Annotated in this window: 54 protein-coding genes, 2 tRNA genes and 1 riboswitch; of the genes, 22 read left to right on the forward strand and 34 right to left on the reverse strand. The window is 65.0% G+C overall.

The annotated features are described in order from the left end of the window. Positions 1–147 precede the first annotated feature (147 nt). A tRNA-Lys gene (locus tag RXV90_RS02920) sits at positions 148–223 on the reverse strand. Between the two features lie 139 nt (positions 224–362). Between RXV90_RS02920 and RXV90_RS02925 the strand changes: the two genes are divergently transcribed. The 8 genes from RXV90_RS02925 to RXV90_RS02960 all read left to right on the forward strand — a co-directional run bounded on the left by RXV90_RS02925 (position 363) and on the right by RXV90_RS02960 (position 7,709). Then, entirely contained in the window at positions 363–1,322 is a 960-nt protein-coding gene (locus RXV90_RS02925; protein WP_316646779.1) for a hypothetical protein, read from the forward strand. A 43-nt stretch (positions 1,323–1,365) separates the two neighbouring features. Then, complete coding sequence (gene dapF / locus RXV90_RS02930; protein WP_316646780.1) at positions 1,366–2,202, forward strand: diaminopimelate epimerase; 837 nt, start codon at positions 1,366–1,368, stop codon at positions 2,200–2,202. Then, complete coding sequence (mtaB, locus tag RXV90_RS02935; RefSeq protein WP_316646782.1) at positions 2,202–3,449, forward strand: tRNA (N(6)-L-threonylcarbamoyladenosine(37)-C(2))-methylthiotransferase MtaB; 1,248 nt, start codon at positions 2,202–2,204, stop codon at positions 3,447–3,449. Before dapF ends, mtaB begins: the two co-directional genes overlap by 1 nt. A gap of 114 nt (positions 3,450–3,563) precedes the next feature. Beyond that, positions 3,564–4,169 carry an FMN-binding negative transcriptional regulator gene (locus RXV90_RS02940; protein ID WP_316646783.1) on the forward strand — a complete coding sequence of 202 codons (606 nt, stop codon included), beginning with the start codon at positions 3,564–3,566 and terminating at the stop codon, positions 4,167–4,169. Between the two features lie 32 nt (positions 4,170–4,201). Further along, positions 4,202–4,807 (forward strand): glutathione S-transferase, encoded by a 606-nt coding sequence (locus RXV90_RS02945; RefSeq protein WP_316646784.1) that lies wholly within the window; start codon positions 4,202–4,204, stop codon positions 4,805–4,807. Between the two features lie 153 nt (positions 4,808–4,960). Continuing rightward, the gene (petA, locus tag RXV90_RS02950) at positions 4,961–5,521 is read left to right on the forward strand and encodes a ubiquinol-cytochrome c reductase iron-sulfur subunit (protein ID WP_316646785.1); all 561 of its coding nucleotides are present in this window, start codon (positions 4,961–4,963) and stop codon (positions 5,519–5,521) included. Positions 5,522–5,535: 14 nt separating this feature from the next. After that, a complete protein-coding gene (gene petB / locus RXV90_RS02955) occupies positions 5,536–6,882 on the forward strand; it encodes a cytochrome b (RefSeq protein WP_316646786.1) in 1,347 nt (448 codons plus the stop codon). A 14-nt stretch (positions 6,883–6,896) separates the two neighbouring features. After that, positions 6,897–7,709: a cytochrome c1 gene (locus RXV90_RS02960; protein WP_316646787.1), complete on the forward strand. Its 813-nt coding sequence runs from the start codon at positions 6,897–6,899 to the stop codon at positions 7,707–7,709. Between the two features lie 52 nt (positions 7,710–7,761). Here the strand turns inward: RXV90_RS02960 and RXV90_RS02965 are convergent, their stop codons facing one another. The 3 genes from RXV90_RS02965 to thiB are packed head-to-tail and all read right to left on the reverse strand — an operon-like array spanning position 7,762 to position 10,980. Continuing rightward, a complete protein-coding gene (locus RXV90_RS02965) occupies positions 7,762–8,475 on the reverse strand; it encodes a thiamine ABC transporter ATP-binding protein (RefSeq protein ID WP_316646788.1) in 714 nt (237 codons plus the stop codon). Further along, positions 8,468–10,018, reverse strand: coding sequence for a thiamine/thiamine pyrophosphate ABC transporter permease ThiP (locus RXV90_RS02970; RefSeq protein ID WP_316646789.1), 1,551 nt, complete (start codon positions 10,016–10,018; stop codon positions 8,468–8,470). The genes RXV90_RS02965 and RXV90_RS02970 overlap by 8 nt, the downstream gene beginning before the upstream one ends. Beyond that, positions 9,994–10,980 (reverse strand): thiamine ABC transporter substrate binding subunit, encoded by a 987-nt coding sequence (gene thiB, locus RXV90_RS02975; RefSeq protein WP_316646791.1) that lies wholly within the window; start codon positions 10,978–10,980, stop codon positions 9,994–9,996. Before thiB ends, RXV90_RS02970 begins: the two co-directional genes overlap by 25 nt. Positions 10,981–11,026: 46 nt before the next feature. Next, positions 11,027–11,135, reverse strand: a riboswitch (TPP riboswitch). 147 nt (positions 11,136–11,282) lie between these two features. Here thiB and aroC point away from each other — a divergent pair. Next, on the forward strand, positions 11,283–12,383 hold the full coding sequence (gene aroC, locus RXV90_RS02980; protein ID WP_316646792.1) for a chorismate synthase: 1,101 nt from the start codon (positions 11,283–11,285) through the stop codon (positions 12,381–12,383). Positions 12,384–12,455: 72 nt separating this feature from the next. Here aroC and RXV90_RS02985 read toward each other — a convergent pair whose 3' ends face one another. The 5 genes from RXV90_RS02985 to RXV90_RS03005 form a co-directional block, all read right to left on the reverse strand. Continuing rightward, a complete protein-coding gene (locus RXV90_RS02985) occupies positions 12,456–13,346 on the reverse strand; it encodes a DMT family transporter (RefSeq protein WP_316646793.1) in 891 nt (296 codons plus the stop codon). Positions 13,347–13,457: 111 nt separating this feature from the next. Then, a complete protein-coding gene (locus RXV90_RS02990) occupies positions 13,458–13,745 on the reverse strand; it encodes an HU family DNA-binding protein (RefSeq protein WP_316646795.1) in 288 nt (95 codons plus the stop codon). Positions 13,746–13,878: 133 nt separating this feature from the next. Continuing rightward, a complete protein-coding gene (locus tag RXV90_RS02995; RefSeq protein WP_316646796.1) occupies positions 13,879–15,363 on the reverse strand; it encodes an AMP nucleosidase in 1,485 nt (494 codons plus the stop codon). Next, positions 15,360–17,171, reverse strand: a complete 1,812-nt coding sequence (gene ade / locus RXV90_RS03000) for an adenine deaminase (RefSeq protein ID WP_316646797.1) — start codon at positions 17,169–17,171, stop codon at positions 15,360–15,362. Before ade ends, RXV90_RS02995 begins: the two co-directional genes overlap by 4 nt. 43 nt (positions 17,172–17,214) lie before the next feature. Beyond that, the gene (locus RXV90_RS03005; protein ID WP_316646798.1) at positions 17,215–18,027 is read right to left on the reverse strand and encodes a class I SAM-dependent methyltransferase; all 813 of its coding nucleotides are present in this window, start codon (positions 18,025–18,027) and stop codon (positions 17,215–17,217) included. Between the two features lie 84 nt (positions 18,028–18,111). On the opposite strand from RXV90_RS03005, the gene RXV90_RS03010 reads away from it, so the two are divergent. Beyond that, positions 18,112–18,981, forward strand: coding sequence for an SDR family oxidoreductase (locus RXV90_RS03010; protein ID WP_316646799.1), 870 nt, complete (start codon positions 18,112–18,114; stop codon positions 18,979–18,981). Here RXV90_RS03010 and RXV90_RS03015 read toward each other — a convergent pair. The 3 genes from RXV90_RS03015 to dxs are packed head-to-tail and all read right to left on the reverse strand — an operon-like array spanning position 18,936 to position 22,233. Further along, entirely contained in the window at positions 18,936–19,631 is a 696-nt protein-coding gene (locus tag RXV90_RS03015) for an androgen-induced gene 1 family protein (protein ID WP_316646800.1), read from the reverse strand. The genes RXV90_RS03010 and RXV90_RS03015 overlap by 46 nt on opposite strands. Then, entirely contained in the window at positions 19,628–20,311 is a 684-nt protein-coding gene (locus tag RXV90_RS03020) for an ankyrin repeat domain-containing protein (protein WP_316646801.1), read from the reverse strand. The genes RXV90_RS03015 and RXV90_RS03020 overlap by 4 nt, the downstream gene beginning before the upstream one ends. After that, the gene (dxs, locus tag RXV90_RS03025; protein WP_316646802.1) at positions 20,308–22,233 is read right to left on the reverse strand and encodes a 1-deoxy-D-xylulose-5-phosphate synthase; all 1,926 of its coding nucleotides are present in this window, start codon (positions 22,231–22,233) and stop codon (positions 20,308–20,310) included. Before dxs ends, RXV90_RS03020 begins: the two co-directional genes overlap by 4 nt. A 152-nt stretch (positions 22,234–22,385) precedes the next feature. On the opposite strand from dxs, the gene RXV90_RS03030 reads away from it, so the two are divergent. Continuing rightward, positions 22,386–23,249 (forward strand): NAD(P)-dependent oxidoreductase, encoded by an 864-nt coding sequence (locus RXV90_RS03030; RefSeq protein WP_316646803.1) that lies wholly within the window; start codon positions 22,386–22,388, stop codon positions 23,247–23,249. Between the two features lie 12 nt (positions 23,250–23,261). Here the strand turns inward: RXV90_RS03030 and RXV90_RS03035 are convergent, their stop codons facing one another. The 3 genes from RXV90_RS03035 to RXV90_RS03045 are packed head-to-tail and all read right to left on the reverse strand — an operon-like array spanning position 23,262 to position 25,293. After that, positions 23,262–24,110 (reverse strand): polyprenyl synthetase family protein, encoded by an 849-nt coding sequence (locus tag RXV90_RS03035; RefSeq protein ID WP_316647153.1) that lies wholly within the window; start codon positions 24,108–24,110, stop codon positions 23,262–23,264. 14 nt (positions 24,111–24,124) lie between these two features. Beyond that, positions 24,125–24,367, reverse strand: coding sequence for an exodeoxyribonuclease VII small subunit (locus RXV90_RS03040; protein WP_316646804.1), 243 nt, complete (start codon positions 24,365–24,367; stop codon positions 24,125–24,127). Then, positions 24,364–25,293, reverse strand: a complete 930-nt coding sequence (locus tag RXV90_RS03045) for a histone deacetylase family protein (RefSeq protein ID WP_316646805.1) — start codon at positions 25,291–25,293, stop codon at positions 24,364–24,366. Before RXV90_RS03045 ends, RXV90_RS03040 begins: the two co-directional genes overlap by 4 nt. A 158-nt stretch (positions 25,294–25,451) precedes the next feature. Between RXV90_RS03045 and RXV90_RS03050 the strand changes: the two genes are divergently transcribed. Next, a complete protein-coding gene (locus RXV90_RS03050; protein ID WP_316646806.1) occupies positions 25,452–26,267 on the forward strand; it encodes a hypothetical protein in 816 nt (271 codons plus the stop codon). 70 nt (positions 26,268–26,337) lie between these two features. Further along, a complete protein-coding gene (locus tag RXV90_RS03055) occupies positions 26,338–27,138 on the forward strand; it encodes an outer membrane protein (protein ID WP_316646807.1) in 801 nt (266 codons plus the stop codon). Positions 27,139–27,244: 106 nt separating this feature from the next. On the opposite strand, the gene RXV90_RS03060 is transcribed toward RXV90_RS03055, so the two are convergent. Next, positions 27,245–27,955: a response regulator gene (locus RXV90_RS03060; protein ID WP_410482335.1), complete on the reverse strand. Its 711-nt coding sequence runs from the start codon at positions 27,953–27,955 to the stop codon at positions 27,245–27,247. Then, on the reverse strand, positions 27,955–28,455 hold the full coding sequence (locus RXV90_RS03065) for a MarR family winged helix-turn-helix transcriptional regulator (protein ID WP_316646809.1): 501 nt from the start codon (positions 28,453–28,455) through the stop codon (positions 27,955–27,957). Before RXV90_RS03065 ends, RXV90_RS03060 begins: the two co-directional genes overlap by 1 nt. Positions 28,456–28,607: 152 nt before the next feature. Here RXV90_RS03065 and RXV90_RS03070 point away from each other — a divergent pair, with 152 nt between their 5' ends. Then, positions 28,608–29,477 (forward strand): branched-chain amino acid aminotransferase, encoded by an 870-nt coding sequence (locus RXV90_RS03070; RefSeq protein ID WP_316646810.1) that lies wholly within the window; start codon positions 28,608–28,610, stop codon positions 29,475–29,477. A 2-nt stretch (positions 29,478–29,479) separates the two neighbouring features. Here the strand turns inward: RXV90_RS03070 and RXV90_RS03075 are convergent, their stop codons facing one another. The 6 genes from RXV90_RS03075 to fzlA form a co-directional block, all read right to left on the reverse strand. Beyond that, positions 29,480–30,679, reverse strand: a complete 1,200-nt coding sequence (locus RXV90_RS03075; protein ID WP_316646811.1) for an alginate lyase family protein — start codon at positions 30,677–30,679, stop codon at positions 29,480–29,482. Positions 30,680–30,733: 54 nt separating this feature from the next. Continuing rightward, the gene (locus tag RXV90_RS03080) at positions 30,734–31,039 is read right to left on the reverse strand and encodes a DUF1294 domain-containing protein (RefSeq protein ID WP_316646812.1); all 306 of its coding nucleotides are present in this window, start codon (positions 31,037–31,039) and stop codon (positions 30,734–30,736) included. Continuing rightward, positions 31,030–31,959: a DMT family transporter gene (locus RXV90_RS03085; RefSeq protein ID WP_316646813.1), complete on the reverse strand. Its 930-nt coding sequence runs from the start codon at positions 31,957–31,959 to the stop codon at positions 31,030–31,032. The genes RXV90_RS03080 and RXV90_RS03085 overlap by 10 nt, the downstream gene beginning before the upstream one ends. 40 nt (positions 31,960–31,999) lie before the next feature. Then, positions 32,000–32,185, reverse strand: coding sequence for a hypothetical protein (locus RXV90_RS03090; protein ID WP_316646814.1), 186 nt, complete (start codon positions 32,183–32,185; stop codon positions 32,000–32,002). A 31-nt stretch (positions 32,186–32,216) separates the two neighbouring features. Then, on the reverse strand, positions 32,217–33,257 hold the full coding sequence (gene queG, locus RXV90_RS03095; protein WP_316646815.1) for a tRNA epoxyqueuosine(34) reductase QueG: 1,041 nt from the start codon (positions 33,255–33,257) through the stop codon (positions 32,217–32,219). Between the two features lie 66 nt (positions 33,258–33,323). Continuing rightward, positions 33,324–33,989: an FtsZ-binding protein FzlA gene (gene fzlA, locus RXV90_RS03100; protein ID WP_316646816.1), complete on the reverse strand. Its 666-nt coding sequence runs from the start codon at positions 33,987–33,989 to the stop codon at positions 33,324–33,326. A 454-nt stretch (positions 33,990–34,443) separates the two neighbouring features. Here fzlA and RXV90_RS03105 point away from each other — a divergent pair, with 454 nt between their 5' ends. After that, the gene (locus tag RXV90_RS03105; RefSeq protein ID WP_316646817.1) at positions 34,444–35,139 is read left to right on the forward strand and encodes a J domain-containing protein; all 696 of its coding nucleotides are present in this window, start codon (positions 34,444–34,446) and stop codon (positions 35,137–35,139) included. Here RXV90_RS03105 and mtgA read toward each other — a convergent pair. Further along, a complete protein-coding gene (mtgA, locus tag RXV90_RS03110; RefSeq protein WP_316646818.1) occupies positions 35,136–35,870 on the reverse strand; it encodes a monofunctional biosynthetic peptidoglycan transglycosylase in 735 nt (244 codons plus the stop codon). The two genes, RXV90_RS03105 and mtgA, sit on opposite strands and share 4 nt — an antisense overlap. 113 nt (positions 35,871–35,983) lie before the next feature. Between mtgA and RXV90_RS03115 the strand changes: the two genes are divergently transcribed. The 3 genes from RXV90_RS03115 (at position 35,984) to RXV90_RS03125 (ending at position 37,713) form a co-directional block, all read left to right on the forward strand. After that, positions 35,984–36,664, forward strand: a complete 681-nt coding sequence (locus RXV90_RS03115) for a Crp/Fnr family transcriptional regulator (RefSeq protein ID WP_316646819.1) — start codon at positions 35,984–35,986, stop codon at positions 36,662–36,664. Between the two features lie 70 nt (positions 36,665–36,734). Beyond that, positions 36,735–37,241, forward strand: a complete 507-nt coding sequence (locus RXV90_RS03120; protein ID WP_316646820.1) for a hydrolase — start codon at positions 36,735–36,737, stop codon at positions 37,239–37,241. A 4-nt stretch (positions 37,242–37,245) separates the two neighbouring features. Then, a complete protein-coding gene (locus tag RXV90_RS03125) occupies positions 37,246–37,713 on the forward strand; it encodes a pyridoxamine 5'-phosphate oxidase family protein (RefSeq protein WP_316646822.1) in 468 nt (155 codons plus the stop codon). A 219-nt stretch (positions 37,714–37,932) separates the two neighbouring features. Here the strand turns inward: RXV90_RS03125 and gltB are convergent, their stop codons facing one another. The 6 genes from gltB to RXV90_RS03155 all read right to left on the reverse strand — a co-directional run bounded on the left by gltB (position 37,933) and on the right by RXV90_RS03155 (position 46,114). Then, positions 37,933–42,465, reverse strand: coding sequence for a glutamate synthase large subunit (gene gltB, locus RXV90_RS03130; protein ID WP_316646824.1), 4,533 nt, complete (start codon positions 42,463–42,465; stop codon positions 37,933–37,935). An 11-nt stretch (positions 42,466–42,476) separates the two neighbouring features. Then, complete coding sequence (locus RXV90_RS03135; RefSeq protein ID WP_316646825.1) at positions 42,477–43,145, reverse strand: DUF4328 domain-containing protein; 669 nt, start codon at positions 43,143–43,145, stop codon at positions 42,477–42,479. Next, positions 43,142–43,579 carry a GFA family protein gene (locus RXV90_RS03140; protein WP_316646826.1) on the reverse strand — a complete coding sequence of 146 codons (438 nt, stop codon included), beginning with the start codon at positions 43,577–43,579 and terminating at the stop codon, positions 43,142–43,144. The genes RXV90_RS03135 and RXV90_RS03140 overlap by 4 nt, the downstream gene beginning before the upstream one ends. A gap of 4 nt (positions 43,580–43,583) precedes the next feature. Further along, on the reverse strand, positions 43,584–44,024 hold the full coding sequence (locus RXV90_RS03145) for a GFA family protein (protein WP_316646827.1): 441 nt from the start codon (positions 44,022–44,024) through the stop codon (positions 43,584–43,586). Continuing rightward, positions 44,011–44,538 (reverse strand): hypothetical protein, encoded by a 528-nt coding sequence (locus RXV90_RS03150; protein WP_316646828.1) that lies wholly within the window; start codon positions 44,536–44,538, stop codon positions 44,011–44,013. The genes RXV90_RS03145 and RXV90_RS03150 overlap by 14 nt, the downstream gene beginning before the upstream one ends. 139 nt (positions 44,539–44,677) lie before the next feature. Continuing rightward, positions 44,678–46,114 (reverse strand): NAD(P)-dependent oxidoreductase, encoded by a 1,437-nt coding sequence (locus RXV90_RS03155; protein ID WP_316646829.1) that lies wholly within the window; start codon positions 46,112–46,114, stop codon positions 44,678–44,680. Positions 46,115–46,337: 223 nt separating this feature from the next. On the opposite strand from RXV90_RS03155, the gene RXV90_RS03160 reads away from it, so the two are divergent. After that, positions 46,338–47,141 carry an undecaprenyl-diphosphate phosphatase gene (locus tag RXV90_RS03160; RefSeq protein WP_316646830.1) on the forward strand — a complete coding sequence of 268 codons (804 nt, stop codon included), beginning with the start codon at positions 46,338–46,340 and terminating at the stop codon, positions 47,139–47,141. A gap of 1 nt (position 47,142) precedes the next feature. Here RXV90_RS03160 and RXV90_RS03165 read toward each other — a convergent pair whose 3' ends face one another. Further along, complete coding sequence (locus RXV90_RS03165) at positions 47,143–48,135, reverse strand: complex I NDUFA9 subunit family protein (protein WP_316646831.1); 993 nt, start codon at positions 48,133–48,135, stop codon at positions 47,143–47,145. Between the two features lie 141 nt (positions 48,136–48,276). Here RXV90_RS03165 and RXV90_RS03170 point away from each other — a divergent pair. Both RXV90_RS03170 and RXV90_RS03175 read left to right on the forward strand, forming a co-directional pair. Continuing rightward, positions 48,277–48,363: transfer RNA gene (locus RXV90_RS03170), tRNA-Leu, on the forward strand. Between the two features lie 1,245 nt (positions 48,364–49,608). Next, on the forward strand, positions 49,609–50,199 hold the full coding sequence (locus tag RXV90_RS03175) for a hypothetical protein (protein ID WP_316646832.1): 591 nt from the start codon (positions 49,609–49,611) through the stop codon (positions 50,197–50,199). A 3,032-nt stretch (positions 50,200–53,231) separates the two neighbouring features. Here the strand turns inward: RXV90_RS03175 and RXV90_RS03180 are convergent. Further along, the gene (locus RXV90_RS03180; protein WP_316646833.1) at positions 53,232–53,645 is read right to left on the reverse strand and encodes a hypothetical protein; all 414 of its coding nucleotides are present in this window, start codon (positions 53,643–53,645) and stop codon (positions 53,232–53,234) included. A 342-nt stretch (positions 53,646–53,987) separates the two neighbouring features. Then, positions 53,988–54,200, reverse strand: coding sequence for a hypothetical protein (locus RXV90_RS03185; protein WP_316646834.1), 213 nt, complete (start codon positions 54,198–54,200; stop codon positions 53,988–53,990). A gap of 105 nt (positions 54,201–54,305) precedes the next feature. On the opposite strand from RXV90_RS03185, the gene RXV90_RS03190 reads away from it, so the two are divergent. Next, on the forward strand, positions 54,306–54,596 hold the full coding sequence (locus RXV90_RS03190; RefSeq protein WP_316646835.1) for a hypothetical protein: 291 nt from the start codon (positions 54,306–54,308) through the stop codon (positions 54,594–54,596). A gap of 673 nt (positions 54,597–55,269) precedes the next feature. Here RXV90_RS03190 and RXV90_RS25820 read toward each other — a convergent pair. After that, complete coding sequence (locus RXV90_RS25820; RefSeq protein WP_410482336.1) at positions 55,270–55,539, reverse strand: DUF6455 family protein; 270 nt, start codon at positions 55,537–55,539, stop codon at positions 55,270–55,272. Between the last annotated feature and the right edge of the window lie 194 nt (positions 55,540–55,733).

A 55,733-nucleotide genomic window follows, 5' to 3' on the forward strand; every position in this document is an offset into this window, starting at 1 on the left:
CTTGATGGTTCAGATGAGCCAGAAACCCTCCGTTACGAAAACCCTTTAATCAGTCCCACAGGTGCTGATCCCGGACACTCAGGCTTACCCTGCGCTTACCTGAAACAGCGATCATATAGCGCTGTTCGCCTAAGTCCTTGATTTCAGTGGTGAGCCGTGCAGGATTCGAACCTGCGACCCACTGATTAAAAGTCAGTTGCTCTACCAACTGAGCTAACGGCCCACTCGGGCGCCGGACGTACCTTCAGCGCCCCGACCCGTCAAGGGCAAATGCCGATCTTCCTCATTGCGCGGCTGCCCCGCCATCTCCCCGCCCTCCCCCGGCCAGCAGATCGCCGTATTCGCAGGGCAGGATCCGGCTCATGGAGTACGCCGCCCCCCGATCCGCCGTCAGTCACGCCGCCTACAGGCTCTACCGCCTTCGCCGCCAGATCGCGCTGACCGGCGTTCTGCCGCTTCTGGGCGCGGTCCCCGCAGCACTCCTGAGCGGGCCGGGCAGTTTCTTCGCAGATCCGATCTGGATCTTCGGCACAACCGGGGTCTGGACGCTTCTCATGGCCGCCCTGGCCATCCGCTTCCCCGGCGGCTGGATCGAGGCGCTGGGCTTCTCCATCGCCGCCGCCGTTGCCGCCTTCTCTGCCCCGCTTCTCGCGTTCCTGATCGGCGGGCTCTATGATCGCGACGCCATCTTGGCGATCGGCGTCATCCTTCTTTTCCTGCCCCTCGCACTTCTTTTCCTGGGCATGGGTTCTGTCCTCGCAGTCGTCGGCGTTCTCGCTGGCCGCCCCGCGGGCGAACGCCGCGCGCGGCTTTCGCTCTACGTGCCCCTGCCCCTCGATCAGGCCCGCGACGGGCTCTTCGTTCTGCCCGAAACCTCGGGCGGCAACCGCCGGACGGGGCCCGTGGATGGCCGGGGCTTCTTCCCCGTCTATTTCTCCTTCGATACGGTCGACGGCTGCACCGGCACACCCGTCACCGAAGAGCACCGCATCGAGGCAAAGATCCTCGAGATGACGGAAACCGAACAAACCATCCTCTACGCGGCGACGCAGGAGGACGGTAGCACCACCACTTCCGTCGAGGTGCAGCGCGTCATGCCGAAGGGCGGCGGCACGTTCTGGACAAGCGAAGAAGTGCACGATCACTTCGACTGGTGCGCCCTCGTCGGCTGGTGGCTGACCGATGCCGGCGGCGACGCGATGACCGACCGGTTCGACGAGTTGATGCGGCAACCCGCGCGCGCGCTGAAGCGCATGCGGCAGGATTCGCCGCTGACCTGGCTTGCCACCCGGATCGGGGCGGGTGGCGACACGGCTTACTGACTCCGCTGGATTCGCGGGCCCCGGGCGTCTATATGCCCGGCCCATGGCACAGGGGCCGACAGACGCACCGCTCGTCTTCAGGAAGATGCACGGGCTTGGCAACGACTTCGTCGTGATCGACGGGCGCGGCGCGCCCGCCGAGGTCACGCCCGCGCTCGCCCGGGCGCTGGGCGACCGGCATCGTGGCGTGGGCTTCGATCAGCTCGCCCTGATCGAAACCGATGACTCCGCCGATCTTCGCCTCACCTTCTGGAACCCCGACGGCTCCCGGGCCGGCGCCTGCGGCAACGCCACCCGCTGCATCGCCGATGCCGAAATGGCGACCCGCGGGCAGGACAGCCTGACGCTTCGCACGGAACGCGGCGTGCTCTCCGCCCGGCGCACCGATGCCGGGCTCGCCTCCGTCAACATGGGCCCCCCGCTCCTTGACTGGCGCGAGATCCCGCTCGCGGAAGATATCGACACGCTCCATCTGCCGATCGAGGGCGATCCGGTCGCCACCGGCATGGGCAACCCGCATTGCACGTTCTTCGTCGAAGACGTGACGGCGATCGATCTCGCCGCCTTCGGCCCCGGGATCGAAACCCATCCGCTCTTCCCAGAGCGCACCAATGTCCAGATTGCCCAGGTCACCGGCCCCGACCGCCTGCGCATGCGGGTGTGGGAGCGTGGAACGGGCATCACCCTCGCCTCCGGCTCCTCGTCCTGCGCCGTCACCGTCGCCGCCGCCCGCCGCGGGCTGGCGGGCCGCGCCGTCACGCTCGATCTCGACGGCGGCACGCTCTTCATCGACTGGCGCGAGGATGGCGTCTGGATGACGGGGCCCACCGCGCATGTCTTCACCGGCACCCTGACGCCCGCCTTCCTGGAAGCGCTGTGATGGATCGGAAAGTGCCCGTCTTCTCCACCCATGGCTGCCGCCTCAACGCCTACGAAACCCACGCGATGAAAGATCTGGCGGCCCGCGCCGGGCTTGAAGACGCGGTGATCGTGAACACCTGCGCCGTCACGCAGGAAGCCGTGCGCAAGGCCCGGCAGGATATCCGCAAGCTGCGCCGCCAGAATCCGGGCGCGCGGATCATCGTCACCGGCTGCGCGGCCCAGACCGATCCGGAAGGCTTCGCGGCGATGGACGAGGTCGATCATGTCATCGGCAACGCCGAAAAGATGGCACCCGCCACCTGGGCCGGGCTCGCCACCGGCGAAACCGAGCCTGTGCAGGTCGACGACATCATGTCGGTCACCGAAACCGCGGGCCACCTTATCGACGGGTTCGGCACCCGCGCGCGCGCCTATGTGCAGGTCCAGAACGGCTGCGACCACCGCTGCACCTTCTGCATCATCCCCTACGGCCGTGGCAATTCGCGCTCGGTGCCCGCGGGCGTCGTGGTCGACCAGATCAACCGCCTCACGGAGCGCGGGTATAACGAAGTGGTCCTCACCGGCGTCGATCTCACCTCCTGGGGCGCCGATCTGCCCGGCCAGCCCCGGCTCGGCGATCTCGTCCGCCGCATCCTCACGCTGACCGGCATTCCCCGCCTGCGCATCTCGTCGATCGATTCGATCGAAGTGGACGAGGCGCTGATGACGGCGATCGCCGAGGCGCCGCGCCTGATGCCGCATCTTCACCTCTCGCTCCAGGCGGGCGACGACATGATCCTTAAGCGGATGAAGCGCCGCCACCTGCGCGACGAAGCGATCCGCTTCTGCGCCGAGGCACGCGCGGCGCGGCCCGATATCACCTTCGGCGCCGACATCATCGCAGGCTTCCCGACCGAGACGGAGGCGATGTTCGAAAACTCGCTCCGCCTCATCGACGACTGCGGCCTCACCTGGCTCCATGTCTTCCCCTACTCGCCCCGCCCGGGCACCCCGGCGGCGCGCATGCCGCAACTCGACGGCGCGACGATCCGCGCGCGCGCCGCCCGGCTGCGCGCGGCCGGCGAGGCCGCCGTCGCCCGCCACCTCTCGGCCCAGGTCGGGCGCACCCACAGCATCCTTATGGAAAGCGCCCGCATGGGCCGGACGGAACACTTCGCCGAGGTTCGCTTCGAAACCGATCACGCCCCGGGCAATCTCGTCACCGCGCCCATCTCGGGTATCAGGGGTGCACAGCTTACCGCCTGAACGCCCGCCCCGGGCCTTCATGTGGCCCGAAATATCCCGGGGGAATCGCCCGGTACGGGCGATGGGGGCAGCGCCCCCTTGCCAATCCTCCGCGACAGGTCCAACCCTCTCCCCATGCACCCGAACCCCGCCTTCCGCGGCACGCCCCGCAACCGGAACCTCGCCTTCGCCCGCGCCCGGGGCTTCGGCATCCTTTCGGTCAGTGCCGACGGCGGGCCGCTTCTCTCGCACATCCCCTTCCTCCTCGATGACGGCGGCGAAACGGCCGATCTTCACCTCGTCCGCTCGAACCCGATCGCACGGTTGCCGAGCGGCCCGGCGGTGATCGCGGTATCCGGTCCCGACGGCTATATCTCGCCCGACTGGTACGGCCTCGACGATCAGGCGCCGACCTGGAACTACATCGCCGTCCACCTCCGCGGCCGGCTCGAACGCCTTCCCGACACGGCACTGGAAGATATGCTCGCCCGCCAGTCCGCCCACTTCGAGAACGCGCTTCACCCGAAACCGCCCTGGACGATGGACAAGATGACGCCCGAAGTGCGCGACCGCATGATGCGCATGATCCTGCCCTTCCGCCTCCGGATCGAGTCGGTCGACGGCACCTGGAAACTCGGCCAGAACAAGCCCGACGCCGCCCGCATCGCCGCCGCAGACGCGCTCGACGGGCACGGCCAGGCCGATATCGCCCGCCACATGCGCGCTCTGAAAGCCGAATGACAGCACACGCCCCCAACACACAGGTTGCACCCATGAAGCTCTATTCCAGCCCGGCCTCGCCCTTTGCCCGCAAGGCGCGCACCGTGATTCACGAACTCGGCCTCGCCGATCAGGTCGAAATCGTCGACACCCAGGGCACCGCGCTCGCCCCCGGCACCCATCCCACGGCGCTCAACCCGCTTTCCAAGATACCCGTTCTCGAACGCAGCGACGGGCCCGCACTCTACGACAGCCGCGTCATCACCCGCTATCTCGACACCCTGGCGGGGGGCGGGCTCTACCCCGCCGCCCCCCGTCTCTGGGACACGCTGACGCTCGAGGCGCTGGCCGACGGCATCATGGAGGCCGCGCTCCTCATGGTCTACGAAGCCCGGCTCAGGCCAGAAGCCACCCGCAGCGCGGACTGGGTCGAAGCGCAATGGGGCAAGGTTGCCTCCGCCATCGCCGCACTGGAACGCACATGGCTCAGTCACCTGCAGGGACGCACCGATATGGGCCATCTGGCGCTCGCCTGTGCGCTCGGCTATGTCGACTTCCGCCTTCCGGATCGCGACTGGCGTGGCACCTCCCCGGGGCTTGCCACATGGTACGAAACCGCGAAACTGCGCCCGAGTTTGGCAGCGACAACGCCCTCTTAAGGCCTCTTGCGGCAAAACGCCCTTCGACGCCCTGCGGGCGATTGACCGCTGGACGACTCTTTGAGGGAGAGCTAGATAGCGCCCCGATGGGGGCTGCATCACGTGCGGCCCCGTTGGATTTGGCCGATCTCGGCCTGAAAATGGAGGTTCACAGTGTCCCACGCTGAAGACCATGAGAGCTCACGCCGGGATTTCCTGTATTACGCGACAGGAGGCGCCGGCGTCGTGGTAACGGGCGCGGCGGTCTGGCCCATGATCAACCAGATGAACCCGTCTGCCGACGTTCAGGCGGCCTCGACGCTCCGCGTCGACGTCTCCGGGGTCGAGCCGGGCACCCAGCTCACCGTTCTCTTCCTCGGCAAACCGATCTTCATCCGGCGCCGTACGCAGGAAGAGATCGAGGCCGCGCGCAGCGTCGATGTCTCCGATCTCATCGATCCGGTGGCACGTAACGCGAACCTCGCCGGCGAGGTTCCCGCCACCGACGAGAACCGCGCCCTCGACGACACGGGCGAATGGCTGGTGATGCAGGGCGTCTGCACCCACCTCGGCTGTGTGCCGCTCGGCGATGCGGGCGATTTCAACGCCTGGTTCTGCCCCTGCCACGGGTCGCATTACGACACTTCGGGACGGATCCGCAAAGGTCCGGCGCCGGAAAACCTTCCGGTCCCGCCCGCTGAATTCGTCGACGAATCGACGATCCTGCTCGGTTAAGAAGGAGGAAGCCCATGTCCGGAATTCCCCACGATCATTACGAGCCGAAGTCGAACGCCGAGAAGTGGCTGCACCGCCGCCTTCCGATCGTCGGCCTGCTCTACGACACCATCATGATCCCCACGCCCAAGAACCTGAACTGGATGTGGATCTGGGGCATCGTCCTGACCTTCACTCTGGTCCTGATGATCGCCACGGGCGTCATGCTGGTCATGCACTACACCCCCCATGTGGATCACGCCTTCGCCTCCGTTGAGCATATCATGCGTAACGTGAATGGCGGCCACATGATCCGCTACATGCACATGAACGGCGCCTCGCTGTTCTTCGTGGCGGTCTATCTGCACATCTTCCGGGGCCTCTACTACGGCTCCTACAAGGCCCCGCGCGAGGTGACGTGGATCATCGGCATGCTGATCTACCTCCTGATGATGGCCACGGCCTTCATGGGCTACGTGCTGCCCTGGGGTCAGATGTCCTTCTGGGGCGCGACCGTTATCACCGGGCTCTTCGGCGCGATCCCGTTCGTGGGCGAAGGTCTGCAGACCTGGCTCTTGGGCGGCCCTGCGGTGGACAATGCCACGCTGAACCGCTTCTTCTCGCTGCACTACCTGCTGCCCTTCCTGATCGCCGGTCTCGTGATCGTTCACATCTGGGCGTTCCACACCACCGGCAACAACAACCCCACCGGGGTCGAGGTGCGCCGCACGTCGAAGGAAGACGCCGAGAAGGATACGCTTCCGTTCTGGCCCTATTTCGTGATCAAGGACCTTTACGCACTTGCCATCGTGCTTCTGGTGTTCTTCGCGATCGTGGGCTTCATGCCGAACTACCTCGGCCACCCCGACAACTACATCGAAGCCAACCCGCTTGCGACGCCCGCGCACATCGTGCCCGAATGGTACTTCCTGCCGTTCTACGCGATCCTCCGGGCCTTCACCGACGAGGTCTGGCTCGTCCAGCTTGTCAGCTTCGTGACCGGCGGCATCGTCGATGCGAAGTTCTTCGGCGTGCTCGCGATGTTCGGCTCGATCCTCGTAATGGCGCTGGCGCCCTGGCTCGACACCTCGTCGGTCCGCTCCGGCCGCTACCGCCCGATGTTCAAGTGGTGGTTCTGGCTCTTGTGCGTCGACTTCATGGTGCTGATGTGGGTTGGTGCGATGCCGGCCGAAGGTCTCTACACCTGGATCTCGCTGATCGCGTCGGCCTACTGGTTCGCCTACTTCCTGATCATCCTCCCGCTTCTGGGCGTGTTCGAGAAACCTCTGGCGCAGCCCGAGACGATCGAAGCGGATTTTCAGGAACACGTATCGAAACATGGCGGCACCACGACCGTGGCCAGCCCCACGCCGGCCGAATGAGAGGATCTGAAAGAATGATCAGACGACTCGCACTCACCACCGCCGCGATCCTGGGCCTCGGCCTTGGCGCGGCCCACGCCGCCGGCGAAGCCGCCCACACGGAGGATTTCGATTTCTCCTTCGAGGGCCCCTTTGGCAGCTTCGACCAGATGCAGCTCCAGCGCGGCCTGCAGGTCTATACAGAGATCTGCTCGGCCTGCCACGGCCTGCGCTACGTTCCGATCCGGACCCTCAGCGACGAGGGCGGCCCCGGCCTTCCTGAAGATCAGGTCCGCGCCTATGCGGAATTCTACGAGGTTTGGGATCCCGCCCTTCTCGACGGCGACGGGGATTTCCGCCCCGCCACGCCGAACGACAACTTTCCGCAGTCGTCGCTCTCGAACGCCCCTGACCTAAGCCTCATGGCGAAGGCCCGGGCCGGGTTCCACGGCCCCTACGGCCTCGGCATCAACCAGTTCTTCAAGGGCATGGGCGGCGCCGAGTACATCGCCTCGCTTCTCACCGGCTACACCGGCGAAGAGAAGGAAGAGGCAGGCGCGATCCTCTACGAGAACACCGCCTTCCCCGGCGGCTACATTTCGATGGCCCCGCCGCTCTACGGCGACGACGTGGTCTACGAGGACGGCACCGAAGCGACGCTCGAACAGGCGGCACAGGACGTGTCCGCCTTCCTGATGTGGACGGCGGAACCCCAGATGATGGCCCGCAAACAGGCAGGCTTCACGGGCGTTCTGATGCTCGCGATCCTCTCGGCGCTACTCTATCTCACGAACAAGCGCATCTGGGCCCCGGTCAAGAAATCGGCCAAGGCCCAGCCGGCCGAGTAACACCTGCCTAACGGAACAATGGAAAGAGCGCCCCCCGGGGCGCTCTTTTCGCTTAAGACGCCCCGGTTCCCCAGCCCCGCCGCCCGAAATAGGCTTTCAGGCTCTCTGGCGGGTCCGACAGAAGCGCGCCGGTGCCGAATGGGCCTTCCGCCCGGCCCTCAGCCACGACGACGCAATGGGGCGCGAAACGCAGCGCATCCTCGGGATCGTGGCTGACCATCAGCACAAGCGCCTCACCCAGCAACTCCGCCACCAGATCCAGCATCTCGTCCTTCAGCGCCGGGCCGAGGGCCGAAAACGGCTCGTCCATGCAGATCACCGGCCGCGCCCGCACAAGCGCCCGCGCCAGCGCCACGCGGCTGACCTGCCCCCCCGAAAGCTCCGACGGCCGCCGCGCGCCATAGCCCTGAAGCCCGACCCGCCCAAGCGCCGCCTCGACCGCGCCGCGCGCGGCGTTCGTCAGCCGCAGATCGGGCGCAAGCCCCAGCCCCACGTTTTGAAACACGGTCAGATGCGGAAAGAGGTTCTGATCCTGAAACAGCGTCGTCACCGGCCGTTCCCCGGGCGGCACGGGGCCAAGGTCGCGGCCGTCCCAGATCACACGCCCCGCCACCGGCGCCAGAAATCCCCCGACCGAGGCCAGTAACGTCGACTTCCCGCCGCCCGAAGGCCCGATCACCGCCACCCGCCCGGGCGCGGCGATCTTCATATCCGCCTCAAGCCGGAAGCTTCCTTGCTCCAGAGAGCAGCGCTCGAATTCAAGCATGGCCCCGCCCTCCCCGGTCAAAGGCCCAGAAAAGGCCGAGGCTCAGGATCAGAAGCAGAAACGCCGCCCCCTGCGCCGCCTCCATCTGATAGGCCCCCATCAGCCGGAACACCTGCAAGGGCAGCGTCGCGCCACCCGGATCGGCGAAAAGCGCGATCACGCCAAGATCCCCCATGGCCAGCGCAGCGGTCAGCCCGGCGGCGAACCCCACAGGCGCGCGAAGCCGGGGCAGCACCACCAGCCGCAGCCACGCGGTCCCTTCCATCCCGAGGCTCGTTGCGAGCCGCCGGTAATCCGCCTCCACGCCCTGAAGCGCGGGCAGAAGGATCCTCAGCACGAAGGGCAGCGCCATCAGCGCATTCACCGCCGCCGTCACCGGCAGGGCCACGCGCCCGGGATCGGCAATGGGAAACACGATCAGGAACAGCCCGGCCCCAAGCACCAGCGACGAGGCTGCCACGGGGAGGAACCCCACCCCCTCGAGCGCCCGGTATCGGACGGCCCCAAAGGCAAGCGGCACCGCCATCAGAAAGGCCAGAACCACGGCGGCCAGCGCCACACCCAAGGATCGGGCGGCAGCGGAGAAAACCGGCCCCTCGAGCGCCAGAAGCCCCGCCGCACCGCCCGCGGCAATCATCGCCATGGGCGTCAGCAGAAACAGCGCCGCCGCCGCGATCCAAACACCGTCGGCCAGCCGCGCCGCCGGGCGATCCCCGTCCCAGCGCCGCACTGCACGGTCAAGCCCCGGCCCAAGCCCCGAGGGCCGCGCCACAGCCAGCGCAAGGGCCGCGCCGGCCACCGTCAGCCCGGTCTGCACCACCGCAAGCCGCGCCGCCCGCGCCAGATCGAACTCGAACCGGAACGCCTGGTAGATCGCCAGCTCCACCGTCGTCGCCCGCGGGCCTCCGCCCAGGGTCAGCGCCACGGCAAAACTCGTGAGGCAGATCAGGAAGACGATCACCAGCGCGCCGGGCAGGATCGCCCGCAGCATCGGCCATTCAAGATGCCGGAACACCGGGCCGGGCCCCATCCCGAGCGAGGCTGCAAGGCGAAACCGCTCCGCCGGCACCTCCGCCCACCCCTGCAGGATCAGCCGCACGGCGAGCGGCAGGTTGAAGAAAACATGCGCCAGCACCACGCCGTGCAGCCCGTAGACCGACACCTGCGGCAGCCCCAGGAAGGCCAGCAGCCCGTTCAGAAGCCCGGCGTTTCCAAACACCGCCAGAAGCCCAAGGACCGCCACGATCACCGGCAAGACGAAGGGCGCCCCCAGAAGCATGATCAGCACCCGACGCCCGGCAAACCGCCGCCGCGCCAGCGCCCGCGCCACGGGCACCGCGAGCGCCACGCTGAAAAGGGCCGATAGAACGGCCTGTGTCATGGTGAACCGGACCGCCGCCCAATCCCGAGCAGAAAGCGCCCCGCTGCCCTCGGCGGTCAGCATCACCACGACAAGCGGCCCCAGCACCATGAGGGCGACGGCACAGGCCGCCGCCCAAGGCAGGGCGCGCGCGCCCGTCACCGCGACAGCGCGTCGAGCCATTCCTCGATCGCCGGCGCCCGCTGCGCCTCGACTTCGCCGGCCGGGATCAGAAGCGCCTTATCCGGGGTGATCAGTTCACCGAACCCCTCCGGCAAGCCAAACTCGGGCGTCTTCGCGGGATACATCCAGTTCGTGGTCGGGATGACCGACTGGAACGCATCGCTCAGAATGAAACCCAGAAATGCATCCGCAAGCTCGGGCTGATCGGTGGCGGCAAGCTTACCGGCCACCTCGACCTGCATGTAATGGCCTTCCGCGAAAGGTGCGGCCCGTTTCGTGTCATCCTCCTCGGCGATCAGGTGATAGGCGGGCGACGTGGTGTAAGAGAGAACCATGTCCGCCTCCCCTTCAAGGAACAGCCCATAGGCTTCCGACCATCCGGGCGTCACCGTCACGATATTGTCCGACAGCGCCTCCCAGACGGCGGGCGCCTCGTCCCCGTAGGCCGCCTTGACCCAGAGAACGAGCCCGAGGCCGGGGGTCGAAGAGCGTGGATCCTGGATCAGGATCGACACGTCGCTGTCGCCAAGCGCGCGGAAATCGGCCGGCGGCACGGCAAGCCGCGTCGTGTCGTGGACGAAGGCGAAATACCCCCAGTCGAACGGCAGGAACACCGGATCGTCCCAGGCGATCGGCAGATCGAGTGCCCCGGGCGCCTGCCCATGCGGCGCGAAAAGGCCGGTTTCGGCGGCGGCGGCGCTCAGGTTCGTATCGAGCCCCAGCACGACATCTGCCTCCGACCGCGCGCCTTCAAGCCGGATCCGCGCCAGAAGCGCGGCCCCGTCGCCCGCGCTGACGAAGTTCAGGTCGCAGCCGCAGGTTTCCTCGAACGCCGCCTCGACCGCGGGGCCGGGGCCCCAGTCCGAGACGAAACTGTCATAGGTATAGACGGTCAGGACGGGCGTGTCGGCCAAAGCCGCACTGCCAGCCAGAAGTCCCGCCGCGATGATGGAAAAGCGCATCTTTCATCCTCCATACGTGGCCCGGACGCGGGGGTCGGTCGAAGGATCAAGATCTTCTTCCCTTCCCTACGCCGGTGCTAACCGGTTCAGGTTCTGCGGGTTCACACGTCATTCCGTGCATCTCAGCCCAACCATGGGCACCCCGAGGTGGGGCCGGTGTATCGCGTCCGGCGTTCGCGCACAAGCGCCTCCGGGGGCGTTGCCCCCATCGCCCGTCCGGGCGATTCCCCCAGGATATTTCCAGCCACATGAAGGGGCAGAGCGGCTTCCATCCCCCGCCGGTTCCCGCTAGAGGGCTAGTCATGAGCCTGAACACCTACGGTCACCTCTTCCGCGTCACCACCTGGGGCGAAAGCCACGGGCCCGCCCTCGGCGCCACTATCGACGGCTGCCCTCCGGGCGTACCCGTCTCGGAAGCCGACCTTCAGGTCTGGCTCGACCGCCGCAAACCCGGCCAGTCCCGTTACACGACCCAGAGGCGCGAGGCCGACGCGGTGGAGATCCTTTCGGGCACCTTCGAGGGTGTGACCACAGGCACGCCGATCCAGCTGATGATCCGGAACACCGACCAGCGCTCGAAGGATTACTCCGAAATCGCCGAGAAGTTCCGCCCCGGCCATGCCGACATCACCTACTGGCAGAAATACGGCATCCGCGATTATCGCGGCGGCGGCCGTTCCTCGGCCCGCGAAACCGCGGCCCGCGTGGCCGCGGGCGGCGTGGCGCGGGCGGCGCTGAAGGCGCTCGTGCCCGGGGTCGAGATCACCGGCTACATGGTGGGCATGGGCGAGAAGGAGATCGACCGCGCCCGCTTCGACTGGGACGAGATCGGGAACAACCCGTTCTGGACGCCTGACGCGACGGCCGCCGAAGACTGGGCCGCCTATCTCGACGGCCTCCGGAAATCAGGCTCCTCCGTCGGCGCCACGATCGAAGTCACGATCCGCGGCTGCCCCCCGGGGCTCGGTGCCCCGGTCTACGGCAAGCTCGATACCGATCTCGCCGCCGCGATGATGTCGATCAACGCCGTGAAGGGCGTGGAGATCGGCGAAGGCATGGCCGCGGGCCGGCTGACCGGCGAGGCCAATGCCGACGAAATCACCATGGGCAATGATGGCCCGCGCTACGCGTCGAACCACGCCGGCGGCATCCTCGGCGGTATCTCAACGGGGCAGGACATCGTCGTGCGCTTCGCGGTCAAGCCCACCTCCTCGATCCTGACACCGCGGAAGACGATCACCAAATCCGGCGCGGCGACCGAGATCGTCACCAAGGGCCGGCACGATCCCTGCGTGGGCATCCGCGCCGTCCCGGTGGCCGAGGCGATGGCCGCGGCCGTGATCCTCGATCACTACCTCCTCGACCGGGGCCAGACGGGCGGCCTGCGCGGCCCGATCGGCTGACCGCCCCTTCATTCTGGCAGAAGTACTCCGGGGGGGCCGGCCGCAGGGCGGCGGGGGGCAGCGCCCCCCTCGTCAGACGCCGCCGGGGCGCACCGGCTTCGGCCTCTGGCGTTCGAGCTGCACCACGAGGATCGCCACGGTTATGATCCCCACGCCCACAAGATCGAGCGGCCCCAGGCTTTCCCGCAGCAACACCGCCGCCACCGCCACCCCGAAAAACGGGTTCAGGAAGTGGAAGGTCGCGGCCCTCACCGCCCCGATCCGGTTCACCAGCATGAACCACACCCACGTGGCCAGAAGCCCCGGCACCAGCGTCGTATAGGCGAAGGCCAGCGCAAGCGGCCATGTCGGCGTGACGAACACGTCCTCCAGTACCGCCGCGGCAACGGCAAGCACCACCGCGCCCACGATCATCTGCAGCCCCACAATCATCAGAACGTTCCCGCCGGACGACGCGCCCCGCACCGCCAGCGTGGCGAAGGTCAGCGCCAGCGCCCCCAGCACGCAATAGACGACGCCCTGCAGGTCGACACCGCCCGACAGCCGCGATCCCATGATCAGCCCCACGCCCGCGAACCCGGCCAGAAGCCCCGTTACCGCCCGCGGGCTCAGCTTTTCCCGAAAGATCACCCAGCCCGCCAGGGCCACAAGAAGCGGCAGGGACGAGGCGATGATCGCCGCCAGCGAGGCCTCGACCGTCTGCATCGCGACGAAGTTGAACCCGAGGTAAAGCGCATTCTGGCAGATCCCGAACAGGATCGTCGCGCGCCATTGCGCCCGCGTCAGGTGCCAGGTCTGGCCCAGGGCCTTCGCGATGGCGATGCCCAGGATCCCCGAGATAAGGAACCGGAACGACAGGGAAGCGAGGGGCGAGGCATCCTGCACGATGATCCGCGCCGAGGTGAAGGCCGACGACCACATGAAGGCGAAAGCCAGCCCCATGAAGATCGCGCGCATGTCCATCGGGCCCCTCCCGTCTTTCGCGGAACGGCTAACAGGCCCCGCCGCAACGTTCCAGAACGAAAAAAGGCCGCCCGAAGGCGGCCCAATCTTCAAGATCCGGTATAGGCCGGGTCAGCCGTTCACGCTGTCCTTCAGGGCCTTGGCGATGGTCATCTTCACCACCTTGTCGGCATCCTTCTTGATCTGCTCGCCGGTGGCCGGGTTCCGCACCATGCGGGCCGGGCGCTCGCGGCAGTAGATCTTGCCAACACCGGGAAGCGTCACGGCGCCACCGCCCGAAACTTCCTTGGTGATGATGCCGGTGATCGCGTCCAGCGCGGCCGAGGCCGACTTCTTGTCGCTCCCCATCTCATCCGCCAGAGCAGCCACAAGCTGAGTCTTCGTCATCGGTTTCGCCATGTCTTTGTCTCCTCGATTCGCCCTTATCTCGGGGCGTCCTCCGCTGTTTTAACGTCATATTGATAGCACACACAATGGTTAGTGGCAGCAAAATAAGGGCTATCAAGCCATTTCGCGCACTTTTTTCGCGAGTTCAGAGGAATGCCGTCTCCTCAAAGCTGCGCAGCTTCCGCGAATGGATGCGTTCAAGCGGCATCCCCGCGATCGCCTCCATCGCGCGGATTCCGATCAGCAGGTGCCGCGACACCTGCGTGCGGTAGAAATCCGAGGCCATGCCGGGCAGCTTCAGCTCCCCGTGCAACGGCTTGTCAGAGACGCACAGAAGCGTGCCATAGGGCACCCGGAACCGGAACCCGTTCGCCGCGATCGTCGCACTTTCCATGTCAAGCGCGACGGCGCGGGATTGCGACAACCGCTGCACCGGGCCCGACTGGTCGCGCAGTTCCCAGTTGCGGTTGTCGATGGTGGCCACGGTGCCGGTGCGCATGATCCGCTTCAGGTCATAGCCTTCATATTCGGTCACCTCCGCCACCGCACGTTCCAGCGCCACCTGGATTTCGGCGAGTGGCGGGATCGGCACCCATACCGGCAGGTCGTCGTCCAGCACGTGGTCTTCCCTGAGATAACCATGTGCCAGCACGAAATCGCCCAGCTGCTGCGAATTCCTCAGACCCGCGCAATGGCCCACCATCAGCCAGGCATGGGGGCGCAGGACAGCGATGTGATCGGTCGCCGTCTTCGCGTTCGACGGCCCGACCCCGATATTGACGAGGGTGATCCCCGCCCCGTCCTTCCGGCACAGGTGATAGCTCGGCATCTGCGGCAGCTTTGCGGGCACCGTCATCGGCCCATCCGACGCGGTGATCACCTGGTTGCCGGGGCCGACGAAGGCGGTATAGCCGCTTTCGGGATCGGCCAGCATCGCGCGGGCAAACGCCTCGAACTCGTCGACATAGAACTGGTAGTTCGTGAACAGAACGTGGTTCTGAAAATGCTCGGCATCGGTCGAGGTGTAATGCGCCAGCCGCGCAAGCGAGTAATCCACCCGCTGCGCGGTGAACGGCGCCAGCGAACGCGCGCCGTCCTCGAAGGTGAAGCCATAGCCATTGACGATGTCGTCATTCGTCGTCGACAGGTCCGGCACGTCGAATACGTCGCGCAGGGTGAACTCCATCGCCCCGTCCTGCGGCACCGTCATCGCCTTGTCGTTCGCCACCGCGAAATGCACCGGCATCGGCGTGATCGAAGGGCCGATATGCACCGGCACCCCGTGGTTATCGATCAGAAGGCCGATCTGCTGGGTCAGGTAATTCGCGAACAGATCGGGCCGGGTGATCGTTGCCGCATAAATTCCGGGCTCGGCCACGTGGCCAAAACTCAGGCGGCTGTCGATCGCCGCAAAGCTCGTCGTGGCAAAGCGGATCTCGGGGTAGAACGCGCGATACCGCGCTTCGGGCCGCCCACCGGCCAGGCTGTCGGAAAACTTCTCGCACAGAAACCGCACCGCGGTGTCGTAAAGCTCTGCCAGCCGCTCTACCGCCTTCGCGGGGTCGGTAAACGCCTCATGCGCCGGGGCGTCGGGGCATTCGATGGGCAGGTTGCGGTCGCGCGCGTTCATGTCTCGGCCTCGAAAAGATCTGTCAGTTCAAATTTCGTCACATCCACCAGCCCAAGATCGGAAATCCTGAGTTCGGGGATCACCACCAGCGCAAGCAGCGAATGCTGCATATAGGCGTTGTTCAGGGTGCAGCCGCAGGCTACCATCGCCGCCACCATCGCCTCGGCCTTCGCCGCCACCTCCGCCGCGGGGCTGTCCGACATCAGCCCGGCGATGGGAAGTTCCACAAGCGCGATCTCCTCGCCATCCTTCCAGACGGTGACGCCGCCCCCCACCTCGGCCAGCCGGTTCACGGCTTGCGCCATATCCTCGCGGCTCGTGCCGACGACGATCATGTGGTGGCTGTCATGAGCAACGGTCGATGCCATCGCCATCCGCCCTTCATAGCCAAAACCGGAGACGAAGCCGTTCACGACACCCCCCGTCGCGCGGTGCCGCTCCACAAGGGCGATCTGGCACACGCCCCCCTCGCCCTCGACCACCCCGTCCGACACGGGAAGCTCGGCGGTCAGCGCCTTGGTCGGCGCCTGGTTCTCGACGACGCCGATCACCTTCGCCCTCACCCGGTTGGCACCCTCGGGCGCGGCAACCTCGAAGGCCTCCGTCGTTACCGGGGCCTTCAGGTGGACCGAAGCGCGTGCCGCGTCCGGCCAGCCGATATGCGGGCACTCCACAACGCACCGGCCGTCTTCGGCCACCAGCACCCCCCGCGCCCAGACCCGCTCGACCGGCAGGGTTTCAAGGTCGGAGGTCAGGATCATGTCCGCCCGCCGCCCCGGCGCGATAGATCCCAGCTCCCGCTCCAGCCCGAAATGCGTGGCCGTGTTCACCGTCGCCATCTGCAGCGCCACAAGCGGATCGCACCCGCAGGCAATCGCGTGCCGCACGACGCGGTTCATGTGGCCCTCGTTCACCAGCGTCCCCGAATGGCAGTCATCGGTGCAGAGGATGAAGTTCCTGGGGTCCATCCCGCGCTCCGTCACCGCCGTGATCTGGCTTTCCACGTCATACCAGGCCGATCCCAGCCGCAGCATCGAACGCATGCCCTGCCGCGCCCGCGCAACCGCATCGGCCTCCGCCGTGCCCTCGTGATCGTCCGCCGCACCACCGGCCAGGTAGGCCGAGAACGCCACGCCCCGATCCGGGCTCGCATAATGCCCGCCCACCGTCTTGCCGGCCCGCATCGTCGCCGCCATCTCGGCCAGCATCTGGGGATCGCCCGCAATCACGCCGGGAAAATTCATCATCTCGCCCAGCCCGATAATACCGGGCCAGGCCATCGCCTCCGCCACGTCCCCGGCCGAAATCTCGAACCCTGTTGTCTCGAGCCCCGGCGCCGACGGTGCGCAGGACGGCATCTGGGTAAAGATGTTGACGGGCTGCATCAGCGCCTCGTCATGCATCAGCCGCACGCCTTCCAGCCCCATGACATTCGCGATCTCGTGCGGATCGGTGAACATCGTCGTCGTCCCGTGCGGGATCACGGCGCGCGCGAACTCCGCAGGCGTCAGCATCCCGCTCTCGATATGCATATGCCCGTCGCACAGACCGGGCAGCACATAGCGCCCTCCAGCATCCACAATCTCGGTGCCCTCGCCGATCGTATGCCCGGCATCGGGGCCGAGATAGGCGAACCGGCCCGCCGCCACCGCGATCTCCCAGCCATCAAGCACTTCGCGGCTTTGCACGTTGACGACACGCCCGCCCCGGATCACCAGATCAGCGGGCGCACGGCCCGATGCCACCGCCACGAGATGCGGCGCAACATCGGCCCAATCCTGAATGTGAAATGCAGTTCCCTTCGACATGGCGCAGAATGCCACGCCCCGCCGGGCGCCTCAAGGCCCGCCGTCAGGCCTCCCGCCGCGTCAGCACGACAAGGCGGTACTCGTGCTCTTTCGGGAAGCTGTCCGACCGTGACGAGGCGCGCTCGAACTTGTCGAGCGCCCGGCCCAGCACCTTCTCCGCCGCCCAGGCCTTCAGCCGGCTCTCCGCACGAAACGCACTGCGGAACCGCTTCACGAAGGGCGCCACATGGGCGTTCTTGATGTGGTCGTGAATGGCGAAGCTCGGGGCGATCGCATCGGTTTCGTCCACGTCGCTTTCGATTGCGAACACGCCCTGTGCCTCCACCGCCTCGCAAAAGGCCGCATGGGTGCCCCGCGTGCCGCCGCCATGGGCGAATCCGGGCCTCCGGAAGTAGTCGAAAATCACGATGCTCTGCCGCGCCACCCGCGCCAGCTGATCAAACGCGGGCTGAAGCTCGATATAGTGAAAGCTCTCTGCAAAGAGGCAGCAGTCGTGCTCACCCCCTTCGTAGTCCTCGAACTTCGCGTCGATCACCTCCGTCCCCGGCGGCAGCTTCCGCCGTGCCATCTCGTTCATCTGAACCGACGGCGACACGCAGGTAACGTCAAAACCGCGCTTGACCAGCGCGCGCGCATTGGCGCCCGTGCCCGATCCGACATCGAGGATGCTCTTCGTCCCTTCCGGCACCGCGCCCACCAGCCGCTCGAAATAGGCCTGCTGCGCCGCGCCGAAGGCAGCGGCCGAAAGCGTCTCGGGCGGGCCTTCCGGGAAATAGCCGTAATGGGCGAACCCGTGCCCGTACATCACTTCCGACAACAGCCCCGCGGCATCGAGTTCAAGCGACTTGAGGTCCATGTTCCTCCTGACCCGCCCGCTTGGGCACCGGCCCGGGGCAATTTTCTGCTTGCCTGCAGATAGCTCCCACCGGAATAGGAGACAATGACCGAAACGCTCCTCACCCTCGGCCACGGCTATTCCGCCGCGGCCCTCGCCCGCCGCCTGCGTCCCGACGGATGGTCGGTGATCGGCTCAACCCGCTCGCCAGAGAAGGCCGAACGCCTCGCCTCCGATGGCGTCGAGCCCGTGCTCTGGCCCGGCGACGGCGACATTTCCGGGGCCATCGAGCGCGCCACCCACATCCTGATCTCCGCCGCGCCTGGGGACGACGGCGACCCGGTGCTGAACGCTCTGGGCAAGAGGATCGCGGCCAACGCGGGCCACATCGAATGGCTCGGCTATCTCTCGACCACCGGGGTCTATGGCGATCACGGCGGCGGCTGGGTCGATGAAACGACCCCGCTCACACCGTCCACGAAACGCGGCCTGCAGCGGGTCGATGCCGAAGCGGGCTGGCAGGCCCTTGCCTCGGCCCACGGCCTGCCCCTTCACATCTTCCGCCTTGCGGGCATCTACGGCCCCGGGCGCGGCCCCTTCTCGAAGGTCCGGAACGGCACGGCGAGGCGCATCGTCAAGGAAGGCCAGGTCTTCTCGCGCATCCATGTCGACGATATCGCCCAGGTTCTCGCCGCCTCCATCGCGCGGCCCGATCCCGGCGCGGTCTACAACCTGTGCGACGACGATCCCGCCCCGCCGCAGGACGTGATCGCCCATGCCGCCACGCTCCTCGGTGTGCCCCTGCCCCCCGAAGTTCATTTCGAAGACGCCGATCTCTCGCCCATGGCGAAAAGCTTCTATGCGGAATCGAAACGCGTGCGAAACGACCGGATCAAGACCGAGCTGGGGGTTCAGCTCATCCACCCCGATTACCGGTCCGGGCTCTCCGCGCTCCTCGCCGCCGAAGTCGGCTGAAGCTGCCGGATCCCCCAGGCCAGCCCCGCGAAAAGGCCGAGGATCACCAGGCCCGTAACCACCGTCACCCCGTAGAACTGAAGCCGCGCCGCAGGCTCCAGCGCGTTCAGGAACGGATAGGGCAACCCATCGGTCACCGGGCCGACGGGAAAATCGTTGAACGGCCCCACGAACAGCTCCACCCATGCCAGGTATCCCAGCGCCACGCCCAGAAACGGCAGCACCGCGCGCATCGGTCGCCGGAACCCGCCATAGATGAAAAGCACGTCGATCCACTGCAGAACCGGCCCGACCCCGTGTAGGTAATAGTCGACCCACAGGGGCAGGGGATCGCCCGCCACCACCAGCGCCGGGTCCTGTAACCACAAGCGCCAGTACATCAACACGGTCAGCCCGTTCGCCACCGCCGCGACCATCACGAGGCGCGACCAGGTCTTCTCGCTCCGCCCCTCGGTCAGGGCAAGCATCCGGCTCGCGGCGACGAAGGAAAGCACAAGCGCCCAGATCGTCAGATAGCGGAATGGTCCCCCGGCATGGCCATAATCGGCTGCCACAACGAGCTGCCGGATCATGAAACCGGCGGCCAGCAGAAACACCACCCAGCGATAGATCAGCACCCAGCGGGCACGCGGATCGACCGGAAAGCTCACTCTGCCCCGGCGGCGCGCAGGATCGCCGCCATCTCGGCATAGCCGCGCGCCTCGGCGAGGGCGAGCGGCGTGGCCCCCTGACGGTCGCCAAGCTCCGGGTCCGCCCCGGCGGCCAGAAGCGCCCGGGCCACCGCCTGGTGATCGGGGCCGCCATCGCCCAGCACGACGGATTCGATCAGCGCCGTCCAGCCGAGGTTGTTCACGTGGTCCAGGGGCGCGCCAGCCGCGATCAGCCGCCGCACCACCTCGGCATGGCCCAGATGCGCCGCCGCGATCAGGGCGGTTCCGTCATAGGGGCTGGTCACCAGCCCGGGATCGTTGCCAAGCGCGATCGCCAGCGACATGATTTCGGGGTCATCCGCCACCGCCGTGATCGTCACCGCATCATAGGCCTGGCCTTCCAGCGCGTTCATATCCGCCCCGGCCTCCGCGAGCGCCCTCAGCGCCTCCGCTTCCGATGCGAAGGCGGCCACGTGAACGGCCGTCCGGCCTCGCCTGTCTCGCGCCTCAAGCTCCGCACCTTCTGCCACAAGCTGCCGGATCGCTGCGGCATCGCCCGCCGCCGCAGCGGCGTGAAGCCCCTCGTACCCCGCGATCTCCGACGCAGAGGGCGGCACCTGCGCAACCGCCGCGCCTCCCGCCAGAACTGCCGCAAGACACGCAAGTACCCGCGCGATCATGCCCGCTGGCCCACGACGGCGACGCCCATGACCTCAAGCACCTTCGCTTCGATATCCGGCGCGCTCATCCCCGCCACCCGGTACATATCCGCCGGGCTCGCCTGGTCGATGAACGTATCGGGGAAGACCATCGATCGGAACTTCAGGCCCGCGTCGAACACGCCCTCGTCGCCCAGAAGCTGCGCCACATGGCTGCCGAACCCGCCGACCGCACCCTCCTCGATGGTGATCAGCGCCTCGTGCCGCGCCGCCAGATCGAGGATCAGCTCTCGGTCGAGCGGCTTTGCAAACCGCGCATCCGCCACCGTGGGCGATATCCCCTTCGCCTCCAGCCGCTCGGCGGCCAGCAGCACCTCGGAAAGCCGCGCCCCGAAGGACAGGATCGCCACGCCCTTGCCTTCGCGGATCATCCGCCCCTTGCCGATCTCGATGGGCGCGCCACGCTCGGGCATCTCGACGCCCGCGCCCTCGCCCCGCGGGAAGCGGAACGCGATGGGGCCTTCGTCGTGCCGCGCCGCCGTCGCCACCATGTGCCGAAGCTCCGCCTCGTCGGCGGCGGCCATCACCACGAAGCCGGGCAGGTTCGCCAGATAGCCGATGTCGAAGCTGCCGGCATGGGTCGCCCCGTCGGCACCCACAAGCCCCGCGCGGTCGATCGCGAACCGCACCGGCAGGCGCTGGATCGCCACGTCATGCACGACCTGATCGTATCCCCGCTGCAGAAAGGTCGAATAAAGCGCGCAGAACGGCCGAAGGCCTCCTGCCGCCATCCCCGCGCTGAAGGTCACCGCATGCTGCTCGGCAATGCCCACGTCGAAGCACCGGCTTGGATAGCGCTCGGCGAAAAGCTTCAGCCCCGTCCCATCGGGCATCGCCGCCGTTACGGCGGAAATCTTGTCGTCCTCGGCCGCCTCCTGCGCGAGGCTTTCGGCAAACACCTTGGTGTAGGACGGCGCATTCGACGGCGCCTTCTTCTGCTCGCCGGTGATCACGTCGAATTTCGAAACGCCGTGGCCCTTGTCGCGCGCGGCCTCCGCCGGGCCATACCCCTTGCCCTTCTCGGTGATCACGTGGATCAGGATCGGCCCGGTCGCCCGCGCCTTCACCGTCCGCAGGACGGGAAGAAGCTGGCCCAGATCATGCCCGTCGATCGGCCCCACATAAGAAAAGCCAAGCTCCTCGAACAGCGTGCCACCGACGGTCATGTGCTTCAGCACATCCTTCGCCCGCCGCGCCCCTTCCTGGAACGGGCCGGGCAGAAGGCTCACCGCCCCCTTCGCCGCCGCCTTCAGCTCCTGAAACGGCGCGCCCGCATAAAGCCGCGACAGATAGCTGCTCATCGCGCCTACCGGCGGCGCGATCGACATCTCGTTGTCGTTCAGGATGACGATCAGCCGCTTCTTCAGATGGCCCGCATTGTTCATCGCTTCGAACGCCATTCCGGCGCTCATCGCCCCGTCACCGATCACGGCGATGGCATCGCCGATCCCGTGCTCCGGCGCACCGCCCAGATCCCGCGCCACGGCAAAACCCAGCGCGGCGCTGATCGAGGTCGAGGAGTGCGCGGCCCCGAACGGGTCATAGGGGCTTTCCGACCGCTTCGTGAATCCGCTCAACCCGTCCTTCTGCCTCAGCGTCCTGATCCGGTCGCGCCGGCCCGTCAGTATCTTGTGAGGATAGCACTGGTGGCTCACATCCCAGATGATCCGGTCCTTCGGCGCCTCGAATACGGCATGCAGCGCCACGGTCAGTTCCACGACGCCAAGCCCGGCACCAAGGTGCCCGCCGGTCTCGCTCACGGCGCTGATCGTCTCGGCGCGAAGCTCACCCGCAAGCCGTTCGAGATCGGCGTCACTCAGGCCCTTCATGTCGGCGGGCACGCGCACGCGGTCCAGCAACGGTGTATTCGGTCTCTCGGTCATCGATCGGTCCGGTTTCGGTTTCGCGCGGACACATAGCCTCACCGGCCCGGCACGGCAACTCTCGCCAAAGACCGCAGGGCGGAGAGAATCGATGACGAAACACATCCCTTGCCCTACCCTCGCCTCTGTTCCACCAGGGCGTGGAGGGGATGATGAGCGATCTCACGATGATCGGTCTCGGGGCGATGGGATCGGCGCTCGCCCGCACGTTTCTCGTCGCGGGGCACAGGCTCACCGTCTGGAACCGAAGCCCGGATCGCATGGCGCCCTTCGAACCCCTCGGGGCGACGCTCGCGCCCTCGGCAGCGAAGGCCGCCGCCGCCAGTCCGGTCTCCGTCCTCTGCATCGACAATTACGACGCAACGCATACCCTTCTCGCTTCCCCGGGCGTGGCCGATGCGCTCTCGGGGCGCATCCTCGTGCAACTCAGCACCGGAACACCCGCCGAGGCCCGCGCCCTGCAGGCGTGGCTGGATCCGCGCGGGATCGGCCATATCGACGGCGCGATCATGCCCTATCCCGACGGGATCGGGGCGGACGACGCCCAAATCCTCTTTGCCGGTCCCGCCACGCTCTACGCCGCCTGCCTGCCCCGTCTCGCCTGCCTCGGCGGCGACCTGCGCCACGTGGGCAGTGAGATCGGCGCAGCCGCTGCCCTCGACATGGCGCTCCTGACGCACCAGCTCACGAACTACCTCGGCGTCTGGCACGGCGCCCGCGTCTGCGAGGCCGAGGGCATCGGCGTCGACAGTCTCGCCGCCCTCTTTCCCCAGGACGATCCCGCCGCGCATCTCGCCTGGCGCATCCACCGCGAAGAGTTCGACACGCCAGGCGCCACACTCGACGTCTGGAACGCCGCCCTCGACAGGATTTTGCAGCAAGCCGAAGACGCAGGGATCACGTCGGAGATCCCGGGCCTCGTCTCAAGCCTGTTCCGCCGCGCCATCGCCCTCGGCCACGGCGCACGCGATATCGGCACTGTGATGGACGTCCTGCGGGGGTCCGCTCCGGCCTGACCTGTCTGCCGCTCAGGCGTTCCGCTCGACGACGAAACGCGCGGCCTCGCGCAGGCGATCCGCACCTGCGCCATAAGGCGCAAGCGCCGCGACGGCCTCGTCCACCAGCACCCCCGCCCGCGCCTTCGCGCCATCCAGCCCCAGAAGCGACACGAAGGTCGCCTTTCCGGCCTCGGCATCCTTCTTCAGCCGCTTGCCCGCAAGCTCCGGGTCGCCCTCCACATCGAGGATGTCGTCGGCGATCTGAAAGGCGAGGCCGAGCGCCGTGGCATAGGCCCGCATAGGGGCCGGATCGGCCCCGCCGAGAAGGGCCCCCGCCTCCGCCGACCAGCGGATCAGCGCCCCGGTCTTGTTCGCCTGAAGCTCGGTGATCTCCTCAAGGCTCAGGGCCCGCCCAGCCGTCTCTGCGGCGATGTCCTGCGCCTGCCCGATCACCATGTCCTGCGCGCCCCGCGCCAGGGCTGCCACAAGGGCGATCCGCACGGCCGGATCGGGATGCCCCGCCTCCCGCGACAGCAGATCGAACGCGAAGGTCTGAAGCGCATCGCCCACCAGCACCGCGCTCGCTTCGTCCCATTTCACATGCACCGTCGGCTGCCCGCGCCGCAGGTCATCGTCATCCATGCAGGGCAGATCGTCATGCACGAGGCTATAGGCATGCAGCGCCTCGATCGCACCCGCGGCATAGACGGCCTGCGCGGCAGGCACCCCGAAGAGCGCCGCCCCCTCGATCACCAGAAACCCGCGCAGCCGCTTGCCGCCGGTCAGCGCATAGCGCATGCCATGCACGACCGGCAGATCCGGCCCCTCCGGCAACACCTCATCGAACAGGGCTTGAATCTCGGCGGCCCGCGCCGCCATCGCCGCCTTCAGGCTCACGACGCGTCGAAGGGTGCGGTTCCCGTGGCGTTCCCTTCGGCATCTGCCTGGATCGTCGCCACCTTCTCTTCCGCCTCGTGCAGCTTCTTCTCGCAATGGGCCCTCAGCGCCGCACCGCGCTCGTAAAGCGAAATCGACTTCTCAAGCTCGACATTGCCCGAATCCAGCTGGCCCACGATGCTCTCCAGTTCCCGCATCGCATCCTCGAAGCTCATCTTGTCAATCGGCGTCTCGCTCATCCGCCCCGCTCCATCAGAACACCCACATGGGCCGCCACGCTGGCCCCCAGCGCGTTCAGATCATACCCGCCTTCGAGTGTCGAGACCACGCGCCCCCCGGCATGAGCCTCCGCAACATCCAGAACGGCCTCGGTAACCCAGACGAAATCCGCCTCGGTCCATCTGAGTGTCGCCAGCGGATCGGCAGCATGGGCGTCGAACCCGGCCGAGATCAGCACAAGCTCCGGCGCGAAATCGTCCAGCGCAGGGATCACCTCGCGCTCGTAAAGCGCGCGCATCTCCGCCCCGCCCGTGCCTGGCGCGAGGGGAATGTTGATCACGTTGTCAAAGGCGCCGCGCTCATCCGCCCGCCCCGTCCCGGGAAACAGCGGCATCTCGTGGGAAGACACGAAAAGCGTGCGCTCCTCCTCCCACAGAAGATCCTGCGTCCCGTTCCCGTGGTGCACATCGAAATCGACGATCGCCACGCGCTCAAGCCCGTGTGCCTCAAGCGCATGCCTGGCCGCGATCGCAACATTGCCGAACAGGCAAAAGCCCATCGCGCGTTCCGTCTCCGCATGGTGGCCCGGCGGACGGCACCCGACGAAGGCATTGGCCACCTCGCCGGCCATCACCGCATCGACGGCGGCGATACAGCCCCCCACGGCCCGCCACGCGGCGGTCAGCGTCCCGGGCGACATATGCGTATCGGCGTCAAGCGAGACCCAGCCCTCTTCGGGCGCCGCCGTGCGGATCATCTCCAGATACCGCTCCGTATGACAGCGCAGCACATGCTCCGCAGTGCCCAGCGGCGCGTCCCGCCGGTCGAGGCCCTGAACCTCAGAAAGCGCCGCCCCGATCGCCTTGAGCCGCGCCATCTGTTCGGGATGGCCCGGCGGCGTCACATGGGCAAGGCAATCGTCATGGGAATAATAGGCTGTGGTCACGGCGGCGGTCTCCGGTTTTGAGCGGAGCGTAGCCATGGGCGCCGCGCGCGTCCAGCAACCCGCACCCGCCCAAACATTGACACATGTCAATTCGTGAATGCGAAGCCGTACTTTCCTGCCGCCAACCACAGCAACTCCGAAACGAGAGGTCTATCACGATGACACGGGACATCCCCCACACCGTCCTTCTCAGAGGCGCCTCGATCCTGGCGCTCTCTGCAATGCTCGCGGTCTCCGGGCTGCCGGCGGCCACACCGTTCTCGCAGGCGGCCCATGCCGACAGCCATGGCGGCCAGGGCCAGGGCTCCGGCGGCGGTCACACGGGCGGCGAGGGCCACGGGGGCGACCACGGCGAGGATCACGCCGAAGCCTCCGATCACGGCCAGCAGGGCCAGGGGCCACAGGCCGGCGGCGGGGGCACGGGCGGCCAGGGCCAGGGCGCGCCCGATCCAGATTCCGAAGGGCGCGGCCCCAAATACGGGCAGGGCTCCGGCGAAACGGGTGGCAAGCCCGTCTGGGCCCAGGAAGGCATCCCTGAAATCGAACTTGGCCGCCTCAACGTCGCGCGTTCGCCTGATCACGTGCTCGAACGCGCCTATGACGAAGCCCTGTCGAACTTCACGGCGGAGATGGCGGAGTTCTACAACCTGACCCTCGAAGAGGCGATCACCGAACTCTCGCTCAACTTCGACGATCTCGTCTTCATCGATTCCCCGCTTCAGAACCTCGCGCTCCTGAAAGACGCGCTCGACGGCGCGTCGATCCTGAACACCCTGCCGGAGGTGTCGAACTCGAACGATACGCTGCTCGCGATGTTCCTCGGAACGGCCTCGGACAAGACGGTGGAGGTCACGCCGGACACGGCCTACGCGGTCTCGCTCATCCTGGGCTACGAGCTGACCGAGGATCAGGCCATTGCGCTCGCCGCCGATGCCGAGGCGATCCGCATCGCGATCCTCGCCGGTCACGGCTGAGCGTCGTTGAAACGATCCGCCTGCCCGCCCCAGCCGGCGGGCGGGCCGCGATGTATACGGGAGTGATGATATGCGCCGCCTGCTCTACCTGATCGCCTTCCTGGGTTGTGCCGCAACGGCGGGCGCCGCCTCGGCCGGAAGCGGCGAAAGCCTCTTCGGCCTGGACACCGCCAGTGTCACCTACGGGCCTTATCTCCGGGGCGAATTCGGGGTCGCCTCGCCCCGGCCGGGCGGGGCCTTCTGGCGGCCGCCGGGCTTTCCCTCGGATCCGCAGATCAGCTTCGATGCAGATGCCGGCAACGTCTCGCTCGTGGGCCTCGCCTTCGGCTATGACTGGCAGAACGGCTTTCGCGGCGAACTCGCCCTGAACGCCTTCGGCTCCAGCGACGTGACCGCCCCCTGCGCGGCGGCCAGCGACGGCTCGGGCTGCGCCAGTCACGCCGACATCTCCAGCGCCGCGGTCAGGACCCGCGCGCTGATGGCGAATGTCTATTACGCCCCCCGCGAAGCGGCCGGAAACAGCTCCCGCATCCAGCCCTTCCTCACCGCAGGGATCGGCCTCGCGCGCACCACAATGTCGGACTGGACACGCACCAATCCGCTTGCCGGCCAGCCGGTCCGCACCTTCGCAGGGGCAACGGGTTCCGAACTCGCATGGTCCGTGGGCGCCGGCATCGCCATCGAACTCGACACCGACACGAAACACCCGGTGATCTTCGAGGCGACCTATCGCTACTTCGATTTCGGCTCGGCCTCGGGCGGCACCGTCCCGGTCGGCCCGGGCGCCAGCCAGCCCGCGGCCCCCTTCCAGTTCGATCACCGAAGCCACGTGATCTCGGTCGGCATCCGCATCCCGCTGCAACGCCTCTGACCGGGCGCCGCCCGGGCCCCTTCATGTGGCCGGAAATATCCCCGCCGGAGGCATGAAAACTCTTCCGGCGCACCGCTGCGGTCCTGCGGCCGAGATGAAGCGGCGCCTAATCGGGGGCAAGCATGTATCCCGCGCCCCGCACCGTCTGAAGGTAGCGTGGCTGCTTGGGGTTCGCTTCGAGCTTCCGCCTGAGCCGCGTGATCTGCACATCGATCGCGCGTTCCTCGACGCCGCCGCCGGTGTCGCTGCCGCCGCGTCCCAGATCCTCCACAAGCTTCGCGCGCCCCACCGGCGCGCCGGGCGAGGCGGCAAAGATCCGCATCAGCTGGCTTTCGGTCGCCGTCAGCCGGATCGGTGTTTCGCCATCCCAGAGCTTGCCCTTTTCCACGTCGTAGCGCAGCGGGCCGAGCTTCAGCACCTTCGGCGTGGCCGGCCCCGCATCCTCTGCCGGCGCGCGGCGCAGGATCGCGTTGATCCGGAGAAGAAGTTCGCGGGGTTCGAACGGCTTTGCCAGGTAATCGTCGGCCCCCGCCTCGAGCCCGGTGATGCGGTCTTCCGTCTCGCCCTTCGCGGTCAGAAGGAGGATCGGCGTCGCCAGCGTTTCGCGCAAGGACCGGCAGAACGTCACCCCGTCCTCGCCCGGCATCATCACGTCGAGCACGATCAGATCGAATTCGAGCCCTTCGAGAAGCCGCCGCGCATGGGCCGCATCCCGCGCCGCCGAAACCCAGAACCCCTGACGCGCCAGGAACTTCTGCAACAGCCCGCGAATGCGCTCGTCATCGTCGACGATCAGAAGATGGGGATCGGCATCCATCAGCCACGCTCCTTCAGCTCGGCGAAATGCCGTCTCATGTCGGGGTCCATCATCGCCTCCAGCACCTGCCGGAAGCCGGCCACCGCCTCGGGCCCCGCCTGGCGGTAGGCCGCGCGCATCCGGCTGCGCTGCGCCTCGCTCAGCTTGCGTTCAAGCACCGCGCCCGCCTCCGTCAGGTAGAGGTGGCGTTCGCGCCGGTCGCGCGTGCCCACCCGTGCCTCGACCAGCCCGTCCTCGATCAGCGTGCGCAGAACCCGGTTCAGCGACTGTTTCGTGACGCCCAGGATGGCGAGGAGGTTGTTGACCGTCGTGCCCGGCGCGCGGTTGATGAAATGCACCGCCCGGTGATGGGCGCGCCCGTATTCGTGTTCGGCGAGGATGCGGTCGGGATCGGCGGTGAACCCGCGATAGGCGAAGAACATCGCCTCGATGCCCTTGCGAAGCTGTTCGTCCGTCAGAAAGAGAAGGCTCTCGCCTGACTGTGCGCCCGTGTCGGCCATGATCCCGTCCGTCCTGCCGAGGTCATTTTATGTCAGTGTTGTTGACATTCCAAGACTCAACTGGTAGCGAATGGCGGGTTTTGTGAAATATTATATCCGGTTCGGACTTATCTCACGCAACTTTTGAAAAACTGCGCGCAAGGAGGCACCCAATGGCTGGCGCATATGACGATCGCGACGGAGTGATCTGGATGGACGGAAAACTCGTGCCGTGGCGCGACGCGAACGTACACATCCTGACCCATGCCATGCACTATGCCTCTGCCGTCTTCGAGGGCGAGCGCGCCTATAACGGCAGGATCTTCGAAAGCGTGAAGCATTCCGAACGCCTGCTGAAATCGGGCGAGATGCTCGATATGCCGATCCCCTGGTCGGTCGAACAGATCGAAGAGGCGAAATACGCCACGCTGAAGGCGAACGGTCTCGAAGACGGCTATGTCCGCGCGATCTGCTGGCGCGGCGCGGGCGAGGATATGGGGGTCTCTTCCGCGCGCAACCCGGTGCGTATGGCGATCGCGACCTGGGGCTGGGGCAACTATTACGGCGACGCCAAGATGAAGGGCGCCAAGCTCGACATCTCGAAATGGAAGCGCCCGTCTCCCGAAACCATCCCGTCCCATGCCAAGGCGTCAGGCCTCTACATGATCTGCACCATGTCTAAACACGCCGCCGAGGCGAAGGGATGTTCGGACGCGATGATGTTCGACTATCGCGGCTATGTGGCCGAGGCGACCGGCGCCAACATCTTCTTCGTCAAGGACGGCGAGGTGCATACGCCCGATCCCGACTGCATCCTGAACGGCATCACCCGCCAGACGGTGATCGGCATGCTGAAGGATCGCCAGATCAAGGTGCACGAACGCCATATCGAACCCGGCGAACTCGAAGGCTTCGAGCAGTGCTGGCTGACCGGCACGGCGGCCGAGGTCACGCCCGTGGGCCAGATCGGGGATTACAACTTCGAGGTGGGATCGCTTACGCGCGACATCGCGGAAGGTTACGAGAAGCTGGTCAGAAGCTAAACCTACCCCCCGCGCGCCGCCCGCGCCGCGTTGTAGATGCATCCGGTCGCCAGCCCCGTGTCGGAATCGAACAGGGCCGATTGCGACCGGCGCGGGATGCGCGCGGCAAGCCAGCGCGCAGCGTCCGTCTCGGGATACCGGTAGGTATAGATGTGAAGCCACGCGTGCCCGAAGAAGTTCTGCCAGAAATCCTTTCGGTAATCCTGGTAATTGGGCCGGTAGGTCGAATTCAGTGCCACCTTCGCCCAGGGATCGATATTGGCCGGGTTCTGCAGCGCACGCACATATAGCAGCACCGCGTTATGAAGCTTCGCCTCCATGTTGCGGGGCAGCTTCACGCCCTGCGCCCGCGCCATCTCCATCGCCGTCATGATCTCGCCGAGTGCCGTGGCGTGGTACCACAGCGCCCGGTCGCCCCGCGTCGTCCTGCCCTTGATCGACCCGTCCTTCAGCATCAGCCGGTCCAGCCCCTTCACCAGCTTCGTGGTGAGGCTTTTCGCGCGCCGCGCATTGCCTTCGGAATAGGCCTCCTCGATCGCCGGCCAGTACCAGCCGGTCTTGAGCCCCAGGTAGATGTTGCTCGGCGTTTTGTGGCGCCCGTCGAAATAGGCAAACCACTGCCGGATCGCCGCGTGATCGGCCGCCCGCGCCTCGCGCCGGTGGTTGGCGACGGAGGCGAAATAGGCCGATCGCGCCGCCGCCATCGTCATCTGCACCTTGCTGAAATCCTTCGAGTCCGACAGATCCTTGCCATCGGCCCGCCGCCATTCGGTGCAGCTGTCGAGAAGCCGGCCACCCCGCGTGCAGCTTTTCGTCTGGGTAAAGGCGCCGGATTTCGCCCAGAAGGTGAAGACGTCGAGAAGCTGATCGGCCACCCGCGCATTCCCCGTCACCATCACATGCGCCGCGGCGCTGCTGGTGAGATCGGCGAGCCGATCCGCGGCGACGCTCGCGGGGATCCGCTCGGAATTGTCCATGCGTGAATTCAGGCCCTTCAGCTGGATCGGCGGGCGCTGTGACAGGAGCGAACCGAGACTGCCACGCCAGTAATTCGGATTGGCCGGGCAATAGGCCGCTGCCCCCTTGGCCCCGAGGCTTCGCGCCCGTTCCAGCACGTCGCCGGGCACGAAACTCGTCTGCGCGGCGGCGGGCAGGGCCGAGGCCAGAAGAAAAGCGATCAGAATGTGGCATCCCCGAAGCATCGGCAGTCCCCCTCTGCGGTCTGCCGGAAGCTTAGAGGGCGGCGGCCCCTGCGCCTACCCCCCGGGCCCGGCGCCGCCCTGCCCGATGACAAGGATCGCGAGGCCCCAGACCAGAAGATGCGGGATGAGCGCGGCGTTCAGCCGCCGGGCGAAGGGCTGTTTCCGCGTCTTGTGCCGCGCCCGGCGCTGTGCGCATTTCGCGCCGAACCAGCCGAGCGTGGCGAGGATCAGAAGACTGGCTTCGGGAATGCGCGGCGCCCCGAGCTTGGCCAGCGCCTTGTCGATCACCATGGCAAGCCCCGCCACGGCGTTCAGGGCGACATAGCCCCCGATGACCAGCGCGGCCGCGCCTATTGCCACCCCTTCGCCCGCACCTTGCCCTCGGTCGCCTGCCGCACGCCAAGCTGACGCTCGCGCAGGTAGATCGCAAAGCCGGCGCCGATGATCAGGGCCGAGCCCAGAAGCATCGGCACCGTTGGCAGTTCGGCGAAGACAAGCCAGCCGATCAGGATCGCCCAGATCATCGAGGTATAGGTGAAGGGTGCGAGCGTTCCCGCTTCGGCGAAGCGGTAGGAGGCGGTGAGGCAAAGCTGCCCGGCCGCGCCGAGGCATCCCGCCCCGATCAGGAACACCCATTCCCAGCCTTCGGGCCAGACCCAGCCGAAGGGAATGGTGAACAAGGACAGCGTGCTCGCCGTCAGGGCGAAATAGAAGACGATGGCCGAGGTGTTTTCGACCCCCGCCATCCGCTTGACGAAGATCTGCGCGAAGGCGGCGCACAGGGCCGAGCCAAGGACAATCGCCGCCCCGATCAGTTCCGATGTGCTGCCTTCCACGCTGAGGCGCGGCCAGAGGATCACGACGACACCGAAAAGCCCCACCGCCACCGCGCTCAGCCGGATCAGGCGCACGCGCTCTCCCAACATCAGCGCCGCGAGGATCACGATCAGGATCGGCGTGGCGAACTTCAGCGCCGTCACCTCCGGCAAGGGCAGATATTTCAGCCCCGCGAAACTCAGCCCCATGGCGACCGAACCCACGAGGCCCCGGGATGCATGGCGCACCCAGCTTGTGGTGCGAAGCGCTTCCACGATCTCCCCGCGCGCCCCGAACCAGGCAAGGAACAGGGGGACGGTCAGGAAGGCACGGAAGAACACGGCCTCGCCCGCAGGTATCCGGTCGGCGGCCTTGATCAGCGCCGTCATGCCCGTGAACAGCGTCACGGCAAGGATCATCAGGAATATGCCCCGCGCCGGGCGCGGATCACTCGGGGTGGCCATACCCCCCGCTTACAGGGCCTTGGGGCCCTTGACGAGAGCCTTAGCTCTCCGCCCGCGCGATCCCGAGATAGCGCTTCAGCCTGAGGCCTCCATTCAGGTGCTTCGGCATACGGCGCAGAACCTGCACCTGCCGCCGCGCCACCGCGCCGGTCATCCGCTCGGCCCTGAGAAACCGCTTGAGCCGTGCGTGCCCCCGGGGCCTTGGCCCGTCGATCACGTGTTTCATGGCTGCTCCTCCATTTGGGGCACCCAAGGTATCACGAGTCGGGCAATCGCCCAAATGCCCATCGGCCGGCTTCCGCCACCACGGGATCGGCGTCGTCCATCAACCGCCCCGCCACGGGCTTCAGCGCCGCCTTGCCGGAATTGCCGATCGCGTAGGCCACGTTCCGCACGAACCGGTCGCGTCCGATCCGCTTGATCGGGCTCCCTGAAAACCGGGTGCGAAAGCCCGCGTCGTCCAGCGCGGCCAGCTCCGCCAGCGGCGGTGCGACCAGATCCTCCCGCGCGGCATAGCGCGCCTCCTGCCCCGCCACGGCGAACTTGTTCCAGGGGCAGACCGCCAGGCAATCGTCGCAGCCGTAGATCCGGTTTCCAAGCCCGGGGCGGAGCGCTTCGTCCACCGGCCCCCTGTGTTCGATCGTGAGATAGCTGATGCAGCGCCGGGCATCGAGCTGGTAGGGCGCCGGAAACGCATCCGTCGGACAGATATCGAGGCAGGCCCGGCACGATCCGCAATGGTCGGTCTCGGGCGCATCGGGCGCCAGTTCCAGCGTGGTGAAGATCGCGCCCAGGAAAAACCAGTTCCCCAGCCGCCGGCTCAGAAGATTGGTGTGCTTGCCCTGCCAGCCGAGCCCCGCGGCCCGGGCCAGCGCCTTTTCGGGCACCGGGGCGGTGTCGACGAAAACCTTGATCTCGCCGCCGCCTTCCGCGATCAGCCACCGCCCCAGCCGTTTCAGCCGCTTCTTCACCACGTCGTGGTAGTCGCGTCCCCTTGCATAGACACTGATATTGCCGGTCTCACGCCGCGCGAGCCCCTCCAGCGCATCACCCTCCGGCGTATAGAGATCGGCCAGCACCACGACCGACCGCGCCTCGGGCCAGAGATCGGAGGGCCGCGCCCGCCAGCCCTGCCGCTCGGCCAGCCAGCCCATCTGGCCGTGCCGCCCGGCGGCCACGAAGGCACGAAGCCGGTCCGCGATATCCACCGCCCCGGGCGCACAGATCCGGGCTTCGGCGAAACCCACCGTGCGGGCTTCCGCGACAAGCGCCGCCTTCAGCGCCGCGCCCTGTTTCATGTGGCCGTAAATATCCCGGGGGACGCCGCCCGCGGCGGCGGGGGGCGGAGCCCCCGGAAAACCCCCTCAGAAATCGAGATCCGCATAATGCTGCGGCGGTGGAAAGCCCGGCACCTGGTCGGCCAGGATGTTCCGGAACGCCGGCCGCGACTTGATCTTGGCATACCAGTCCCTGACCGCCGGCACCCGGTTCCAGTCCACGTCCGAAATGTAATCGAGCGCCGAGAAATGCGCCGCGGCGGAAAAATCCGCCAGCGTCATCGCGTCGCCCGCCAGCCACCGCCGCTGGTCCAGAAGCCAGCCCATGTAATCGAGGTGATACTTGATCGCCTTCGACCCGGCCTTCACCGCGCTCGAATCCGGATAGCCCGACTTGGTGATCTTCTTGTTCACCCGTTCGTACAGAAGCTTCGACGTCACTTCCTGGTGAAACTTGTCGTCGAACCAGCATACGAGCCGCCGCACCTCGTGCCGCCCGGCCGCATCCTGCGGGATCAGCCGGGGCTCGGGACGGGTTTCCTCGAGGTATTCGCAGATCGGGGTCGATTCGGCCAAGGTCAGGTCGTCGATCTTCAGAACAGGCACTTTTCCGGCCGGATTCCGGCGCAGAAAATCCATCTCACGCTCCCAATAGCGTTCCTCGACCAGATCCACCTCGATCTTCTTTTCCGCCAGCACAAGCCGAACCTTGCGGCAGAAAGGCGAAAGCGGAACGTGGTAAAGCCTGGCCATGGGATGCTGCATATTGGGGTTTCGTCCCTGTTTGCCGCGAAATAATGCCGTGTTCAACCGTCATCGCTCCGGCGGCCCCAGGGGCGCCCGGCGGGGGGCACGGCCCGGCTTGTGTAACCAAGTTCACAGACGGCGCTCGCCGATCGGGCCAATCTTCCTTTACATTATCTTAATCGCTCCACGTGTCCGGAGCGGTGGATCAAGCTTGGTGCCAACTGTTCGGCATCGTTAACGAGTAACGCCACGTAGGTGACAGGATGACTGCGCGAGTTTCCGCGGATCCGTTCGAAAGACGAACTCCCTTCCGCCCCGCTCCCCACGCGGGTCAGCAGTCGTATTTCCCCAAGACCGACGATTTGCACCCGGCCGCCCGGGCTGCCGTGTCTCGTCGCCCGCTTCGGGACATGTCCGTCTCCTCACCACCGGCGTCGCGTGTGTGAAAGGTCTGCCCCCCATGCAGCAACTGACCAAATTCCAAGCCCAGGATATTCTCGGCGTCAGCGAATTCGCCACCCAGAAAGATATTCGAACCGCCTGGCGCGCGCTGGTGTTCGACATCCACCCCGACATGCGCAACGGCAACAACGACGAATTCGCCCGCGTGCAAATGGCCTATGAGCGCCTGCGCCGCCGCCCCCAGAACGTGGATCAGATCCGCCGCGAATACGATCCTTCGACCGATGCCCCGATCCCGGGGATGGAGGCGGGTGCCGCCATGCCCCGCCGCCCGGCCCGGCACGAGATCCGCACCCGGATCGAAGAACTTTCGCCGGCCGCCCGCGCGCTCTGCGAAACGATCCTGCGCGACGGCTGCGACGAACGCACGCTCGACAAGACGATCGCCGCAGGCGGTTTCACCGCCGAGGAAGAGGCCGAGATCGACAACATCTTCGGCCACGTGCCCTCGGCGATCCGGCGCAAGGGCCGCCGCGTGTCCTATTTCGTGAAGGCGCCGCTCACGGCGGGGCAGAATCGCGTCGCTGTGCCCACCACGCTCGAGGATACGCGCAAGCCCAAGGCCAAGCTCATGACGTTCGATGTGGCCGAAGACGGTGCCGGCCTCGTCGAAGTGCCCGATCACGTGCGCGACAGGATGTTCCCCGGAACCCGCAGTGTCCGCATCCATTTCGAGGATACGAAGGCCTCCTAGCGTTCGAAACAGGCGGCGCGGCCATCCGCGCGGATGGTCGCCGCCCCGTCGACGATCTGCGCGGCGCGCCGCCGGACGAAATCCGACGGCGCTTTTGCCGACCGGCCCTTGGGATCGGGCAGGATCGCCGCCAGACGCGCGGCCTGCGTCGCGCTCAGATCCTTCGCCGCAACGCCGAAATAGTGGCGGGCGGCCGCCTCCACCCCGAACACGCCCTGATCGAACTCCGCGACGTTAAGGTAGACTTCGAGGATCCGCCGCTTCGACCAGACCAGTTCCACGACCGGGGTCAGGAGCGATTCAAGCGCCTTCCTCGGCCAGCTTCGCCCCTGCCAGAGGAAGACGTTCTTCACCGTTTGCTGGCTGATGGTCGAGGCGCCCCTGTTCGCGCCCTCTTCCAGCGCATCGCGGATCGCGTTCATGTCGAAGCCCCAGTGCAGGCAGTAATTCGCATCCTCCGCGGCGACGGCGGAGCGCACCATCACCGGTGCGATTTCGCCGAACGACACCCATTCGCGCTTCACCTCGCCGTGGCGCAGGCCCTCGGCCAGGATGTAGGGCGTCGTCGGGGGGCGGATCACGGCAAAGACGCAGACAAGCGCCAGAACCGCTGCCGCCACACCCAGCGCCCCCCGCAGAAGCCACGTTCTGACCCGCGCGCGGAGCGTCGGGGTCTTCGAACGTCGCTTCGTACGGGGCCTGCTCTTCTTTGTCTGCGCCGCCTTCGCCATGGCCGTCACATGGCCGCCCGGGGGCCATCGCGTCAACCGCCAAATACCTGAAAACGCTTGCGCGAACACAACCTCTGCGGGCACGCTCCATCCAATTGAATCGGGAGAGCTCCATGGAACTCAGCCTGGAAAGCGCTTTTTCTACAGGGGGGCTGGTGGGGCACCTCGCCTATATCCTCCTGATCCTGTCGATCATCATGCGCAATATCGTGTGGCTCAGGATCTTCATGATCGTCTCCTCCCTCGTCGCCATCGCCTACGCGCTGATCTGGCTCAGCGATCCGGTGTCCTCTTTCTGGGAAACGCTCATGGTGACCGTGAACGTGGTGCAGCTCCTGATCATCTGGCGCGAGAATTCCCGCGCCCGCTTCACGGCGGTGGAGCGTGATTTCGCCGCCCGACGCCTGCGCGGCCTTGCGACGGGCGAGCAGCGCAGGATCCTCAACATGGGCACGTGGGAGACGCTCGAAGACGGAACGGTCCTGACCGAGAACGGGGTGCATCCGCCCGCGCTCATCTACATCGCCGAAGGCACGGTGGATGTGATGATCGACGGCCGGCAGATCGCCACCTGCGGGCCGGGCGACTATGTGGGAGAGATGTCGCTGGTGGGAGGCGCGCCGGCCTCCGCCGATACACGCGTGCGCGGCGCGGCGCTTGTCTGGCGCCTGCCGGCGGCGGCGATCGACGATCTCGACCGCCGGAAACCGGCCTGGCTCGCCGTGATCGAGGCAGGGATCGCCCGGAACATCCGGCGCAAGCTGATCGCCGCGAACGCGGCGCAGCTGGCCTGAGATTGACAAGGGTCAACGCGGGGCGGCCGCCGCTGCGCTAGGATCTTCACAACACCCCGGAGATCCCGCGATGGATATAAATGTTCTTCCCCATTACGACGCCGGCGACAATCCGACCGGCTGCTGCCCGCGTTTCAACCCCGAGGGCTGGGAGGGCCGCAACCTTCATTTCCGCGACAAGCGCTTCCTGCGCGCCACGTCGCGCAGCATCGTCCATGTGCCGGTGAACATCGGGCGGGTGTTCGAGCGGGTCGACCGCCGCGTGACCCGGGCCCATGGCTGGGATCCCGACGATATCATCGTGCTGAGCCGCGATCTGTCGCCCTGGGAAACGGAGCATCTTTTCGCCGTCTCGCGCGACATCCCGGGTGAAGAGATGGTGACGCTGTCGGGTGACTTCATCACCCATGTCTTCGAGGGCCCCTATGGCGCGGCACGCAACTGGGTGCCCGAGCTCGAGCGCATGGTGCTCGCCAAGGGCCTTACGCCGAAGACGATCTATTTCTTCTACACGACCTGCCCGGATTGCGCGAAGGTCTATGGCCGGAATTACGTCGTCGGCGTGGTTGAGGTCTGATCCCATGGACAGCGCAACCCACGCCCAGATCCTCGCGCTTCTCGACCGCACCACCGACATGAGTTTCGCCACGGTGCGGCCCGACGGCTTTCCGCAGGCCACGGTGGTGGCCTTCGTTCATGACGATCTGACGCTCTATTTCACGACCGCGCCCGACGCCCAGAAGGTGCGGAACATCGCCGCCTGCGACAAGGTTTCGCTCACGATAACCGCCCCCTACACCACGTGGCAGGAGATAGAGGGCGTCTCGATCGGCGGCCGCGCGCGCCTCGTCACCGATCCCGGCGAGATCGATCTCGCAACGGGCCTCTTCCGTGCCCGCTACCCGGAGGTCGCCGACGCGATCGCCGAGATGCCGGGGCCCCCCACCCTGATCCGGACGGATCCCGCGGTGATCTCGCTGATCGATTACAGCCGGGGCTTCGGCCACACGCGCCTCATCGAACTGCCCGGCCCCGTCCCGGCGGGGTAGAAGAGTTTTCGTGCCTCCGGCGGGGATATTTCCGGCCAAATGAAGCAACGAAACATTAACCATCTTCGGCGAGGCTCGCCCCCGCGGTACAGGCGGGGACGCCGATGACCGCGCCACGTGAAGCGCCCCGGGTCATGTTCTGCCCCGGGGCGTGATCCTTCATGTGGCCGGAAATATCCCGGGGGGCCGCCCGGCCACGGGCGGCGGGGGCAGCGCCCCCTACTCCGCCGGAACCGCGCGCTCCTCCACGCCCAGCGGGACGGGCAGCTTGTTCAGCATCTCCTTCGGGCAGACCTGGACGAAGGCGGGCAGCGCTTCTTCCCAGTTCTGCAGAAGCTCCTTCGCCCGAAGGCTCCCGGTCTCTGCCGCGTGCCGCTCGACAAGGCCGCGAAGTTCGGCTTCCCAGTGATCCACCGTCACCGGGCAGGTCAACAGCGTCTCGCGGTTCATCAGGCTCTCCGCCCGGCCCCCGGGGTCATAGAGATAGGCCATGCCGCCCGTCATCCCGGCCCCGAAATTCGCACCGATCGCGCCAAGGATCACGGCGACCCCGCCGGTCATGTATTCGCAGCCGTTCGATCCGCAGCCCTCGATCACCACCTTCGCGCCGGAATTCCGCACCGCGAACCGCTCCCCGGCCCGGCCGGCGGCAAACAGATAGCCGTCGGTCGCCCCGTAAAGCACCGTGTTGCCGATGATCGTGTTCTCATGCGCCACCAGCGGGCTCGCCATCGGGGGCCGCACGATGATCGTGCCACCCGACAGCCCCTTGCCCACATAGTCGTTCGCATCGCCCGACACTTCGATCTTCAGCCCCGGCGCGGCAAAGGCGCCAAGCGATTGTCCGGCCGATCCCCTGAGCATGATCTTCAGGTGATCGGGCTGCAGGCTGTTCCGCATTCCGAAGCGTTGAACGATATGGCTCGACGTGCGCGTGCCGATCGTCCGGTGTGTGTTCCTGACGGCGTAGGACAGCTGCATCTTCTCGCCGTCCTTCAGGAAGCGCTCCGCATCCGCCACGATTTCGGCGTCCAGCGTATCGTCCACCGCCGTCCGCTCCCGCGTCCGGTCATAGGTGATCGTCTCGGCGCTATCGACGGTGATGAGAAGCGGGTTCAGGTCGAGGTCGTCAAGATGCGCCGACCCCCGGCTCACCTGGCTCAGAAGATCCGCGCGCCCGATCACGTCATCGAGGCTCCGCGCCCCGATCGAGGCCAGGATTTCCCGCACCTCCTGCGCGTAGAAGGTGATCAGGTTCACCACCTTGTCGGCATTGCCGGTGAACTTCTCGCGCAGCCGCGGATCCTGGGTGCAGACGCCCACCGGGCAGGTGTTCGACTGGCATTGCCGCACCATGATACAGCCCATGGCGATCAGCGCCGCGGTCCCGATGCCGAATTCCTCGGCCCCCATCATCGCCGCCATCACGATATCGCGGCCGGTGCGCAGGCCCCCGTCGGTGCGAAGCGTCACGCGGTCCCGCAGGTTGTTCATCGACAGAACCTGGTGGCCCTCGGTCAGCCCCATTTCCCAGGGCAGGCCGGCATATTTGATCGAGGTCGCGGGGCTCGCCCCGGTGCCGCCATTGTGGCCGGAGATCAGGATGACATCGGCCTTGGCCTTCGCCACGCCGGCCGCGATCGTGCCGACGCCCGACTGCGCCACCAGCTTCACCGTTACCTTGGCGCGCGGGTTGATCTGCTTCAGGTCATAGATCAGCTGCGCCAGGTCCTCGATCGAATAGATGTCGTGATGCGGCGGCGGGCTGATCAACGTCACGCCGGGCGTCGAATGCCGAAGCCGCGCGATCAGTTCCGTCACCTTCATCCCCGGCAACTGCCCGCCTTCCCCGGGCTTCGCGCCCTGGGCGATCTTGATCTCAAGCTCTTCGCAGTGGTTGAGGTATTCCGCGGTCACCCCGAAACGGCCAGAGGCCACCTGCTTGATCTTGGCACTGGGGTTGTCGCCATTGGGCTCCGGCGTGAAATGCGCAGGGTCCTCGCCGCCCTCGCCCGAATCCGATTTCGCGCCGATCCGGTTCATCGCCACGTTCAGCGTCTTGTGCGCTTCAGGGGAAAGCGCCCCAAGGCTCATCCCCGGCGTGACGAAGCGTTTCCGGATCGAAGTGATCGATTCCACCTCGTCGATCCCGATGGAGGGGCCCAAGGGCTTGATGTCCAGAAGATCGCGCAGATGGATGGGCGGGTTCGCCCGCATCTTTGCCGAATACTGCTTCCACATCTCGAAGGATCCGCGCTCGCAGGCCGATTGCAGAAGGTGCATCGAGGTCGCTTCCCAGGCATGGGTCTCGCCCGACCGCCGCGCCTTGTAAAACCCGCCGATCGGCAGAACGTCGGATCCGCCCTTCCAGCCCTGCGCGTGCACGGCCTCGAGCTTCTTCTGGATACCCGACACGCCGATCCCGGAAATCCGGCTCGGCATGCCCGGGAAGAATTCCGCCACCATCGCGCGGGAAAGGCCCACAGCCTCGAAGTTGAGGCCGCCCCGGTAGGACGACACGACGCTGATCCCCATCTTCGACATGATCTTCAGAAGGCCCGCATCGATCGCCGCGCGATAGCGCGCCATGGCTTCCGTCAGCGTGCCGTCGATCAGCCCCCGGTCGATCCGGTCGGCGATGCTGTCTTCGGCGAGATAGGCGTTCACCACCGTCGCGCCGCAGCCGATCAGAACCGCGAAATAATGGGGATCGACGCATTCCGCCGAACGCACGTTGAGGCTCGTGAAGGTGCGCAATCCCTTCTGCGTCAGCCAGGAATGCACCGCGCTCGTGGCCAGGATCATCGGCATCGGCACCCGGCCGGGCCCCTGGTGCTGATCGGTCAGCACGATATGGCCCGTGCCCGACCGCACCGCGTCCTCCGCTTCCGAACGGATCCGGGTCAAACCCTTGCGCAACGCGTTGGGTCCGGCCTCGAAGGTACAGTCGATCTCCACCATCGGCGCATCGAAATTCGCCATCAGCTCTTCGAACTGGGCGTTCCCCACGAAGGGGCTTTCCAGCACGATGATCTCGGTCTGGCTCGAATCCTCGTCGAGCACGTTCTTGAGGTTCCCGAACCGCGTCTTGAGGCTCATCACCCGGTATTCGCGCAGACTGTCGATCGGCGGGTTGGTGACCTGGCTGAAATTCTGGCGGAAGAAGTGGCTCAAGGGCCGGTACTTCTCCGACAAGACGGCGGACGGCGTGTCGTCGCCCATCGAGGCGATCTGTTCCTTCCCGTCCTCGGCCATGGGCGCGAGGATCTGTTCCAGTTCCTCGATCGAATAGCCCGCCGCGATCTGCCGCCGCCGCAGCTCCGATCCTGAATACAGCGCCCGCTCGGTCACGCCGCGCAGCTTGCCGTCAAGGTCGTTGATCCGGCTCACCCACTCCCCGAATGGCAGGGCGCGCGACAGCTTGTCCTTGATGTCGGTGTCGTGGAACAGCTTCTGCTTCTTCATGTCGACGGCCAGCATCTGGCCGGGGCCAAGCGCGCCCTTCTCCACCACCGTCGCCTCGTCCACGGGCACCATGCCGGCCTCGGACCCGGCGATCACCAGCCCGTCGCCCGTCACGACATAGCGCATCGGGCGCAGGCCGTTCCGGTCAAGCCCGGCGCACACCCAGCGCCCGTCGGTCATGGCAAGCGCGGCGGGCCCGTCCCAGGGTTCCATCACAGAGTTGCAGTAGCTGTACATGTCCCGCCAGGCCTGCGGCAGTTCGGTCGCCTGCTTCGACCAGCTTTCGGGCACCAGCATCGTCTTCGCCATCGGCGCCGACCGGCCCGCGCGCACCAGCACCTCGAACACGGCGTCGAGTGCCGCGGAATCCGAACTCCCCTGCGGCACGATCGGCTTGATGTCCTCGGCCATCTCCCCGAAGGCGCCACTTGCCATCCGGATCTCGTGGCTCTTCATCCAGTTCAGGTTGCCCTTCAGCGTGTTGATCTCGCCGTTATGCGCCAGCATCCGGAACGGCTGCGCCAGCCACCACTGCGGGAAGGTGTTCGTGGAATACCGCTGGTGATAGATCGCGAACGCGCTTTCGAACCGCTCGTCCTTCAGGTCGGGATAGAATTCGGCCACGTCCTGCGCCAGCATCATGCCCTTGTAGATCATGCTCCGGCAGCTCAGCGAACAGACATACAGATCGCGCACATGCGCCGCCGCCGCCGCCTTCTCGATCCGCCGCCGGATCACGTAAAGCTCGCGCTCGAATGTGTCCTCGTCGACGCCCGTGGCGTTCGAGATGATGATCTGCTCGATCTCGGGCCGCGTCGCGTTCGCCTTGTCGCCCAGAACATCGATGTTCACCGGCACGTGCCGCCAGCCATAGATGTAATGGCCCATCCTGAGAACTTCGGTCTCGACGATCGTGCGGCAGGTCTCCTGCGCCCCGAAATCCGTCCGCGGCAGAAAGATCTGCCCCACGGCCAGAAGCTCGCCCTCCCGCGGCTCGTGCCCGGTCCGCCGGATCTGGTCGCCGAAGAAGGCATAGGGGATCTGCACGTGAATGCCCGCCCCGTCCCCGGTCTTCCCGTCGGCATCGACAGCGCCCCGGTGCCACACGGCCTTCAGCGCCTCGATCCCGTGCGCCACCACCTTCCGGCTCTTCTGCCCGTCGATCGACACCACAAGCCCCACCCCGCAGGAGGAATGCTCATCGGCCTCCGAATACATCCCGTGTTCGGCCAGCCAGGCCCGCTTCTCTGCCTCGCGGGCGGCCCAGGTCGCATCATAGGTCGTCATTGAGGTCTCCTTCATTCAAACACGGCCGCTGCCGGTCTCAGATTGCTTTCGAATGCCGGGCGCTGCGCTTCGGTCACGCTGTGCACGATCCTCCGCCAGAGAACCGCGCAGATCACGCTTGGCACCACGTTCACCATGTCGAAGATCGCGGCGCCCGCGAATTCCTCGGCCGAATTCGCACCCATCCAGACGCGCCCGGAAACCTGGGCGATCGCATTGGCCAGAAGCCACATGCCCCACCACGTGGGCAGAAGCCAACCCGCCGCAGTCACGCCGCTCGCCTGCCAGACGCGTTTCTGGATCTGGTAGGGTTTGAAGAAATTCATGATCGGGATGAAATACCACCCCACGGCCCAGCCCGGGCGAATGCCGTCGTCCGACCCGGCAATCTCCCTGGCGTTCCACGCCGACCGGTAGATCCAAATTCCCGATGCGATCCCAGCCGCGAGATAGACGCCAAGATAGACAAGCCCGACGATCATGGTCGTGTTGTCGGCCAGCGCCGCCTCGGGCCCGAAGAGAGAGATCTCGTCGGCCAGCACCCGCTGAAGCATCATGTAATAGTTCACGGCATCAAGGCCGTAGACCACCTCCATCACGATCAGCCCGGCCATCAGCCACAAAACCCACTGCGCCAGCCGGCTCAGCTCGTAAAGCCCGTTCTCCTGAACACCCCTCATTCCGGCGCGGCCTCCACGCTGCGGCTCTCCGCCTCGTAGTCCGCCGCCGTCTTCCGTACGTGATCCCCTGCCAGGCGCACGCTCGCGAAGGCCCGGTCGGTATAGATCTCCGAAATCAGCGGATAGTCCGCGGCCCCGTCGAACAACCCCACCTGGGGCTCCCACGGCCCGTCGAAATCCTTCAGCCACAACAGGCTCCCGCAGTCGGCGCAGAACGCCCGCTCGGCGATCTCGTGCCGCCAGCGCTTCACCGGGCCTTCCCAGGTCAGCTCCTCGGTGTCGAAGGCGAAAAGCGCCGATCCCGTCCACCGGCGGCAGCGCGAGCAATGGCACGCGCCAACAGCCGCCCGGTGACGGCCCACCTCGATCGTCACGGCACCGCACAGGCACCGGCCCCTGAGGGGCCCCGCGCTGATATGGGCGTCGGCGCGCATCGGCTCAGTGCTCCCCGCCCCCACTGACCATCTCGATCACCTCGGCCTCGGTCATCCGCTTCCGTTCGCCCGCGAAGGCATAGCAATCGGGCTGGTTGTCCACATAGATCTCGTGCGTGAACGCCATCCCGTTCATATCGTCGAGCGTCCCGGCATTCAGGATCGTCAGGCCCTTCGCCGGGCCCTCTGCGGTCATCCGCCAGTAAAGCCCCGATCCGCAGACAGGGCAGAACGCGCGCTCGGCCCAGTCCGACGACTGGAAGCTGGCGATACGGTCCTCTCCCTCCGTAAAGGTCAGCCCGCCGTCGGGCACTTCCATGGCAAGCCCGACCCCGCCAGAGGATTTGCGGCACATGCCGCAATGGCACGCGCCGAATTCCGTCGGCGTCTCGGCCAGCCGATAGCGGATCGCGCCGCAAAGGCAGCCGCCCTCAGTGCTGGCCATGCCCGCCTCCATGCTCATCCGCGCCATAGCCGCGAAGACGGTTGTAGGTGACAATCTGGTGCCGGGTCAGAAGCGGCTTCACCTCCAGATGCGCCGCAAGATGGCGCGCCCGAAGCGCGGCCTCGATCCGCGCCGCATCCTCTGTCAGCGCCGTAAGACGCGCCGCATCGATTTCGCCCGACGCAAAGGCCGCATCAAGCGCGGCTTCCGCCGACACGAACGCGGCCCCAAGCGCCTGCGCATCGGTCTCCATCCGCACCCGAACCGCCTCGATCGCCTCGGCCTGCACCTCGGTCAGTTCCAGATCCTCGGCCAGTTCCAGAAGATGCGTGGGCCCGGGATAGCCGTTCAGTTCGGCAGGCTTCGCAAAGCCCCAGCCCCGGCCCGCCAGAAGATCGTCGATATCCTGCGGCGACAGGCTTGCGATGGCGCGCTGGTCCTCCCCCGCATAGGGCTGGGACGATCCGTGCACTGCGCCTGCGGCCAGAGTCGCCGCCAGAATTGCGGCAGTCATGCGAACCATGTCGATTTCCTTTCCCTGTCGAACGGGTCAGATCCCCTGACCCACCGGTCTTCCCCTCATTTCGAGAGGCGAAAAATTTGTGTACGCGCTGTGTACAGGTTGTGTACGCCGTGTGACTTTTGCCGGGATCTCATTCCGCGGCCACCTGCGCGCCCTCGTTAAGGAAATTCAAAATCGCGTCAGCGGCCTCTCTGCCGTCCCGAATGGCCCAGACGACGAGGCTTGCGCCCCGCACGATATCGCCCACGGCATAGACACCTTCGAGGTTCGTGGCATGGGTCCGGAAATCGGCCTTCACCGTGCCCCATCGCGTCACTTCCAGCCCGTCGACACCCCAAAGCTTCGGCAGGTCCTCGGGCTCGAACCCAAGCGCCTTGATCACAAGGTCGGCGTCCTCCAGCACCTCGGCCCCCTCGATCTCCTCGGGCATCCGGCGGCCCGTCGCATCGGGCGCGCCAAGGCGCATCTTCTGCACCATCACGCTCGAAACCTCGTCGCCGCCCGAGAATCCCTTCGGCGCGGAAAGCCACAGGAACTCGACGCCCTCCTCCTCGGCATTCGCCACCTCGCGCTGCGAGCCGGGCATGTTCTCCCGATCCCGGCGGTACAGGCATTTCACGCTTTCGGCCCCCTGCCGGATCGCGGTGCGCACGCAATCCATCGCGGTATCGCCGCCGCCGATCACGATGACGCGCTTGCCTTCGGCGCTCAGTTCACCTGAATCGAACTCCGGAACATCGTCGCCAAACCCCTTGCGGTTCGAAGCGGTCAGGTAGTCGATCGCCCGCACCACGCCCTCGGCGCCCACGCCCGGGGCCTGAAGGTCACGCGACTTGTAAACCCCTGTGGCTATGACGATTGCGTCGTGCTGGCCCCGGATCGCGTCGAAGGTCAGATCCTCGCCCACGTTACAGTTCAGAACGAAGGTCACGCCCCCCGCTTCAAGCTGCTCGATCCGCCGCATGACGACGGGCTTTTCCAGCTTGAAGCCGGGAATGCCGTAGGTCATCAGCCCGCCCGCCCGGTCGTAGCGGTCGTAAACCGTCACCTGCACGCCCGCGCGCCGCAGCCGGTCTGCCGCCGCCAGCCCGCCGGGGCCCGCGCCGATGATGCCCACGCTCTCGCCCCGTTCGGCGGCTGGCGCGATGGGTTTCACCCAGCCTTCCTCCCAGGCGGTGTCGGTGATGTATTTCTCGACCGAACCGATGGTCACGGTGCCGTGCCCCGACTGTTCGATCACGCAGTTGCCCTCGCAAAGCCGGTCCTGCGGGCAGATCCGGCCGCAAATCTCGGGGAAGGTGTTGGTTTCCTGACTGATTTCATAGGCTTCCTGAAGCCGGCCCTCGGCGGTCAGCATCAGCCAGTCGGGGATGTTGTTGTGCAGCGGGCAATGCGACTGGCAATAGGGCACGCCGCACTGGCTGCACCGGGCCGCCTGTTCCTTGGCCTTGACGTCGGCATACTCCGCGTAAATTTCCTGGAAATCCTCACGGCGCATACTGGCTTCGCGCTTTTCGGGCATATCCCGGGGCACGGTCACGAATTTCAGCATCGGGGTCTCGGCCATATCGCTCAGAATCCTTGAATTCACCAAAGCCCGCACCCTCTAACCGAAACCCAGCATGAATAAAAGTAATATATACTGACCTATTTGCGCGATTTCCGGCTCAGCGCGCGATCATTCTGTTCTGCGGCGCGGCATTTTAGATAACTAATACTGACCTTTATTCCCGCTTCCCATTTCGAATCAACTCCCTACCCTCACCGCAAAACGAACCAGCGGGCCGGGCATGCCGATCTTCCACCTCTTTCTGGTCGCCGTGATCCAGGGCTTGACCGAGTTTCTGCCGGTCTCTTCCTCCGGTCACCTGATCCTCCTGCCGAATCTCTCGGGGCTCGAAGATCAGGGCCAGGTCATCGACGTCGCGGTTCACGTCGGCACCCTCGGCGCGGTCATCCTCTATTTCTGGGCGGACGTGAAACGCGCGATCCTGGGGCTCCCGAAAGTGCTCACCTGGCAGATCGACGGCCCCGACGCCTGGCTTGCCCTCTGCCTCATCGTCGCGACGATCCCCGTGGTGATCGCGGGCCTGATCCTGAAGCTCACCGGGCTTGACGACGCCATGCGCTCCGTCGCCGTGATCGGCTGGGCCATGCTGATTTTCGGCCTCGTTCTCTACTGGGCCGACCAGAAGGGCCCGACGACCCGCGTCGCAAGCGAATGGACGCTGAAGCACGCGCTCGTCATGGGGCTCTGGCAGGCGATCGCCCTCATCCCCGGCACGTCACGCTCGGGCATAACCATCACCGCGGGCCGCTGGCTCGGCTATGCCCGGCACGACAGCGCGAAGCTCGCGATGCTGATGTCGATCCCGACGATCCTCGCCTCGGGCACGCTCCTCGGCGCCGAGGTCGCGATGACGGCCGATGCCGCCGCCGCCCGCGACGGCGCGATCGCCGCCGTCTTTGCCTTCATCGCGGCCCTGCTGGCGCTTACCGTGATGATGCGGCTTCTCAGAAGCGTCAGCTTCACGCCCTACGTGATCTACCGGGTGATCCTCGGGATCGTCCTGCTCTGGATCGCCTACACCTAGCCTAGGCGCGCAGGTTCTTCGCCGACTCGGTCAGTTCCTCGTACTGCCCCGTCGGGCGGAACCGCCACAGGTATTCCGGCAGTACCGCCTCAAGCGAGGTCGGCGAGATCCCCAGATCGGCAAAGGTCTTCACCCCCTCACCCACCACGTTGTCGCGCCGGAGGTTGCGCACCTGATCGCGCGTGATCTGCGCCGGCACCAGCCCGCCGGAAAGAAACTGCACGGCCGCAAACCCGTTCGCCATGACATTCGCGGCCCAGAACGGGATGTTCACGATCATCCGCCGCCGCCGGATCACGTCCAGCATCTGGTCCATCAACTCACGGAACGTATCCACATCCGGCCCGCCAAGCTCATACACCCCGCCCGCCGCGCGGCCAGTGACGCCCGCCTCGGCCGCCGCGGCGACGTCGTCGACATAAACCGGCTGAAACCGCGTCTCCGCCCCAACCACCGGCAGGGTCCAGAGCGTCAGCGCACCGAACCGCGCCATGTTGGCGAAGCGGTTGAAGAAGTCGTCCTCGGGCCCGAACACGATCGAGGGACGCAGGATCACGGCACCGGGCATGTGCTTCAGCACGCCCGCCTCGCCCTCGGCCTTCGTGCGCGCATAGTCGCTGTCGCTTTCGGCATCGGCCCCGATGGCCGAGACATGCACCATCCGGCCCACGCCCACCTCGGCGGCGATCCGCGCGATCCGCTCGGCGCCCTCGGCCTGCACAGCGTCGAAGCTGTTCTTACCGCTCTCGGCCAGGATCCCGACGCAATTCACCACCGCATCCGCACCCGACATGACGGCACGCACGCTGTCATCGTCGCGGATGTTGCAGAACAGGGGCTCAACCTGTCCGACAACCCCGTAGGGTTTGACGAACATGGCCTCGTTGGGGCGCCGCACCGCGACGCGAACGCGCCAGCCGGCCTGCGCCATACGCCGCACGACATAGCGGCCAACGAAGCCGGAGCCTCCGTAGATCGTGACGAGCTTGGACATGGGCAACTCCACATTTGCCAGTTCCGTGCATACCCGTGCCGCCGGTCTCCGGCAAGGCATTGCCCGAGAGGCCTTTGGCCGCGGCGTTTGCCCCGTTGACAGGTCCGGGGGAAGGGACTATTCCGCGCCTCCACGACACCTGCCCAGGTGGCGGAATTGGTAGACGCGCCAGCTTCAGGTGCTGGTGTCCGTATGGACGTGGAGGTTCGAGTCCTCTCCTGGGCACCATTTTACGTAAAATTTTCACTCATTATCAATGGATTACGCGTAAATAGGGGCGCTGAATCCCCCTTTTGGTCCCCATTGAAGCGGCCGCTGAGTGAGTTAGATTTGCGCGACCCTCTCGTGCGCGACGCCAAAAGTTCAAACATTCGCTCATTGTGCAACTGAACTCCTTCATTGCGACCTGAATAGTTGACCAACTGACCGCCGTCGGTTTCTCTAGCCAACTGACCATCCGCCTCGCGCACGACCGGTTGCGCGGGCTAATCGAGCTCATTCAGGAAAGCCAACTTTCCTTCCAAAAACTGGGTTAGCGATAAGACCTGATGGGGCGGTCGGTTTCCTCCTCCAACCCCTGAGAAAATTGACCTACCCCCCCTGCCGCCCCGGCGCGCCCCCAACGTTGGGCTGTCCGAGCATTGACGCTCGATTGGGGAGGTTATTTCTGGCCTGCTCAAAGAAGAGCCCCGCCACAGGGAGCTGGGCGGGGCCAAAGTACCGCCTACGCGGGAGGCCCTTCCGTGCGGGGAAGATTCCAAGCCTCACCTGCAGAATGGCAGCGCGCACGTTGAGGCACTGTGAAGAGTCAATTATGGGAGCGTAGAACGCGCAAGTTCGATGGATTTTATCTTGCAGCGAAGGATATCAAGGTGGGTTTGGTTAGGAGGATATCCGCCTAACCTGTGTACCTGCCCAATTTTCGCCACGATTTCCAAGTTAACGTTAAGTCAATCGCGATGGCAGTGTTTCGGCCAGATGCGAATTGAAAAGGGGCCGACCAGTCCAGCCGACCCCTCCACACACACTCATCACTCGTTACTCACAACAGTGTCGCCCCTCGGGGCGGCACCATTGCGGCACGTAAGGCTCGTTTGCGGGGTTTCATTGTGCCAAGCGCATCCGATAGCGAAACAGTGGGTTCTCGAAGCGTAGCTAATGTCTGAGAGTGGACAGGAGGTTCTTCACCATCCACCTCGCCACCTTCGCCTCCTGGGACCGCCCACCGTGCTTCCACACCGTGAACGGAGCACACGCGCCATCCGCGGACCGCTAGAGATTTCTGAAGCAACAAAACGAGGTCGAGCAGAACTGCGGCCACACAATAGCAGCGCCGAAGCCCTAAATAGCGCGTGAGACAAATTCGCTCTTACTTGGACAAGGTTGTTTCCTGAAACCAAGAAATCTATCAAAATTCAATGAATTATGTTAAGCTTGCGCTCTGTGGTGTTTTCTTTGGGGGGAGACAGGAACATGTTCAAGCTTCAACTTATGGGAATTGTGGCTGTTGCAGCATTCGCCACTGCGGGTGATGCTGCTGTTTACTCCGTTGAGTTCGAGGCGACCGACCTCTGCTATAATTGCAACAATCCAGACCCAGATATCTATTCGCCCGACCAGCCAGTCAGTGGTTCGTTCACCATCGATTACACTTTTGACGCCAATATCTACGAGGAGTCATCGGGCCTAACGAAGACAGGAGATAGCCTAGGTTATCTGAGCGACGCAGCTTTCAACTATACTCTAACTGATGTGCTTGTAATCGGCGGCATCGCAGACACTTTGAGCTCTATAGGTTTCACTTATGGAGACTTCTTTCTTAGGATTGACGACTTTCTGAACAATCCAACGCTTGGTTATTTTTCTTACAGGGAACAATGCGCATTGCCTGCCAATTTTTGTTTTTGGTATGCCTCTGAGGTTGGCACTGTGACAGTGACCCTATTGGACGATGGCTCCAATGGGCCTCCCTCTGAGGTTCCCAATGTGCCAATCCCAGCCACTCTGCCGTTACTGCTAGGAAGCGGGCTAATGCTGATTGGACTAAAGCGCCGGATAGGATGATTTTGGCGCGCGCACTCTATCGTAGCTCGCGTACAGTCAAGGTTGTTCAAGTCTTCCCGGTGCAAGCTTGCGTGCATTCTAAGACGTGACCTGACCGAAGGTAGTCTGACACTGTTTAGAAAACTCAATTCGACGCCCAATCAATGGGCGGCCCTTAACCGCTCACCGTGCGCCCGCCAGGTCGCACGGCGTGGCCTCCTTGCCCTCCAACAGCGCCATTAACGTGCCACACACGCCATCCGCGGTGCACCGTTCTCCCGTGCGCTTGGCCGTTGCGTGGCACCTAGGGGCGTCTCGGAGACACTGAGTGCGGGCAATGCTTGCCTCGACAATCTGGCCACCGCAGGGGAGGGGGTATTGAATCTCAGGAGCCTTTGATGTGGCAACCGGCGCCTTGAGCTTTCCCACACGCCGCCAATTCAAGAATTCAGCTTTCGAGCCATTCTCGCCGACTTGCGCGCCCCTCTGGCTCCCGTGACCACCCACGATACTGCCAACCCGGGTAGCTCCGTCTGACGTTCTTCCCGCCATCGTCCCGTGAACACGTAGCGTGCGAGCCATTCTTCCTTTCAAAAACTCGGTTAGCGTTGAAAGCGCATGGGGCGGTCGGTTTCCTCCTCCAACCCCTGAGAAAATTGACCTACCCCCCTGCCGCCCCGGCGCGCCCCCAACGTTGGGCTGTCCGAGCATTGACGCTAGATTGGGGAGGTTATGTCTGGCCTGCTCAAAGAAGAGCCCCGCCACAGGGAGCTGGGCGGGGCCAAAGTACCGCCTACGCGGGAGGCCCTTCCGTGCGGGGAAGATTCCAAGCCTCACCTGCAGAATGGCAGCGCGCACCTTGCCCGTATTGACGAGCATCAATTTGTCCTGCGCTTCCTGCTCAAAGAAAAGCCCCGCCACGACGAGCGCGGCGGGGAAGTAGTACCGCCTAAGCGGGAGGCCCGGCTACGTGGGACGAAGGCCAAACCTCAACTCATAATAAACTCCATATGTGTTTCGCGCATTGAGATGCATCAATGGTTCCCGCTGTCCCGGTGGCGCGTCTGGGGCAATAAAGAGCCCCGCCGGGATGAGCTCGGCGGGGCGGTTTGTGGGGGAGCCCCAAATACACAGGGCGAAACAACCGTAACAGGCGCGCCGTGTGAGTCAAAAACGATGAGCGGAAAACCGCGACGGCACGAACTGGGGTCTTCCCGTGCTGTGTTGTTTTCCCGGTCGCGCGCCCGGTGCAACGAAAAGCCCCGCCACGACAAGCGCGGCTGCGCGGCATACGCGCCATCAAAGTGCCGCTGGGGTATCCCTAATCACTGACAACCGCGGATTCTTCGCGAAAGGCTAGGAAGCGCCGACCAATCCTGCCCAGAAAGAACCTGAAGTTTTCCGTAATTCTGCTCGATTGCTCGAACATTTGCATAGGGCTGCCAGTGCCTAGAGTTTACTACGACCTTTCACTTTTCGGTCTTGTGTGCGCATGCCCCCCGCAAGCTAAACAAGCCCGAGCCAGGCGCTGGCAGCATATCCGTCGGTGTTCGGGGCGCGAGGGCTTGCTAAGCCGACTTCTGCAAGTGCAGCGAGCCGACTTTCTCAGTGTGTCCGCAGAATCCGAGCCAACCACCGCGCCACCTCAGCCTGCTGAGACCTCCCGCCATGCGCCCATCTCGGATGGCTTGGCCCCGCCCTATGCCCCCCACCAGCCCGGTGCACGCGGCATACACGCCAACTAAGGGCCTGTGTATCTGTTCCGGCGCCCGTAACTTGCTGAGCCAACTGGAAGAACTAACGCGCTCCACAGAATCTGTTGATATGTCTGTGGAAGGGAAGGCGCATTCAAGGCATTCGCAAAGAGTATCAATACCTTGGCCAAGTTGCCTAAATAATTAGCAAATATTGGTAAGCTATTGAAATATATTCTGGAATCTTTGGTGCGAAGTAATATTGCTCGATGGGTGGTCTGCGACGTTACGCGTGGCGGCTGCAAGGGCTCGCTGTGGAAAGTCAAGGCCATGTGCGCTCCACTCCGAAATTCGGCGGATTATCTCTTGGCGCGATGGACACGAACTCAAAAACTCGATTGCAACCCAATGGCCTGACAAATTTCCGACTGGCGCGGGTGCTACGCAGAGCCAACACTCTAGGAATCCGCCGGCGAACAATGGCTCAAAACCGTCCCCAAGGTCAAAAGCGATGTGCGGAAAACTCCGCCGCGAAAAGAACGGCGGGGTAGAACTAATCAATCACACCAGCCTGAGGGAAACGTGGGAGGTAGCTGGGATGGCTCATCTTCAAGGCGTGCAAATGAAAAGCCCCGCCACGACGAGCGCGGCGGGGAGAATGAGAGAAACAAAGAACTCACCAGGAATTTGGTCACCTTAGCAGGCGCGCGCACTTACTCAATGCGGGCAAATGAAAAACCCCGCCACGACGAGCGCGGCGGGGAAGTCAAAAGAAATGTATTCCGCCAGGAATGAGTAAATCTACCAAGACCGCCTGGTTCGTCAAAGCAAAATCTGGTCCCAATACCCCGCGGTTTGGCCCCCCCCCCCCCCCGCACGCGGTAGCAGCTAGCCATTTGACACACTCAGAGAGAGGGGTTTCTGGGTGCGACAACTCGCTCAGTCGAATGACGAAGTTGCAGCTAGCTAACTTTCTTAGTGTGCCCACAGCAGCCGAGCCAACCACCGCGCCGCGTCAGCCTCCTGTGACCCCCGCAGTTTTGCGACGAGTTGCCAGAAATGCCAGAGCGCCTAGGAGGAGCATGCCGGATGCAGGTAACGGAACTGGTGAGGGGCCGGGTGGGGACGCGACAGGATTGGTTGCGATTCCGAAGCCGATATTCTCCCCGCCGGGTAAAACGACCGAGCTATAGTCCCACAGGAAGACCAACGTATCACCAGCCGAGAAGTCCATATTTTAAGAGACGGCAATGAAGGCTCCTGGAGTTCCTTCCCTCGAGCCGGAGGTTACAGTGAAGACGTCACCGCTCTTAGAGAAATCGGAATTTCCGTCATAGCTTGCGTAGCCAGACGGAACAGTCAGAGTGGCGCCAACGAAATCCACATCACCAAAATAGAAGATTGGTCGGATATCGGGTCAAGAAACTCCAGCGTCCACGAAAATGCCTGTGTTCTTGAGAAAATTTGCTGATTGAACAGGTCGCCAATTGTTCCTGCGGGTTGCGCCAAAGTACCGTACAGGGCTGAATTTGCGTACGACGCGCTCTCGTCCGTGAAACCGTTCGACTCCCACTCGAAACCAGTGGAGGTCACTTCTACCCGTACGCCGTCAACTGAGCCCGTTTGGGTTGCTTCTAGATAATCCCATTTACCGGGCGTACCGTTGTCGTTTATTTGAAGAACAGCAGCACTGGCGCCGTTGGCAGCCCAAATGAGAGTGCAGATGACTACGGAGACATAGCGCTTAACATCCTCCCCCAAGTATGCATGCATTGGGAGATAAATATCATGAAATTGTTTGTTTCGGAAGGGCCGCCAATTTTGTGCTTCATGGACGCCAGGTCTGCCTCCACGGATTTCTTCGTTTGCATGCCCTCACATCGAGCGCAGCAACTTGCCCAACCACCTCGCCACCGCCGCCTCCTGCGACCGCCCACCGTGCCTCCACCTAGGATGACTGGGTCCAGCCACATGACCGCCTCCGGCCCCATGTACGCGGCACACACGCCATCCACGCACTGCAGGGCACTTTTGCACCGTTCCCCAGTGCGCTTGGCGGTAGCGTGGCACCTGGGGGCGTCTCTGAGACGCTGAACGGGGCGGATGGGGTCATCGTCAATTTTCGTCATGCACCCCCCTCCTGTAGCTGACATCGCCTACAATGGCCTGGCCGCCATCCTGAACCTCGACGCGCTCGACTCGAACAATCTGCTGGGCCTTCGCGCGGTACTTCTTCAGCCCGTCCACCTGAGCGAGAAACGTTCGGCTCAGCCGCGTCGTGGAGCGCTCATATGCCTCTCTCAGCTGAGGTGAGGGTGCTTCAGACACGTTTGCGTAAGGGAAACCTTGCGAACTACGATTGACGATGATGGTATCTCCACAAACTATAAACCAGAGAATGACAACTTCTTGGAGGCATTAAGGATTATGCAAATGACACGCGCTATCTTGCTGACCCTTACACTTGCGATTGCCACTGCCTGCGCGCCGGGTCAGGGTGACCAGCTTCGCGCTCAAACCGACATGCTTCTGAGACAAAACAACATCGATGTTGACTTGAATGAATTGACCACCAGTGAAGTGACGTCCATCAACGTCGCGCTGTCTGATGGCGACGCAAGCCGCACCGAGAAAAGGATGAGTGTGGAGGCAATATTGCGAAACAAGGAACGACGTAGAACTGATGAACCGGCCTTGGTCATCGGTAGCTTGCCCCCCGTGTAGTGATTGCGCTCTCCTGAGAGGGTCAATTTCTCCCCAGGCTTAGTGAAGTTGCTTTGGCACTTTGAAGTTGGGGCTGGACGCCTAATTCACGATTAATATTTTCTTGCTGAGCTTGTTCGCCTCCTCCTGGCGGGGCTTTTCTTCGGGGCTGTCAGCCAGGTTGGCCGAGCGTTTCGTTGCTATTTTTTTGGTACTGTTGAGCAGAGATTGACCAAATCACCTTTACCGTCGCGCACCTTCGCCCGGCTTTCGTTTGCATCTCTTGAAAGCGCAGGCGGCCATAGTATCCTTTCAGCATCTTGAGTTTCAGGATTGCCCCTTTAGATAGTCCCGCCGCGCTCGTCGTGGCGGGGCTTTACTTTAACACTGCCCCGTCCCCATCAGACCGCTGAGGTCAGGGAAAACCGAAGGAAAACTTGATTAGCGTTGAAAGCGCACGGGGTGGTCGATTTCCAGTCCACAGCTCTGAGATATTTGACCTACTCCCTGGGCATTCCCTGAGTTGGCTTAGTTCCAGACTGAACTGTACAGGTCTCAGTCCGACTACCCGAGCACGCGTCTTACTTAGCGGCCAACTGCCCCGTGAACGCGGCGCACCCGCAACCCAAGGACAGCTGGGTAACCCCACCTTTTCCATTGCGGTTGATGATTCCGTGGCAAACGGGGTGGGGAATTAGCGCTTTTTGAGAAGGGCTTTAAAACGCTCTTTATTGGGGCAGAAGCCGGGTGGCTCACTAATGGCAGTTTCCAAGCTTAGCCAATCAGCGCAGCTAGAAACATGGTCGCACGTCGCACAGGAAATCAATGTCTGTTTGAGTGTCTCGCGTATTCCATCACCCATTTGCCTTGGGAGAGAGATGCCAAGCGCGTTCATAACCCGTCGCCGGATTGTCATCCTGCGGTCAAAGTTCTCGCTCCACTTTTGATAGGTTCGCCGATACAAGCCTTACTCCACTTCAACGGCAATCCTACCTAAATCTTCTTCGGTACCTTTGACGCATATCAATTTCTTTATATTTTACGTGATTTGGAAATCGCCCGCGGCTTACGCAACAGCTGAATTTCGTCACATCGAGCGAAGCACTTTCGCTAACCACCGCGCCACCGCCGCCTCCTGGGACCGCCCACCATGCTTCC

Origin of the sequence: Ovoidimarina sediminis (assembly GCF_032586175.1) — a bacterium.
Taxonomy (GTDB): domain Bacteria; phylum Pseudomonadota; class Alphaproteobacteria; order Rhodobacterales; family Rhodobacteraceae; genus Ovoidimarina; species Ovoidimarina sediminis.

Excerpts from the sequence above, each read along its gene's own strand:
- RXV90_RS03020 (WP_316646801.1), bottom strand. The coding sequence starts at position 20,311 with ATGATCGCGCGGGTACTTGCGTGTCTTGCGGCAGTTCTGGCGGGAGGC.
- RXV90_RS03105 (WP_316646817.1), top strand. The coding sequence starts at position 34,444 with ATGCAGCAACTGACCAAATTCCAAGCCCAGGATATTCTCGGCGTCAGC.
- RXV90_RS03165 (WP_316646831.1), bottom strand. The coding sequence starts at position 48,135 with ATGTCCAAGCTCGTCACGATCTACGGAGGCTCCGGCTTCGTTGGCCGC.
- RXV90_RS03070 (WP_316646810.1), top strand. The coding sequence starts at position 28,608 with ATGGCTGGCGCATATGACGATCGCGACGGAGTGATCTGGATGGACGGA.
- RXV90_RS03065 (WP_316646809.1), bottom strand. The coding sequence starts at position 28,455 with ATGGCCGACACGGGCGCACAGTCAGGCGAGAGCCTTCTCTTTCTGACG.
- RXV90_RS03150 (WP_316646828.1), bottom strand. The coding sequence starts at position 44,538 with ATGACTGCCGCAATTCTGGCGGCGACTCTGGCCGCAGGCGCAGTGCAC.
- queG (WP_316646815.1), bottom strand. The coding sequence starts at position 33,257 with ATGAAACAGGGCGCGGCGCTGAAGGCGGCGCTTGTCGCGGAAGCCCGC.
- RXV90_RS02995 (WP_316646796.1), bottom strand. The coding sequence starts at position 15,363 with ATGAACGCGCGCGACCGCAACCTGCCCATCGAATGCCCCGACGCCCCG.
- fzlA (WP_316646816.1), bottom strand. The coding sequence starts at position 33,989 with ATGGCCAGGCTTTACCACGTTCCGCTTTCGCCTTTCTGCCGCAAGGTT.
- RXV90_RS02990 (WP_316646795.1), bottom strand. The coding sequence starts at position 13,745 with ATGGCGAAACCGATGACGAAGACTCAGCTTGTGGCTGCTCTGGCGGAT.
- dapF (WP_316646780.1), top strand. The coding sequence starts at position 1,366 with ATGGCACAGGGGCCGACAGACGCACCGCTCGTCTTCAGGAAGATGCAC.
- RXV90_RS02940 (WP_316646783.1), top strand. The coding sequence starts at position 3,564 with ATGCACCCGAACCCCGCCTTCCGCGGCACGCCCCGCAACCGGAACCTC.
- mtgA (WP_316646818.1), bottom strand. The coding sequence starts at position 35,870 with ATGGCGAAGGCGGCGCAGACAAAGAAGAGCAGGCCCCGTACGAAGCGA.
- RXV90_RS03085 (WP_316646813.1), bottom strand. The coding sequence starts at position 31,959 with ATGGCCACCCCGAGTGATCCGCGCCCGGCGCGGGGCATATTCCTGATG.
- RXV90_RS03175 (WP_316646832.1), top strand. The coding sequence starts at position 49,609 with ATGTTCAAGCTTCAACTTATGGGAATTGTGGCTGTTGCAGCATTCGCC.
- RXV90_RS02970 (WP_316646789.1), bottom strand. The coding sequence starts at position 10,018 with ATGGCTCGACGCGCTGTCGCGGTGACGGGCGCGCGCGCCCTGCCTTGG.
- RXV90_RS03115 (WP_316646819.1), top strand. The coding sequence starts at position 35,984 with ATGGAACTCAGCCTGGAAAGCGCTTTTTCTACAGGGGGGCTGGTGGGG.
- RXV90_RS03075 (WP_316646811.1), bottom strand. The coding sequence starts at position 30,679 with ATGCTTCGGGGATGCCACATTCTGATCGCTTTTCTTCTGGCCTCGGCC.
- RXV90_RS03160 (WP_316646830.1), top strand. The coding sequence starts at position 46,338 with ATGCCGATCTTCCACCTCTTTCTGGTCGCCGTGATCCAGGGCTTGACC.
- RXV90_RS03035 (WP_316647153.1), bottom strand. The coding sequence starts at position 24,110 with ATGGCGGCGCGGGCCGCCGAGATTCAAGCCCTGTTCGATGAGGTGTTG.
- mtaB (WP_316646782.1), top strand. The coding sequence starts at position 2,202 with ATGGATCGGAAAGTGCCCGTCTTCTCCACCCATGGCTGCCGCCTCAAC.
- RXV90_RS03155 (WP_316646829.1), bottom strand. The coding sequence starts at position 46,114 with ATGGCCGAGACCCCGATGCTGAAATTCGTGACCGTGCCCCGGGATATG.
- RXV90_RS03120 (WP_316646820.1), top strand. The coding sequence starts at position 36,735 with ATGGATATAAATGTTCTTCCCCATTACGACGCCGGCGACAATCCGACC.
- RXV90_RS02965 (WP_316646788.1), bottom strand. The coding sequence starts at position 8,475 with ATGCTTGAATTCGAGCGCTGCTCTCTGGAGCAAGGAAGCTTCCGGCTT.
- RXV90_RS03090 (WP_316646814.1), bottom strand. The coding sequence starts at position 32,185 with ATGAAACACGTGATCGACGGGCCAAGGCCCCGGGGGCACGCACGGCTC.
- RXV90_RS03060 (WP_410482335.1), bottom strand. The coding sequence starts at position 27,955 with ATGGATGCCGATCCCCATCTTCTGATCGTCGACGATGACGAGCGCATT.
- RXV90_RS03010 (WP_316646799.1), top strand. The coding sequence starts at position 18,112 with ATGACCGAAACGCTCCTCACCCTCGGCCACGGCTATTCCGCCGCGGCC.
- petB (WP_316646786.1), top strand. The coding sequence starts at position 5,536 with ATGTCCGGAATTCCCCACGATCATTACGAGCCGAAGTCGAACGCCGAG.
- RXV90_RS02960 (WP_316646787.1), top strand. The coding sequence starts at position 6,897 with ATGATCAGACGACTCGCACTCACCACCGCCGCGATCCTGGGCCTCGGC.
- RXV90_RS03140 (WP_316646826.1), bottom strand. The coding sequence starts at position 43,579 with ATGCGCGCCGACGCCCATATCAGCGCGGGGCCCCTCAGGGGCCGGTGC.
- RXV90_RS03190 (WP_316646835.1), top strand. The coding sequence starts at position 54,306 with ATGACACGCGCTATCTTGCTGACCCTTACACTTGCGATTGCCACTGCC.
- RXV90_RS03180 (WP_316646833.1), bottom strand. The coding sequence starts at position 53,645 with ATGCATGCATACTTGGGGGAGGATGTTAAGCGCTATGTCTCCGTAGTC.
- RXV90_RS03145 (WP_316646827.1), bottom strand. The coding sequence starts at position 44,024 with ATGGCCAGCACTGAGGGCGGCTGCCTTTGCGGCGCGATCCGCTATCGG.
- gltB (WP_316646824.1), bottom strand. The coding sequence starts at position 42,465 with ATGACGACCTATGATGCGACCTGGGCCGCCCGCGAGGCAGAGAAGCGG.
- RXV90_RS03055 (WP_316646807.1), top strand. The coding sequence starts at position 26,338 with ATGCGCCGCCTGCTCTACCTGATCGCCTTCCTGGGTTGTGCCGCAACG.
- RXV90_RS03030 (WP_316646803.1), top strand. The coding sequence starts at position 22,386 with ATGAGCGATCTCACGATGATCGGTCTCGGGGCGATGGGATCGGCGCTC.
- RXV90_RS02925 (WP_316646779.1), top strand. The coding sequence starts at position 363 with ATGGAGTACGCCGCCCCCCGATCCGCCGTCAGTCACGCCGCCTACAGG.
- RXV90_RS03125 (WP_316646822.1), top strand. The coding sequence starts at position 37,246 with ATGGACAGCGCAACCCACGCCCAGATCCTCGCGCTTCTCGACCGCACC.
- ade (WP_316646797.1), bottom strand. The coding sequence starts at position 17,171 with ATGTCGAAGGGAACTGCATTTCACATTCAGGATTGGGCCGATGTTGCG.
- RXV90_RS03050 (WP_316646806.1), top strand. The coding sequence starts at position 25,452 with ATGACACGGGACATCCCCCACACCGTCCTTCTCAGAGGCGCCTCGATC.
- RXV90_RS03040 (WP_316646804.1), bottom strand. The coding sequence starts at position 24,367 with ATGAGCGAGACGCCGATTGACAAGATGAGCTTCGAGGATGCGATGCGG.
- RXV90_RS03005 (WP_316646798.1), bottom strand. The coding sequence starts at position 18,027 with ATGGACCTCAAGTCGCTTGAACTCGATGCCGCGGGGCTGTTGTCGGAA.
- RXV90_RS02945 (WP_316646784.1), top strand. The coding sequence starts at position 4,202 with ATGAAGCTCTATTCCAGCCCGGCCTCGCCCTTTGCCCGCAAGGCGCGC.
- thiB (WP_316646791.1), bottom strand. The coding sequence starts at position 10,980 with ATGCGCTTTTCCATCATCGCGGCGGGACTTCTGGCTGGCAGTGCGGCT.
- RXV90_RS02985 (WP_316646793.1), bottom strand. The coding sequence starts at position 13,346 with ATGGACATGCGCGCGATCTTCATGGGGCTGGCTTTCGCCTTCATGTGG.
- RXV90_RS03135 (WP_316646825.1), bottom strand. The coding sequence starts at position 43,145 with ATGAGGGGTGTTCAGGAGAACGGGCTTTACGAGCTGAGCCGGCTGGCG.
- aroC (WP_316646792.1), top strand. The coding sequence starts at position 11,283 with ATGAGCCTGAACACCTACGGTCACCTCTTCCGCGTCACCACCTGGGGC.
- dxs (WP_316646802.1), bottom strand. The coding sequence starts at position 22,233 with ATGACCGAGAGACCGAATACACCGTTGCTGGACCGCGTGCGCGTGCCC.